General features: G+C 66.4%; 57 protein-coding genes (2 of these 57 only partly in view). 27 read left to right on the forward strand and 30 right to left on the reverse strand.

Annotated features, from left to right (window positions below):
• Nucleotides 1-568 carry the 3' portion of a 4-hydroxy-2-oxovalerate aldolase gene (gene dmpG, locus ACFXNW_RS04105; RefSeq protein ID WP_379415717.1) on the forward strand. 470 nt of this gene lie to the left of the window's left edge, so the window shows 568 of its 1038 coding nt (coding positions 471-1038); the start codon falls outside the window, past its left edge; it ends in the stop codon at nucleotides 566-568.
• 135 nt (nucleotides 569-703) lie between these two features.
• Here dmpG and ACFXNW_RS04110 read toward each other — a convergent pair whose 3' ends face one another.
• Entirely contained in the window at nucleotides 704-1027 is a 324-nt protein-coding gene (locus ACFXNW_RS04110; RefSeq protein WP_379415718.1) for a DUF5615 family PIN-like protein, read from the reverse strand.
• Nucleotides 1017-1250 carry a DUF433 domain-containing protein gene (locus tag ACFXNW_RS04115; RefSeq protein ID WP_379415719.1) on the reverse strand — a complete coding sequence of 78 codons (234 nt, stop codon included), beginning with the start codon at nucleotides 1248-1250 and terminating at the stop codon, nucleotides 1017-1019. Before ACFXNW_RS04115 ends, ACFXNW_RS04110 begins: the two co-directional genes overlap by 11 nt.
• Before the next feature lie 48 nt (nucleotides 1251-1298).
• On the opposite strand from ACFXNW_RS04115, the gene ACFXNW_RS04120 reads away from it, so the two are divergent.
• Nucleotides 1299-1838: a helix-turn-helix domain-containing protein gene (locus tag ACFXNW_RS04120; RefSeq protein WP_379415720.1), complete on the forward strand. Its 540-nt coding sequence runs from the start codon at nucleotides 1299-1301 to the stop codon at nucleotides 1836-1838.
• 58 nt (nucleotides 1839-1896) lie between these two features.
• On the opposite strand, the gene ACFXNW_RS04125 is transcribed toward ACFXNW_RS04120, so the two are convergent.
• Together ACFXNW_RS04125 and ACFXNW_RS04130 are read right to left on the reverse strand one after the other, a co-directional pair.
• Nucleotides 1897-2697, reverse strand: coding sequence for a DUF1460 domain-containing protein (locus ACFXNW_RS04125; protein ID WP_379415721.1), 801 nt, complete (start codon nucleotides 2695-2697; stop codon nucleotides 1897-1899).
• 51 nt (nucleotides 2698-2748) lie between these two features.
• Nucleotides 2749-3315 carry a YdeI family protein gene (locus ACFXNW_RS04130; RefSeq protein WP_379415722.1) on the reverse strand — a complete coding sequence of 189 codons (567 nt, stop codon included), beginning with the start codon at nucleotides 3313-3315 and terminating at the stop codon, nucleotides 2749-2751.
• 123 nt (nucleotides 3316-3438) lie between these two features.
• Here ACFXNW_RS04130 and ACFXNW_RS04135 point away from each other — a divergent pair, with 123 nt between their 5' ends.
• The gene (locus ACFXNW_RS04135) at nucleotides 3439-3798 is read left to right on the forward strand and encodes a type II toxin-antitoxin system RelE/ParE family toxin (RefSeq protein ID WP_379415723.1); all 360 of its coding nucleotides are present in this window, start codon (nucleotides 3439-3441) and stop codon (nucleotides 3796-3798) included.
• On the forward strand, nucleotides 3795-4112 hold the full coding sequence (locus ACFXNW_RS04140) for a helix-turn-helix domain-containing protein (protein ID WP_379415724.1): 318 nt from the start codon (nucleotides 3795-3797) through the stop codon (nucleotides 4110-4112). Before ACFXNW_RS04135 ends, ACFXNW_RS04140 begins: the two co-directional genes overlap by 4 nt.
• A gap of 106 nt (nucleotides 4113-4218) precedes the next feature.
• Here the strand turns inward: ACFXNW_RS04140 and hsaB are convergent, their stop codons facing one another.
• Genes hsaB through hsaA form a run of 4 tightly spaced genes read right to left on the reverse strand, consistent with a single transcriptional unit; the run spans nucleotide 4219 to nucleotide 7805 of the window.
• Nucleotides 4219-4821, reverse strand: a complete 603-nt coding sequence (gene hsaB / locus ACFXNW_RS04145) for a 3-hydroxy-9,10-secoandrosta-1,3,5(10)-triene-9,17-dione monooxygenase reductase subunit (protein ID WP_379415726.1) — start codon at nucleotides 4819-4821, stop codon at nucleotides 4219-4221.
• A gap of 2 nt (nucleotides 4822-4823) precedes the next feature.
• Entirely contained in the window at nucleotides 4824-5723 is a 900-nt protein-coding gene (hsaC, locus tag ACFXNW_RS04150; protein ID WP_379415727.1) for an iron-dependent extradiol dioxygenase HsaC, read from the reverse strand.
• A 2-nt stretch (nucleotides 5724-5725) separates the two neighbouring features.
• Nucleotides 5726-6598 (reverse strand): 4,5:9,10-diseco-3-hydroxy-5,9,17-trioxoandrosta-1(10),2-diene-4-oate hydrolase, encoded by an 873-nt coding sequence (hsaD, locus tag ACFXNW_RS04155; RefSeq protein ID WP_379415729.1) that lies wholly within the window; start codon nucleotides 6596-6598, stop codon nucleotides 5726-5728.
• A 1-nt stretch (nucleotide 6599) separates the two neighbouring features.
• Complete coding sequence (gene hsaA, locus ACFXNW_RS04160) at nucleotides 6600-7805, reverse strand: 3-hydroxy-9,10-secoandrosta-1,3,5(10)-triene-9,17-dione monooxygenase oxygenase subunit (protein WP_379415730.1); 1206 nt, start codon at nucleotides 7803-7805, stop codon at nucleotides 6600-6602.
• 153 nt (nucleotides 7806-7958) lie between these two features.
• Here hsaA and ACFXNW_RS04165 point away from each other — a divergent pair, with 153 nt between their 5' ends.
• Nucleotides 7959-9176, forward strand: coding sequence for a Rieske 2Fe-2S domain-containing protein (locus ACFXNW_RS04165; protein WP_379415731.1), 1218 nt, complete (start codon nucleotides 7959-7961; stop codon nucleotides 9174-9176).
• A complete protein-coding gene (locus ACFXNW_RS04170; protein ID WP_379415732.1) occupies nucleotides 9176-9508 on the forward strand; it encodes a hypothetical protein in 333 nt (110 codons plus the stop codon). Before ACFXNW_RS04165 ends, ACFXNW_RS04170 begins: the two co-directional genes overlap by 1 nt.
• A 59-nt stretch (nucleotides 9509-9567) precedes the next feature.
• Here ACFXNW_RS04170 and ACFXNW_RS04175 read toward each other — a convergent pair whose 3' ends face one another.
• A complete protein-coding gene (locus tag ACFXNW_RS04175; protein ID WP_379415733.1) occupies nucleotides 9568-10614 on the reverse strand; it encodes a saccharopine dehydrogenase NADP-binding domain-containing protein in 1047 nt (348 codons plus the stop codon).
• A gap of 97 nt (nucleotides 10615-10711) precedes the next feature.
• Between ACFXNW_RS04175 and ACFXNW_RS04180 the strand changes: the two genes are divergently transcribed.
• Both ACFXNW_RS04180 and ACFXNW_RS04185 read left to right on the forward strand, forming a co-directional pair.
• A complete protein-coding gene (locus ACFXNW_RS04180) occupies nucleotides 10712-11629 on the forward strand; it encodes an AraC family transcriptional regulator (protein ID WP_379415735.1) in 918 nt (305 codons plus the stop codon).
• Nucleotides 11630-11688: 59 nt separating this feature from the next.
• Nucleotides 11689-12564, forward strand: a complete 876-nt coding sequence (locus ACFXNW_RS04185; protein WP_379415737.1) for an aminoglycoside phosphotransferase family protein — start codon at nucleotides 11689-11691, stop codon at nucleotides 12562-12564.
• Here the strand turns inward: ACFXNW_RS04185 and ACFXNW_RS04190 are convergent.
• The 8 genes from ACFXNW_RS04190 to ACFXNW_RS04225 all read right to left on the reverse strand — a co-directional run bounded on the left by ACFXNW_RS04190 (nucleotide 12557) and on the right by ACFXNW_RS04225 (nucleotide 20976).
• The gene (locus ACFXNW_RS04190) at nucleotides 12557-13303 is read right to left on the reverse strand and encodes a DUF427 domain-containing protein (RefSeq protein ID WP_379415738.1); all 747 of its coding nucleotides are present in this window, start codon (nucleotides 13301-13303) and stop codon (nucleotides 12557-12559) included. The two genes, ACFXNW_RS04185 and ACFXNW_RS04190, sit on opposite strands and share 8 nt — an antisense overlap.
• 107 nt (nucleotides 13304-13410) lie before the next feature.
• The gene (locus ACFXNW_RS04195) at nucleotides 13411-14655 is read right to left on the reverse strand and encodes an MFS transporter (protein WP_379415739.1); all 1245 of its coding nucleotides are present in this window, start codon (nucleotides 14653-14655) and stop codon (nucleotides 13411-13413) included.
• Nucleotides 14652-15134: a MarR family winged helix-turn-helix transcriptional regulator gene (locus tag ACFXNW_RS04200; protein ID WP_379415741.1), complete on the reverse strand. Its 483-nt coding sequence runs from the start codon at nucleotides 15132-15134 to the stop codon at nucleotides 14652-14654. The genes ACFXNW_RS04195 and ACFXNW_RS04200 overlap by 4 nt, the downstream gene beginning before the upstream one ends.
• 115 nt (nucleotides 15135-15249) lie before the next feature.
• Nucleotides 15250-16308 carry an acyl-CoA dehydrogenase family protein gene (locus ACFXNW_RS04205; RefSeq protein ID WP_379415742.1) on the reverse strand — a complete coding sequence of 353 codons (1059 nt, stop codon included), beginning with the start codon at nucleotides 16306-16308 and terminating at the stop codon, nucleotides 15250-15252.
• Nucleotides 16305-17363: an acyl-CoA dehydrogenase family protein gene (locus ACFXNW_RS04210; RefSeq protein WP_379415743.1), complete on the reverse strand. Its 1059-nt coding sequence runs from the start codon at nucleotides 17361-17363 to the stop codon at nucleotides 16305-16307. Before ACFXNW_RS04210 ends, ACFXNW_RS04205 begins: the two co-directional genes overlap by 4 nt.
• Complete coding sequence (locus tag ACFXNW_RS04215) at nucleotides 17360-18499, reverse strand: acyl-CoA dehydrogenase family protein (RefSeq protein WP_379415745.1); 1140 nt, start codon at nucleotides 18497-18499, stop codon at nucleotides 17360-17362. Before ACFXNW_RS04215 ends, ACFXNW_RS04210 begins: the two co-directional genes overlap by 4 nt.
• Complete coding sequence (locus ACFXNW_RS04220) at nucleotides 18500-19402, reverse strand: enoyl-CoA hydratase (protein ID WP_379415747.1); 903 nt, start codon at nucleotides 19400-19402, stop codon at nucleotides 18500-18502.
• A complete protein-coding gene (locus ACFXNW_RS04225; protein WP_379415748.1) occupies nucleotides 19402-20976 on the reverse strand; it encodes a FadD3 family acyl-CoA ligase in 1575 nt (524 codons plus the stop codon). The genes ACFXNW_RS04220 and ACFXNW_RS04225 overlap by 1 nt, the downstream gene beginning before the upstream one ends.
• A gap of 77 nt (nucleotides 20977-21053) precedes the next feature.
• On the opposite strand from ACFXNW_RS04225, the gene ACFXNW_RS04230 reads away from it, so the two are divergent.
• The 8 genes from ACFXNW_RS04230 (at nucleotide 21054) to ACFXNW_RS04265 (ending at nucleotide 30104) form a co-directional block, all read left to right on the forward strand.
• The gene (locus ACFXNW_RS04230; RefSeq protein WP_379415750.1) at nucleotides 21054-22289 is read left to right on the forward strand and encodes an acyl-CoA dehydrogenase family protein; all 1236 of its coding nucleotides are present in this window, start codon (nucleotides 21054-21056) and stop codon (nucleotides 22287-22289) included.
• Entirely contained in the window at nucleotides 22286-23089 is an 804-nt protein-coding gene (locus ACFXNW_RS04235; protein WP_379415751.1) for an SDR family oxidoreductase, read from the forward strand. Before ACFXNW_RS04230 ends, ACFXNW_RS04235 begins: the two co-directional genes overlap by 4 nt.
• Before the next feature lie 91 nt (nucleotides 23090-23180).
• Nucleotides 23181-23930 (forward strand): hypothetical protein, encoded by a 750-nt coding sequence (locus tag ACFXNW_RS04240; RefSeq protein WP_379415752.1) that lies wholly within the window; start codon nucleotides 23181-23183, stop codon nucleotides 23928-23930.
• 49 nt (nucleotides 23931-23979) lie between these two features.
• The gene (locus tag ACFXNW_RS04245) at nucleotides 23980-24588 is read left to right on the forward strand and encodes a TetR/AcrR family transcriptional regulator (protein WP_379415753.1); all 609 of its coding nucleotides are present in this window, start codon (nucleotides 23980-23982) and stop codon (nucleotides 24586-24588) included.
• 49 nt (nucleotides 24589-24637) lie between these two features.
• Nucleotides 24638-25792, forward strand: coding sequence for an acetyl-CoA C-acetyltransferase (locus tag ACFXNW_RS04250; protein WP_379416290.1), 1155 nt, complete (start codon nucleotides 24638-24640; stop codon nucleotides 25790-25792).
• A gap of 471 nt (nucleotides 25793-26263) precedes the next feature.
• Nucleotides 26264-27319: a Gfo/Idh/MocA family protein gene (locus ACFXNW_RS04255; RefSeq protein ID WP_379415754.1), complete on the forward strand. Its 1056-nt coding sequence runs from the start codon at nucleotides 26264-26266 to the stop codon at nucleotides 27317-27319.
• A 200-nt stretch (nucleotides 27320-27519) separates the two neighbouring features.
• Complete coding sequence (locus ACFXNW_RS04260) at nucleotides 27520-28725, forward strand: LLM class flavin-dependent oxidoreductase (RefSeq protein ID WP_379415755.1); 1206 nt, start codon at nucleotides 27520-27522, stop codon at nucleotides 28723-28725.
• An 11-nt stretch (nucleotides 28726-28736) separates the two neighbouring features.
• Entirely contained in the window at nucleotides 28737-30104 is a 1368-nt protein-coding gene (locus tag ACFXNW_RS04265; RefSeq protein ID WP_379415757.1) for an NtaA/DmoA family FMN-dependent monooxygenase, read from the forward strand.
• 257 nt (nucleotides 30105-30361) lie between these two features.
• Here the strand turns inward: ACFXNW_RS04265 and ACFXNW_RS04270 are convergent, their stop codons facing one another.
• From ACFXNW_RS04270 to ACFXNW_RS04285, 4 genes are all read right to left on the reverse strand, one after another.
• A complete protein-coding gene (locus tag ACFXNW_RS04270; RefSeq protein WP_379415758.1) occupies nucleotides 30362-31456 on the reverse strand; it encodes an NAD(P)H-dependent flavin oxidoreductase in 1095 nt (364 codons plus the stop codon).
• Nucleotides 31453-32211 carry a CoA-transferase subunit beta gene (locus ACFXNW_RS04275; RefSeq protein ID WP_379415760.1) on the reverse strand — a complete coding sequence of 253 codons (759 nt, stop codon included), beginning with the start codon at nucleotides 32209-32211 and terminating at the stop codon, nucleotides 31453-31455. Before ACFXNW_RS04275 ends, ACFXNW_RS04270 begins: the two co-directional genes overlap by 4 nt.
• Nucleotides 32211-33071, reverse strand: a complete 861-nt coding sequence (locus ACFXNW_RS04280) for a CoA transferase subunit A (protein WP_379416292.1) — start codon at nucleotides 33069-33071, stop codon at nucleotides 32211-32213. Before ACFXNW_RS04280 ends, ACFXNW_RS04275 begins: the two co-directional genes overlap by 1 nt.
• A gap of 62 nt (nucleotides 33072-33133) precedes the next feature.
• The gene (locus ACFXNW_RS04285) at nucleotides 33134-33898 is read right to left on the reverse strand and encodes an enoyl-CoA hydratase family protein (RefSeq protein WP_379416293.1); all 765 of its coding nucleotides are present in this window, start codon (nucleotides 33896-33898) and stop codon (nucleotides 33134-33136) included.
• 60 nt (nucleotides 33899-33958) lie between these two features.
• Between ACFXNW_RS04285 and ACFXNW_RS04290 the strand changes: the two genes are divergently transcribed.
• The 5 genes from ACFXNW_RS04290 to ACFXNW_RS04310 all read left to right on the forward strand — a co-directional run bounded on the left by ACFXNW_RS04290 (nucleotide 33959) and on the right by ACFXNW_RS04310 (nucleotide 39173).
• Nucleotides 33959-34756, forward strand: coding sequence for an SDR family oxidoreductase (locus tag ACFXNW_RS04290; protein ID WP_379415761.1), 798 nt, complete (start codon nucleotides 33959-33961; stop codon nucleotides 34754-34756).
• 85 nt (nucleotides 34757-34841) lie between these two features.
• Complete coding sequence (locus ACFXNW_RS04295; RefSeq protein ID WP_379415763.1) at nucleotides 34842-35753, forward strand: SDR family oxidoreductase; 912 nt, start codon at nucleotides 34842-34844, stop codon at nucleotides 35751-35753.
• A gap of 511 nt (nucleotides 35754-36264) precedes the next feature.
• Nucleotides 36265-37620 (forward strand): hypothetical protein, encoded by a 1356-nt coding sequence (locus tag ACFXNW_RS04300; RefSeq protein ID WP_379415764.1) that lies wholly within the window; start codon nucleotides 36265-36267, stop codon nucleotides 37618-37620.
• A gap of 6 nt (nucleotides 37621-37626) precedes the next feature.
• Nucleotides 37627-38142 carry an ImmA/IrrE family metallo-endopeptidase gene (locus tag ACFXNW_RS04305; protein WP_036532694.1) on the forward strand — a complete coding sequence of 172 codons (516 nt, stop codon included), beginning with the start codon at nucleotides 37627-37629 and terminating at the stop codon, nucleotides 38140-38142.
• Nucleotides 38139-39173: a hypothetical protein gene (locus ACFXNW_RS04310; protein ID WP_379415766.1), complete on the forward strand. Its 1035-nt coding sequence runs from the start codon at nucleotides 38139-38141 to the stop codon at nucleotides 39171-39173. The genes ACFXNW_RS04305 and ACFXNW_RS04310 overlap by 4 nt, the downstream gene beginning before the upstream one ends.
• Nucleotides 39174-39340: 167 nt before the next feature.
• Here ACFXNW_RS04310 and ACFXNW_RS04315 read toward each other — a convergent pair whose 3' ends face one another.
• Nucleotides 39341-39757, reverse strand: a complete 417-nt coding sequence (locus ACFXNW_RS04315; RefSeq protein WP_014348820.1) for a helix-turn-helix domain-containing protein — start codon at nucleotides 39755-39757, stop codon at nucleotides 39341-39343.
• Nucleotides 39758-40119: 362 nt separating this feature from the next.
• Nucleotides 40120-41283, reverse strand: a complete 1164-nt coding sequence (locus ACFXNW_RS04320) for a steroid 3-ketoacyl-CoA thiolase (protein WP_379415768.1) — start codon at nucleotides 41281-41283, stop codon at nucleotides 40120-40122.
• A 188-nt stretch (nucleotides 41284-41471) separates the two neighbouring features.
• Between ACFXNW_RS04320 and ACFXNW_RS04325 the strand changes: the two genes are divergently transcribed.
• Nucleotides 41472-42743: a cytochrome P450 gene (locus tag ACFXNW_RS04325; protein ID WP_379415770.1), complete on the forward strand. Its 1272-nt coding sequence runs from the start codon at nucleotides 41472-41474 to the stop codon at nucleotides 42741-42743.
• A 122-nt stretch (nucleotides 42744-42865) separates the two neighbouring features.
• Here ACFXNW_RS04325 and ACFXNW_RS04330 read toward each other — a convergent pair whose 3' ends face one another.
• Genes ACFXNW_RS04330 through ACFXNW_RS04350 form a run of 5 tightly spaced genes read right to left on the reverse strand, consistent with a single transcriptional unit; the run spans nucleotide 42866 to nucleotide 47452 of the window.
• The gene (locus ACFXNW_RS04330; protein WP_379415772.1) at nucleotides 42866-43297 is read right to left on the reverse strand and encodes a nuclear transport factor 2 family protein; all 432 of its coding nucleotides are present in this window, start codon (nucleotides 43295-43297) and stop codon (nucleotides 42866-42868) included.
• A gap of 20 nt (nucleotides 43298-43317) precedes the next feature.
• Entirely contained in the window at nucleotides 43318-44193 is an 876-nt protein-coding gene (locus ACFXNW_RS04335) for a TIGR03619 family F420-dependent LLM class oxidoreductase (RefSeq protein WP_379415774.1), read from the reverse strand.
• Nucleotides 44190-45359: a thiolase domain-containing protein gene (locus ACFXNW_RS04340; RefSeq protein WP_379415775.1), complete on the reverse strand. Its 1170-nt coding sequence runs from the start codon at nucleotides 45357-45359 to the stop codon at nucleotides 44190-44192. Before ACFXNW_RS04340 ends, ACFXNW_RS04335 begins: the two co-directional genes overlap by 4 nt.
• On the reverse strand, nucleotides 45356-46423 hold the full coding sequence (locus ACFXNW_RS04345; RefSeq protein ID WP_379415776.1) for a thiolase domain-containing protein: 1068 nt from the start codon (nucleotides 46421-46423) through the stop codon (nucleotides 45356-45358). Before ACFXNW_RS04345 ends, ACFXNW_RS04340 begins: the two co-directional genes overlap by 4 nt.
• Before the next feature lie 12 nt (nucleotides 46424-46435).
• Nucleotides 46436-47452 (reverse strand): Zn-ribbon domain-containing OB-fold protein, encoded by a 1017-nt coding sequence (locus ACFXNW_RS04350; protein WP_379415777.1) that lies wholly within the window; start codon nucleotides 47450-47452, stop codon nucleotides 46436-46438.
• 61 nt (nucleotides 47453-47513) lie between these two features.
• Between ACFXNW_RS04350 and ACFXNW_RS04355 the strand changes: the two genes are divergently transcribed.
• The gene (locus ACFXNW_RS04355; protein WP_379415778.1) at nucleotides 47514-48551 is read left to right on the forward strand and encodes an LLM class F420-dependent oxidoreductase; all 1038 of its coding nucleotides are present in this window, start codon (nucleotides 47514-47516) and stop codon (nucleotides 48549-48551) included.
• Between the two features lie 57 nt (nucleotides 48552-48608).
• Here ACFXNW_RS04355 and ACFXNW_RS04360 read toward each other — a convergent pair whose 3' ends face one another.
• Both ACFXNW_RS04360 and ACFXNW_RS04365 read right to left on the reverse strand, forming a co-directional pair.
• Nucleotides 48609-49877 (reverse strand): MFS transporter, encoded by a 1269-nt coding sequence (locus tag ACFXNW_RS04360; protein WP_379415780.1) that lies wholly within the window; start codon nucleotides 49875-49877, stop codon nucleotides 48609-48611.
• The gene (locus ACFXNW_RS04365) at nucleotides 49874-51322 is read right to left on the reverse strand and encodes a DUF4135 domain-containing protein (protein WP_379415781.1); all 1449 of its coding nucleotides are present in this window, start codon (nucleotides 51320-51322) and stop codon (nucleotides 49874-49876) included. Before ACFXNW_RS04365 ends, ACFXNW_RS04360 begins: the two co-directional genes overlap by 4 nt.
• A gap of 460 nt (nucleotides 51323-51782) precedes the next feature.
• On the opposite strand from ACFXNW_RS04365, the gene ACFXNW_RS04370 reads away from it, so the two are divergent.
• The 4 genes from ACFXNW_RS04370 to ACFXNW_RS04385 form a co-directional block, all read left to right on the forward strand.
• Nucleotides 51783-51905 carry a hypothetical protein gene (locus ACFXNW_RS04370; protein WP_379415783.1) on the forward strand — a complete coding sequence of 41 codons (123 nt, stop codon included), beginning with the start codon at nucleotides 51783-51785 and terminating at the stop codon, nucleotides 51903-51905.
• A gap of 132 nt (nucleotides 51906-52037) precedes the next feature.
• Nucleotides 52038-53234 carry a TfuA-like protein gene (locus ACFXNW_RS04375; protein WP_379415784.1) on the forward strand — a complete coding sequence of 399 codons (1197 nt, stop codon included), beginning with the start codon at nucleotides 52038-52040 and terminating at the stop codon, nucleotides 53232-53234.
• Nucleotides 53209-54408: a YcaO-like family protein gene (locus ACFXNW_RS04380; RefSeq protein WP_379415785.1), complete on the forward strand. Its 1200-nt coding sequence runs from the start codon at nucleotides 53209-53211 to the stop codon at nucleotides 54406-54408. The genes ACFXNW_RS04375 and ACFXNW_RS04380 overlap by 26 nt, the downstream gene beginning before the upstream one ends.
• A gap of 6 nt (nucleotides 54409-54414) precedes the next feature.
• Nucleotides 54415-55264, forward strand: the 5' portion of a protein-coding gene (locus ACFXNW_RS04385) for a hypothetical protein (RefSeq protein ID WP_379415786.1). 548 nt of this gene lie beyond the right edge of the window; 850 of the gene's 1398 nt are visible here — the first part of the coding sequence; it begins with the start codon at nucleotides 54415-54417; the stop codon falls past the right edge of the window.

Consider the following 55264-nt stretch of genomic DNA (forward strand, 5'->3'; position numbering starts at 1 on the left):
CATGGCCGACGCGGGCTGCCAGTGCGTCTACGTGGTCGATTCCGCCGGTGCGCTCGTGCTGGAGCAGGTCTCCGACCGGGTCGCCGCACTCGTTGCCGAGCTCGGCAACGACGCGCAGGTCGGCTTCCACGGCCACGAGAACATGGACCTCGCCGTGGCAAACTCGATCTACGCCATCCGCGCGGGTGCCACCCAGATCGACGGCAGCGCCCGCCGATTCGGCGCAGGCGCGGGCAACACCCCCGTGGAGGCACTGGTCGGTGTCTGCGACAAGCTCGACATCACGACCGGCATCGACTTCTTCGCCATGGCCGACGCCGCCGAAGACGTCGTCCGCCCGGCCATGCCCGCCGAATGCCTGCTCGACCGCCAGTCCCTGATGATGGGCTACGCAGGTGTCTACTCCAGCTTCCTGCGCCACGCCGAACGCCAGGCCGAACGCTACGGAGTCTCGGCGGCGGAAATGCTCGTCCGCGCAGGCAAGCGCAAGCTCGTCGGCGGACAGGAGGACCAGCTCATCGACATTGCGCTGGAACTTCAGCGGGAACAGGCGCCAGTCACCGCCTGATCCCCACCCGAAACGGGCCGCGAACGAAACCCCTCCGTTCGCGGCCTGTTTTCGTTTCCGGTCGGAGCAGTTCGCGGCCCTACTCGCCCTCGGGCTGTCGATCCGTGTGGGCGACCAATCGGTCCCGCCCGAGTTCTACGACCGAGGACGTCGAGAGCAGGTCGACGATCTCGGCGAGGTGGTCTCGAACAGGTCGAGCAAAGCCGAGTTTGCGATGTTTCCTGTGGCTACGACCAGTAGCGACCTAGGGCAGCGGTCGAGCAGGTGGCCGACCCAGAAGTCACGATCCTTCGTGATGACCACTCGGCCTTCGCTGTCAGCCCGCTTGGCTATGTCGCTGTCAGGTGTGCGATTGCCGAGCTCGAGCTCCGAGGTGTGCACACGATCATGCCCGGGGATTGGAGAAAGCCGGCGAGTCGACGGGGTAGCTGGGCATCGACCAGGAATTTCACGCTGCATCGAAGGTGATTGTCGTTCGCTGCGCGGTTACCGCAGCGGCGTACTCGAGCACCGCGAGAATCTCTTCGAACTCGAGATCCGGGTAATCATCGAGGATCTCCTCGGCGGCCATCCCCGATGCGAGGAGCTCCAGCAGCATTTCGACCGTATAGCGCAGGCCCCGCACCACGGGCTTGCCGTGACAGATCTCAGGATCAGATGTGATACGGGCGAGGTGCGACATGACGTCTACTGTAGCGAGCATCAGTAGACAACGTCCCGGAGAAATCGTTTGAACGAACCCCAGGCCGTGGTTGATGTGCGGACCGAGATTCGCTTTGCGATGGCGCACACCGAAGCCGTCTACCTCCGGCGCACTGAACTCGGCCTGACTCAGGCCGAGCTCGCCGAGCGCGCTGACCTCACGCAGGTGAAGATCTCCAGGATCGAGGGCTCTGACGCCGTTCCGACTCTGCCGTTGTTGACGACGCTGGCGCGTGCGCTCGATGCGTCCCTCAACATCGCGATCGACGATGACAATCCGCAAGTCGCCTTCCTACCGCACGGCAAAGTCTCACGGCCGGCTCCCGTGGCCTGCGCCCCGTCGCCGGTGTGGTTGTCGGAGCTGGATCCCGACGATCAAGCCGAAGCATTGGCCGAAATTCGCGCCGCGGTCGAGCGCGCAGCGGTGTCTGGTGATTCGGCCCTGCTGCGGGAAGTCCTTTGGGCATGGGAGACAACCGTCGCGGTCATGCGTGACCCGGTGCGACGTGCGGTGCTTGCCGGTCGATCCAACGAGTCCGATTTCATCGAGGTCGCGGCCCCAGAGTAGGGCTTGACGAGCAACCGCGGGCTGCTGTGATCGCCGCAGGCGACGCGTCGACTCACCGCTACTTCGACCGCAGCACGAGGATCCCCGGCGTCGTGCGCACGTAGTCGAGCAACGGGGTGTCGACGACCTTGTTGTCGGCAGCAAGGGAGGAGGCGTTGCGGAAGACGGGGCCCGTCGGCGTGGAGACGAAGATGCCGACGTGGGTGACGTCGAGGCCGGGCTGGTCGGTGTAGGCGCCGATGTAGTCGCCGGTGCGGAGGTTTGCGATGACCGAGTCGTCGACGGCGGAGCTGGGGATATAGGTGATGCCACGGTCGGTTACCGGCAGACCGGGGAGGTAGTTGGTGCCGTCGGCTTTCGCGTTGAGGTGCTTGGTGGTGCTGATCGCGGCGGGGGTGAGGGTTGCGGTGATGTCGGTGGAGGCGGTGCGTGGGGTGTGCGCCCAGTCGGTGAAGAAGTGCTTGCGCTGGGAGAATTCGACGCGGCCGCCGGTGTAGCGGGTCGCGATCAGGTTCGCCACGAACTCGTCGCGGGAGGTGGAGCGGCTGAGTGCTTCGACATAGTCGAGGTAGGTGAAGCAGTCGACCCGGCGGAAGTCGACGACGAGCTGTTCGGGTTCGGTGGCGGAACCGATGAGCATGTTCGCCCCGTACGGGGTGCCGAGGAACTGCCGGGACAGCAGCTCGATCAGCTCACCCTTGCTTTGCGGCGCGGCGCCGGTGCGGACCGAGAGCAGTTCGTCGATCCGGCGGGCAGTGAAATCGTCGATGCTCGGCGCGGCGGCGGCCCCGGGTATCAGCACAGCCGGACCACAAACGAGCGCCAGCAGAACCAGCAACGCACGGACGATGATGCGCAAATCGCCTCCCGGTCGGTTCTGCACCTGGTCGGTATTCACCGTAGACCCGATCTACACGCCCCCGCCCAGCTCCACGATGATCCGGTCCAACTGATTCGTCCGCTGCGCAGGCGTCCTGGCTTTCATCAGTCGCAGCAACAGCGCGTACTGCCCGCTGCGATCCAGCGCCTCGAACCGTTCCCGCGCGACCGGGTCCCGTTCCAGCGCTGTCGCGAGATCCTCGGGAACCGTCGCCTCCCGCTGGGACGCGTACGCGGCCTCCCACCGCCCATCGGCCCGCGCTGCCTCGACCGCCGCCAGGCCCGGCGCCCGCATCCGTCCCGCCGCCAGCAACGCCTCCACCTTCGCCACATTCACCTGCGACCAGGGACTACGCGCCCGTCGAGGCGAATACCGCTGCACGTAATGGTCCGCGTCGAACCCCCGTCGAACACTATCGATCCACCCGTAGCAGAGTGCCCCGTCCAGCGCCTCACTCAGCGTGATCGTGGCGTCCTCGGCCCCCTTCTTGGCGATCTTCACCCACACCTCACCGGCCCGGTCATGATTGGCCGCCAACCACGCCTCCCACTCCGCGGTGTCGGTGCAGGTGATCACGGTGCTGTCGACCTTGTTCATTGCGTTCTCCTGGGTTCGTCGGTCTTTCTGTACCCCATCTTCCGTATATAAGTGCTCAACAACTGAGCACTTATGGGCAGCTATTCGCGACCCACAGGTATATCTATCGCTATACTTCTGGGTGTGACAGAGGGCGAGTGGGAGATCTACGTCGTCGATGAGGTGCGCGAGTGGATCGGGTGTCTCGAACCCGGTGCACACGCTCGAGTTGTTCAGGCATTGGACGCGCTAGCCCAGGGTGGGCCGGGTTTGGGCCGCCCTCTCGTTGACACGATCGCGGGGTCAACGTTGAAGAACCTGAAAGAACTCCGCCCGGGCACGACGAGGATCCTGTTCGCGTTCGATCCTTGGCGGTCGAGCATTCTGCTGGTGGCGGGGGATAAGAGGGACCGGTGGAGCGAGTGGTATGAGGAATCGGTCCCGCTGGCCGAGCAGCGTTACGCGGACTATGTGAAATCCCGTGTGGAGGAAGATGCGTCATGACTGAGTACACACGTTGGAAGGACATTCGCGCCGAGCACGTCGAACGTGCCGGTGGCGAGGCCGCCGTGGCGGCGGGAAAAAGGGAACTGCTGGCCGAGGTGCTCGGTGAGCGTCTCGCCGAGATCCGGCGATCGAGGGGACTGACCCAGGAACAGGTAGCGGAGCGGATGGGCGTCACAAAAGGTCGCGTATCCCATATCGAGCAGGGCGAGATTTCCGGTCAGGAAGTGCTCACTCGGTACGCAGCCGCACTCGGCGGAGAGCTGCACCAAGCGATCTACTTCGACAACGGTGACATCGCCGCAATCGCTTGACCTGCTGATCGCATCGCCGATAGTGGGGCACGCTCGAGCTTGGCCGCGCCGGTCGGTTCCACGGCGGGAATGAGGGCGTGGCCGATGGAGCACGCCCCTCACACCTCTACAACCAGGTATCCAACGTGGTCGTCGTAAGGAAATGCTCCAGATCCGCCCGCCACGGCGCCGGAACCGTCTTGTCCGGTTCGATGGCGGTGTACTGCCCGCGGTAGAACAACAGCGGCCTGCCGGAGGTGGTCGACTCCGACAGGGCCAGCACACGGCCGATCACGATGTGGTGATCGCCGCCGTCGACGACGCGGTCCACCGAACACTGGATGGTGGCCAGGGCGTCGTCAAGGAGCGGTAGCTCCAGTTCGGAGGTGCGCCAGTCGATTTCGGCGAACTTGTCCGGTTCGCGGGAACCGAAGCGGGCGCACAGCTGCTGCTGTTCTTCGGCGAGGACGTTCGCGCAGAAGCGTCCGTTGCGTTCGATCGCGGCCCAGGAGCGCGAGCCCTTGGTGGGGCAGAACAGCACCAGCGGTGGGTCGAGCGACAGGGCGGCGAACGACTGGCAGGCGAAGCCGATCGGCGTTTTCTCCGCATCGTCTCCGTCGAAGGTGGTGATGACGGTGATGCCGGTGCAGAACTGCCCCAGCACATTCCGGAACTGGCGACCGTCGATCTCCGGGTATTCCTGCGTAGTCACTTCCGCCCCGTCACTCATCGTTATTTCATCCCAACGGTGAAGTCGTGACCCCACAGCGATACCGCGGTGGACTCCCGCGCGATCCAGGCGTGATCGTCGACTTCCAGACCTTCACAACCGAATTCGATATCGAATCCGCCCGGGGTCTTCATGTAGAACGACAGCATCTTGTCGTTGATGTGGCGGCCGAGGGTGGCCGACATCTTGACCTTCTTGCGCGCCGCGCGGTCGAGGCACAGGCCGACGTCGTCGGAGTTCTCCACCTCGAGCATGAGATGCACGATGCCGGTCGAATTGGGCAGCGGCAGGAACGCCAGCGAATGATGGCGCGGGTTGCAGCCGTAGAACCGCAGCCACGCCGGATCGCCGTCGGCGGGCCTGCCCACCATCTGCGGAGGCAGCCGCATCGAGTCACGCAACCGGAAGCCGAGCACGTCCTGGTAGAACGCCTGCGCCGCAGTATCGTCGGTGCAGGTCAGCACGACATGGCCGAGGCCCTGCTCCTCGGTCACGAACTTGTGCCCGTAGGGGCTGACGAACCGGCGGGCCAGGTACTGCGAACCGTGGAAGGCCTCGAGCGTATTGCCGGAGGGGTCCTCGAAACGGATCATGTTCTCGACCCGGCGCTCGGCGAGCTCCTCCTTGGTGGCCTCCTTGAAGGCGACACCGGCACGAGCGAGAGTCTCCCGAAGTTCCTGCAGTGCAGGAGCGTCGGTGACCTCCCAACCGGAGACCAGCAATCGGTCCTTCTCGCCCGGGACGATCACCAGGCGCGCCGGGAAATCGTCCATCCGCAGATAGAGGTTGTCGGTATCGGGACCGGGAGCCTCCATCATGCCGAGCACTTTGAGGCCGTACTCGCGCCAGGCCGCCATATCGGTGGCCTCGATGCGCATATATCCGAGCGCGCGAATCCCCATGGCTATTTCACCCCGTTCAAGAAATCCGTTGCCAGCCGGTTGAACTCGGCGAACTTCTCCAGCTGGGCCCAATGCCCGCAGCCACCGAACACGTGCAGCTGTGCCCGCGGGATCGACTTCAACGCCACCAGCGCGCCGTCGAGCGGGTTGACCCGGTCTTCGCGGCCCCAGATCAACAGCACCGGCTGACGCAACTTGTAGGCGTCGCGCCAGAGCATGCCCTTCTCGAAATCGGCACTCGCGAAGGACTTGCCCATGGCCTTCATGGCGGCGATGGATTCCGGAGTGCCCGCCGCGGCGAAACGCTCATCGACCAACTCGTCGGTGACCAGTTTCTGGTCGAACACCATGATCCGGATGAACGCCTCGATGTTCTCGCGCGTCGGCTCATAGGTGAACTTCGACAGCAGCCGCACACCCTCGGTGGGATCAGGCGCGAACAGGTTGGTGCTCAGTCCGCCCGGACCCATCAGGATGAGTTTGCCCGCGCGGTCGGGGTAGTCGAGCGCGAACCGCACCGAGGTGCCGCCGCCGAGCGAGTTGCCGAGCAGATGCACCTTCTCGGTGATCCCGAGGGTGTCGAGCAGATCCTTCAGCGCGGATGAGCTGTGTACGAAGTACTGCGGATGCTCGGTCGGCTTGTCGGACTTACCGTATCCGGGCTGATCGACGGCGATGACGTGAAAGTCCTGCGCCAGCACCGGAATATTGCGCGAGAAGTTCGACCACGACGATGCGCCGGGCCCGCCGCCGTGCAGCAGCACGATCGTCGGACCGTTGCCGACGCCTGCTTCGTGGTAGTGCAGTTTCAGGTCCGGCCGCACCTGCGCGAACCGGGAGGTCGACTCGTAGGTGAGCTCGGCGGTCGAGGTCACGTCACACCATCCCGTCGGTAACCGGCAGGCCGAATTCGTGTGCTCCGTACATCAGGTACGCGCGCTCGGGATCGTTGGAGGCGTGCACCCGGCCGGCGTGCGCGTCGCGCCAGAACCGCTGCAACGGTGTGCCGTTGGCGAGTGCGGTGGCGCCGGAGCTCTCGAACAGCTTGTCGATCGAGGCGATGGCCCGGCCGGTGGCGCGGACCTGGTCGCGGCGGGCGCGTACCCGCAGATCGAACGGGATCTCCTTGCCTTCGAGGAGCAGCGCGTACTCGTCGGCGACATTGCCCGCCAGCTGACGCCAGGCGGCATCGATATCGCTGGAAGCCTCGGCGATGCGGATCTTGGTGAACGGATCTTCCTTGGACTTCTCGCCGGCGTAGGCCGCGCGTACCCGCTTGCCCTGGTGCTCGACGTGGGCGGCGTAGGCGCCGTAGGCCATGCCGACGATCGGCGCGGAGATGGTGGTGGGGTGGATGGTGCCCCACGGCATCTTGTAGACCGGGTCGGTGTTCTGCTCCAGGCCGGGGGAGGCCAGATCGTTCATCGTCTTGTAGCTGAGGAACCGGTGCCGCGGCACGAACACGTCCTCGACCACCAGGGTGTTGGAGCCGGTGCCGCGCAGGCCGACCACGTTCCAGACGTCGTCGATGCGGTATTCGGAGCGGGGGATGAGGAAGCTGCCGAAGTCGACCGGGCGGCCGTCCTTGATCACCGGTCCGCCGACGAAGGTCCAGTCGGCGTGGTCGGAGCCCGAGGACCAGGCCCAGGAGCCGCTGACCCGGTAGCCGCCCTCGACGACGGTGCCCGCACCCATCGGCGCGTACGAGGAGGAGATGCGGACGTCGGTGTTCTCGCCCCACACCTCTTCCTGCGCCTGCTGCGAGAACAGCGCGAGGTGCCAGTTGTGCACGCCGATGATGCCTGCCACCCAACCGGTGGAACCGCAGGCGCTGGCGAGCTTGCGGACGGTGTCGTAGAAGATCACCGGATCGGCGGCGTGCCCGCCCCACTGCTTGGGCTGGAGCAGCTTGAAGAAGCCGGTCTCCTGCAGTGCCTTCATGGTCTCGTCGGGGATACGCCGCAGGTCCTCGGCCTCTTGTGCGCGCTCGCGCAGCATCGGCAACAGCGCTTCGACCCGTTCGGTCACTTCTTGCGTCATCTTGCGGACCTGCTCCTGCCTTGGTTGGTAACCCGTACTCATTTGTCTCTGAGACTAGAACACGTTCTTATTTCTGTCGAGAACAGGTGTTCATTGCTGATTTTGACACGGCATGCGCAGGAAGTAGGCGCTATCGCTGGCGTGGAACGCGACATTTTTGTAACGTGTTCTAGTACAGAAGGAGGAGGATTCGCGATGGCAGTTACCCCACAGGGGAGCGGTGCGAAGGTCAGAGAGCTGGATGTCGGCTCGGCGCCCACCCGTTTTGCGCGGGGATGGCATTGTCTGGGTCTGGCCAAGACGTTCCGCGACGGCAAACCGCATTCGGTCAACGCATTCGGCACCAAACTCGTGGTTTGGGCCGACACTGCGGGCGAACTGCGTGTGCTCGATGCCTACTGCAGGCATATGGGCGGCGACCTGAGCATGGGCGAGGTCAAGGGCGACGACATCGCCTGCCCCTTCCATGACTGGCGCTGGGGCGCGAGTGGCAAATGCACCTCGATTCCGTACGCGCGTCGAGTGCCACCACTGGCACGGACCAGGAAGTGGACCACCCTCGAGCGCAACGGCCAGCTGTTCGTCTGGCACGACCATGAGGGCAATCCACCGCCGCCCGAGGTTGCGATCCCCTACATCAAGGGCCCCTACACCGATGCCGAGGGCAATTCGCTCGAGGAGCTCAACGATGACTGGACCGAGTGGACCTGGAACTCGCTGCTGATCGAGGGCGCCAACTGCCGCGAGATCATCGACAACGTGGTCGACATGGCCCACTTCTTCTACATCCACTTCGCCTTCCCGACCTACTTCAAGAACGTCTTCGAAGGTCACGTCGCGACCCAGTTCCTGGAGACCAAGGGCCGCCCGGATGTGGGGATCGCGGCCAAGTACGGCGGTGACAACCTGCTCAAGTCGGAAGCGTCGTACTTCGGCCCTTCTTACATGATCAACCCGCTGGTCAACATCTATGGCGGTTACGAGATCACGGTCAATCTCATCAACTGCCATTATCCGGTCGACCAGGACTCGTTCGTCCTGCAGTGGGGCCTCAGCGTCGAGAAGCCGAAGGGGCTCGATGACGCCACGGCGGCCAAGCTCGCCAAGAGCATGACCACCTTCTTCGGCGACGGCTTCCTCCAGGACGTCGAGATCTGGAAGCACAAGTCCAAGGTCGACAACCCGCTGCTGTGCGAGGAGGACGGCCCGGTCTACCAGCTGCGCCGCTGGTACGAGCAGTTCTACGTCGACGCCGCCGACGTGACCGAGAAGATGACCCAGCGCTTCGAGTTCGAGGTCGACACCACCAAGGCCAACGAGGCGTGGGAAGCCGAGGTCGCCGAGAACTTGCGACGTAAGGCCGAGACCGAGGCTGCCGAGGCCGATTCGGCCGCCGCGGAGGCGGGTGTGTAATGACCGCGACCTGGGCGAAAGCACCCGACTTCGCCGATCAACCTGCGCGGCGAGCCGCGGTCGCCGCCCAGACGGTCGTCGACAAGTCGCGGTACCTGGAGGAGGGGCTGACTCCGCTGCGGTGCCTGACCTGTCAGAGCGAGGTCATGGTGCGCAAGAGCAGTTCGCATCAGACCTCGATCCAGTGGACCGGCGACCCCGCCGCCCACTGCCCGGTCTACGCCAGGCTCGCCGAGCAGGGCGCCGGACCGGGACGACCCGAATCCTGCGCTGATCTCGACCGGACCATCAAATGGGCGGTCGACGAAGGGGTGATCGACATCGCCGAGTAGTGGTCGGCGATGAGGACGGGGCGAGGATGTACTCCTCGCCCCGTCGTCGTTTCTCGGGTTCACAATTCTTCGATGCGCCAGGTGATGCCGTGTGGGGCGAGGGCGTCGAGGAAGTCGGTGGCGTCGAAGGCTTCCGCTGCGGCGAGCGCGCCGGGTTTGGTGGTGTTCTCTGCCAGCCGGACCGCCGCCTCGACCGCCATCAACGCGGAATCGCGGTAGGAGTCGAGGCCGCTGAGCACGCCGCGCACGGACTTGCCGGACCCTTCGGCGTCGACCACGAGGTCGTAGTGCAGATCGGAGGCTGGATCGGGCGTTGCGGGCAGCGCCGCGACAACGTCGGCGGTCAACTTCTTCAGCCCCTCATGGAACTCGGTGGGCAATAGCCCCGTCACGGAGGACACCGCGCTGTGCCGCGGGATGGTGAGCACCGGCGTCAGCGGGAATTTCGAGGCGGGCCGGGGCTGCTCGGTCGGGTAGCGCAGCTCAGCGACCGGCGGCCGGCCGGTCTGCCACCCGCTGTCCGCATAATGCCAGCCGCCCTCGCGGAACCAATCCACACTCGCCAGCACGGTCTCGGCGCTGCCGCGGGACCCGTCACCGCCGCTTCGGCTGTGATGGCTGATGGTGATTTCGGCGGCACCGTCGACGCGTCGGCTGGTCAGGTGGCCCAGCAGGTCGCCGGGCAGATTGCTGTCGGTCACCGCAGGCACCAGGGTGATGCCCGCGGCTTCGGCACGTGCGGAGTAGTCCTCGAAAACCCTTCGCACGAACAGTTGTTCGCCGGACAGATCGGTGTAGTGCGCGTCGGCGTCGATGGCGGCCGACAGCACGGCTTCGCCGTGGTCGACGTAGGCGGGCAGGCTGCTGATGACGACGTCGGCGTCGCGGAACGCGGCCACCAAGGCGTCGTGGTCGTCGAGGGAGGCCACCCGGATGTCGGCGTCGGCCAGGTCGGCGGCAGTGGCGGCAGTGCGCAGGCGGTCGGCGTCGCGGCCGACCAGGACCGGTGTGAGCTCGCGGCGGCGCAGTTCGGCGAGCAGGTAGCCGCCGGTGTGGCCGGTGGCGCCGTAGACGGCGATGGTCTTGGTGGAGTTCGTGTTCGTCATGTTCATCAACGTATGCGGTACTGGTGAGCAAGGAAATGCTTGAATCGCTCTACTTCATGTCTGAAACGCTCAGTCTCTGAGCTGTAGAGTTATTCCCGTGGACATTCTCAGCGACACCATCGCGGCCATCAGGACCGGTAGCCCCTCCTCCGGGCTGTTCATCCGGCACGCGCCGTGGGGTCGCCGCTATCCCGTCGTGCCGGGCGCGGGTTTTCACGTGGTGCTGCAGGGTTCGTGCTGGGTGGTACCACCCCGAGCCGAACCGATCGCACTCGGCGTCGGTGACGTGCTGTTCATGCCACGCGGCGCCGACCACGACCTGATCGATAGCCCAACGTCACCGGTAACCGAGACGGCCTATCCGGGGGAGCCACGCGAGATCGCCGGACCCGGTGTGCGCACCGCGCTGCTGTGCGGCGCCTACGAATTGGGCAGGCGCCGCAGCCATCCGCTGCTCAACGAACTACCCGAGTTCATCCATGTGCCTGCCCGCCCCGGCCGCGACCCCGCCCTGCGCGGAGCCGTCGACCTACTGGCCGCTGAAGTTGCCGAACCCCGCGCGGGCAGCGATGCCGCCATCCCCGCCATCCTCGACACCCTGCTGCTGTTCGTGCTGCGCGCCTGGTTCGACGAACAGGCCCGCGACCGAGCAGGCGGCTGGGCCGGTGCCTTCGCCGATCCCTCAGTCGCCGCTGCGCTGCGAGCGATGCACGACGACCCCGCTCACGCATGGACGGTGCCGGAGCTCAGTGCCGCCGTGGGCGTTTCGCGCGCCACCCTCGCCCGCCGCTTCACCGCCACCATCGGCGAACCACCACTGTCCTACCTCACCCGCTGGCGCCTGCTCACCGCCGCGCGTCTGCTCGGCGAGACCGACGCACCACTGGCGACGATCGCGGCCCGTGTCGGCTACACCTCCGAGTTCGCCTTCGCCAAGGCGTTCAAACGGGAGTACGGGGTACCGCCGGGGCAGTATCGGCGTGGGGCCGAAGCGCCGAGCACTGTCGCGGTTTGAAGCCGCTGCCGTACCGCGAGCGAGCTGTTGATCCGTTGCCGTGCGGTAAGAACGAGAGCATGGATGTTCGGCCGGCGGATGCCCGGCTTGTCGAGTACGTGGACCTGTTGGGGGAATTGCTGCCCGGTGAACGGGTGGCGGAACTCGAAGTGCGGGAGGGGCAATTCCATCTCGTCGTGCTCGGTGCGGATGCCGTCGTGTGCCTGCCGCGCACATCGGCGGCGGGCGCGCGCCTGCCGATGCGGGCTGCGCGGTTGCGAGTGCTCGGCGAGCTGGGGCTCGGCGTCGCGGTTCCGGAACCGCTGGCGGTCGGCGCCGACGGTCGGTTGCCCTACCTGATGCTGTCGCGCATTCCGGGAGCACCGCTGGATCCGGGATCGGTGGATGGGGCGGTCGAAGACGTTGCGCGGCAATGTCACGACCTGCTCAGCGCCTTGGCCACGGCGGGCGGCGATCCCGCGATACGTGCGGAGCTGCCCATTGCCGCACCCTCTCGCTGGGCCGAATTCGCCGCTGACGTGCGCGCAGAGCTGTACCCCTTGATGAGCGCAGACGGCCGATACCGAGCAGACCGCGAGCTGGCCGCACTCGACCTGCTGTCGACGCCGGCCGAAGCGGTCGTCCACGGTGATCTCGGCGGCGAGAACCTGCTGTGGGAAACCACCGAGGCGGGGCCGGTGCTGCGCGGTGTCGTCGACTGGGACGATGTCGGTATCGGTGATCGCGCCGAGGACTACGCGGCGCTCGCCGCGGGCTACGGCGACGAGTTCCTGCGCGCGCTACTGGCTCTGGCGGACCCGAAAGATGAGACCTTGTCGGCGCGAATATCCACCATCCGGGCCACTTTCGCACTCCAACAGGCCCGGGCCGCGTTTCGCGACGAGGACGCCGCCGAACTCGCTGATGGTCTGACCGGCTACCGCTGCCTCAGCTGAACGGCGTCTGCGGACGCTCCTGCAACTCACCGTCGATATAGATGTCGACCTTCTCGTTGTAGAAGCAAGCCAGCCCGGCGATCTTCTGGCTCTCCGCCACCGGCGTGCGGTAGATCCACACCAGGTCGGCGTGGTCGGTGTCGCCGATGCGGATGTTCCAGTAGTCGGCATTGCCTTTGTAGGGGCAGCTGCTGTGGGTGGTGGAGGGGTGCAGCAGATCCATCCGCACATCGGTGAGCGGCAGGTAATACCGTGCGGGCAGGCCGGTTTCGAACAGAATGCGCGGAGCGTTCGAGTCGGCGACGGTGACGCCGTCGAGCTCCACCCGAACATTGCGCGAGCTGTTGAGGATGTCGACCCGCGAGTAAGGATCACGCGGGTGCACGTAGATGGGCTCGTCCTCCTCGAACCATTCGTCCATCGCATTCCAGTCCAACCGCACCAGCTCGCTCAGCTCCGACGACTCCAGGTACCGCACCGCCGCGCCTGGCACGATCGCACCGTCGACGACCAGGTCGTACCCGGTGCCCTCACCGCGGTGGATGGATTCGCGGACACTGCCATTGGGCTCGAGTTTCGCGCGCAGGTCGGCAACCGGGATGTAGTAGGTGGGGTAGTAGGGGATCTCCCAGACCAAGGACGGCCGGGTAGTGTCGGCGACGAGCTTCCCCCCGAAATACACCCGCACTCGCTTATGACACGGCTCGATCCTGACCTGCTCCCGCTGCACTTCGGTCATACCTTCTGACGGTACTCCGACCGATATCCGCGCAGGTAGGAGTGTGTACTAACAGCGAACAGGCCCCGCCGGGTGGGCGGGGCCTGCGGATCGAACGACCGAGGTCGTCAGTCGCCGACGGTGATCGCTTGCGCCTCCTCGACGCTGTGCGGTTCGGGATCGTGGTCGTCGATATGGGCCAGTGCGGAGCGTCCGCCGAGCAGGACGAGCACGGCGACGGCGGTGCAGGCGGCGCCGACCCAGAACGGCAGTGCGGTGTTGTGTTCGCCGAGCTTGCCTGCCAGCCACGGTGCCGCGGCGCCGCCTGCGAAGCGGACGAAGCTGTAGGCGGCCGAGGCGGTGGAGCGTTCGACCGGCGCGGAGATCATCACGGCCTCGGTGATCAGGGTGTTGTTCACGCCGAGGAACAGGCCGGCCAGCACCACGCCGACGATCAGTACGGGCTTGTGCTCGGCGAACATGGCCATCACCGCTAGGTCGGCGGCGAACAGCGCCAGTGCCAGACCCATCATCGGCAGGGTGCCGAAGCGGCGTTGCAGCGCGGGAGCGAAGTACACCGAGGCCACCGCGAGCATCAGGCCCCAGCCGAAGAAGATGAAGCCGATCGCGTAGGTGCCCATGTCCAGCGGGAACGGGGTGTAGGCGAGCAGGGTGAAGAAGCCGAAGTTGTAGAACAGCGCGGTCAGGCTGACCACGAGCAGGCCGCGGTGGCGCAGCGCCTTGAACGGCGCGGTGATCGAGGTCGGCTTGGCAGGCTTCGGGGTCTCGGGCAGCAGCACCACGAGGCAGATGAACGCGATGGCCATCAGCACGGAAACACCGAAGAACGGTCCACGCCAGCTGACCCCGCCCAGTAGACCGCCGACCAGCGGGCCGGTCGCGATGCCGATACCGAGCGCGGCCTCGTAGAGGATGATGGCGCGGGCGACGCCGCCGCTGGCCGCGCCGACGATGGTCGCCAATGCGGTCGCGATGAACAGGGCATTGCCCAGGCCCCAGCCCGCGCGGAACCCGACGATCTGCTCGACAGAGCTCGACATACCGGCCAGCGCCGCGAACACCACGATGATGGCCAGACCGGCCAGCAGCGTCTTCTTCGCCCCGAACCGGCTCGACACCACACCCGTGATCAGCATCGCCACACCGGTGACCAGCATGTAGCTGGTGAACAGCAGCGATACCTGCGACGGCGAGGCGTTGAGCTGCTCACCGATCGGCTTGAGGATCGGGTCGACCAGGCCGATGCCCATGAACGCGATGACGCTCGCGAAGGCGACGGCCCACACCGCCTTGGGTTGCTTGATCTTCTCTGCTGCGGGCGCGGCGCTGTGCGTCCTGGTCGTGGTTGTCATCGGTGTTCCCTCGGTGTCGGTTCGTGCCGGTTCGCGTCGTCGGTTGCTTTGAGCGCGTCCAGCAATTCGGTGAGTTCGGCCTCCAGCCGGATCAGTCGGTCGGTGTCGTAGCCGGGCAGTCGCGCGGCGAGCGCGGCGCCGAAGGCTCGGCGGGATTCGACCAGCCGGTTTCGTCCGGCCGGGGTGAGGGCGACGACAACGGCCCGGGCATCGTCTGGGTCTTTGTGCCGGGTGGCGTATCCGTCCGCGACCAGCTTGCCGATCAGCGCCGTTGCCGCCGGTTGTGAACATCGATCGATGCGGGCGAATTCGCTGACCCGTAGTTCACCGTGCTCGTCGAGCACCGACAGTGCCCGCAGTTCCGCGCGCGGTGGGAGGGTGTCACCACTGATCACCCCGGCCAGCCGAGTCAGCCGAGCGGCGTTGACCACGAGATCGACGACGATGTCCTCTGCGGATGTCGCCTGGCTCTGCTGCACCTGAATATTATTACATAGGCTAACTATCTATTTGTGGTGAAATGAGTCACCAAAGACGCGACTGCCCGGCCGCACGAATCGATGTGCGGCCGGGCAGTCGAGTTGAGTAGTCCGCTTACGCCGACTGGGGAAGCGGCCGGTGCCGCGGCTTCCCGAACAGCAGCGCGTCCCCGTGGGCCCGCTTGAAGTGCAGGTGGGCGTCGTGCTCCCAGGTGATGGCGATACCGCCGTGCAGCTGAACCATTTCGGCGGCCACCGTCGAGTAGGTCTCCGAGCAGTGGCGGCGGGCGACCCAGACGTCCTCGGCGGCCGACGGGCTGCCGGTGCCGACCGCGAACGTCGCGGCATAGGAGGTGGACTTGGCGGATTCGACCAGCACGTACATATCGGCCATGCGGTGCTTGAGCGCTTGGAAGCTGCCGATCGGGCGACCGAACTGCACCCGCGACTTCGCGTACTCGACCGTCATCTCCAGGCACTGTTCGGCCGCGCCGACCTGCTCGGCCGCCAGTGCCGCCCAGGCGATCTCGCGCAACCGGGCGATGATCGGCGCCGGATCGCCGGTGCCGAGCCTGCGTCCGGTCACGTTCGTGAAGGTTATTTCGCCGAGCTTGCGGGTCGGATCCATGGTGGCGGACGGGCGGCGTTCGACACCAGTTGCGGCCGGATCGACCTCGAACAGGCCGGACTCGGTGACAACGATCAGCGTGGTCGCGTTGGCGGCGTCGAGCACGTAGTGCGCCGTCCCGCTGAGGGTTTCACCGTCGGCTCGCACTCCGAAGCTGTCCCAGCCGTCCGTCCCGGCCCAGCACACCGCAAGTGTGCCTGCGCCTTCGGCGACATCCGGCAGCAGCCGTTCACACGCCTCCGAATCACCGGACAGCAGCACCGCCTGCGTACCGAGAACCGCCGACCCCAGCATCGGAACGCCGGCCAGCGAGCGGCCGAGTTCGCCGACCACCAGCAGCGATTCGACCACGCTCGCGCCGAACCCGCCGAACTCCTCGGGAATCGCCAACGCCGCGACCCCGACCTGCTCACACAGCGTCCGCCACAGTGCGGCGTCGTAACCGAGTTCGCTTTCCAGCGCCTCCCGGCCGACCGTTGGCCCGCCGCTACGAGCGACGGCTCCCCGCACGGCGGCGACGAGTTCCTGCTGCTCCTCGGTGATCACGCAACAACTCCGTTCTTGCCTGCGGCGCGCAATGCCTCGGCGATACGCCCGCGGTGGAAGTCCGGTGTGCCCCACGCCGAACGCAGCGCCGTGACCTTCGTCAGCAGCAGCGACAGGTCGTATTCGGCGGTGTAGCCGATCGCGCCGTGCACCTGGAGGCCGGTTCGTGCGGCGAGGTGGGCGGCATCGCCGCAGGCCACCAGGGCCGCGGAGACGTCGCGACTGCGGTCGGGACCGCCTGCCGTCAATGCCGCGCGGTGCAGCAGGGGTTCGGCCAGATCGAGGGCGATGAGCACGTCGGCCAGCTTCTGCTTCACGGCCTGGAACTCGCCGATCGGCCGGCCGAACTGCCTGCGCTGCTTGGCGTATTCCGTCGCCGCGTCCAGCAGGCCGCGACCCGCGCCGAGTAGTTGCGCAGCGCACGCCAGTGCACCGGCATCGAAACCGGCGGTGATGGCGGTGGTGACCCCCGCACCCTCGGCGATCAACTCGTCCGGGACGACGGTGAACAACCGTCGCGCCGGGTCCACCGAACGCACCGGCTCGCCGATCTTTGCGGTGTGCAGCCGATCGCCGTCCGCGATCAGGATCACGTCGGCCACATCGGCGTCCAGAGCGATCGCCCCGCGCCCCGGTGAGGCGATGGCGATCGTGCCGAGCGTCGTGCCCGCCGCGATACCCGGCAGCCACCGCGCCGCCGCGTCTGCGGCAGAAGTGCCGGAGACGCCGGCAGTTCCGGACGCCGTGCCCGCAAGCGCTTGCAGCAACGCGGGAATCGTGGCGGCCGACTCGACCAGCGGCCCCGGCGCAGCCGAGCGCCCGAGTTCTCCGAACGCCACGACCAGGTCGATCGGTTCGGCGCCGATGCCGTCGAATTCTTCGGCGACAGCGAGCCCGAACACCCCCGCCCCGGCGAGCTGTTCGATCAGCGTGCGTCCGGCGGCGTGCTCACCCGCGGCCCACGCGCGGACCGCGGCGGGTGTCTTACCGGCGTCGAGCAGCTTGCGCACACTGGCGGCGAAATCGACGTGTTCCGGGCTCAGTGCGAACCTCATCGGCCGCCTCCTCTCGGTAGGCCGAGGAGCCGCTCGGCGATGATGTTGCGTTGGATCTCGTTGGTACCGGCGTAGATCGGTCCCGACAGCGAGAACAGGTAGCCGTCGGTCCACGGCCCGGCCACCTCGGCGGTGTCGCCGAGCAGATCCAGTGCCGTTTCGTGCATGGCGATATCGAGTTCGGACCAGAACACCTTGGTGATCGAGGATTCCGCGCCGAGCTTGCCGCCCTCGTTCAACCGGGTGACGGTGCCGAAGGTGTGCAACCGGTAGGCCTCGCTGCCGATCCAGGCGTCCACCACGGCATCGCGCGCGGCGGTGCCCGCGTCCTCGGTGCTCGACCACAGCTCGATCAGCCGCTGCGAGGTGGCGCTGAAGCGGCCGGGGCTGCGCAGCGACAGTCCGCGTTCGTTGCTGGAGGTGCTCATCGCGACCCGCCAGCCCTCGTTGGGTGCACCGATGACGTCGGAGTCCGGGACGAACACCTCATCCAGGAAGATCTCCGCGAAACCGGGTTCACCGTCGAGCTGCGGAATCGGACGCACCGTGACGCCCTCGGCGTCCAGCGCGAACATCACGTAGGTGAGCCCGCGATGGCGTTCGGCCTCCGGGTCGCTGCGGAACAGGCCGAAGGCCCTGTCCGCATAGGCCGCACGCGAACTCCACGTCTTCTGCCCGCTCAGCAGCCAGCCGCCGTCGGTTCGGCGCGCGGTGGAGCGGATACCGGCCAGGTCGCTGCCGGCTTCCGGCTCCGACCAGGCCTGCGCCCAGATATCGTCGCCGCGGGCCATGCGCGGCATGATCCGCGCCAGCTGCTCGGGAGTGCCGTGCTCGAACAGGGTGGGCGCCAGCAGAAAGATGCCGTTCTGGCTCACCCGGCCGGGTGCGGCCGCGGCGTAGTACTCCTGCTCGAACAGCACCCATTCCAGCAGCGAGGCGTCACGTCCACCGAACTCCTCCGGCCACGACACCACCGAATACCTGGCTTCGGCGAGGGTGTGCTCCCACTCCCGATGCGCCTCGAACCCGGCCTTGGTGTCCATCGACGGCAACGGCTCGGCCGGTTTGTTCGCGGCCAGGAAATCGCGGACTTCCAACTGGAAGTCGCGGGTGGCCTGATCCAGATCCAGATCCACTTACTTCGCCCCGTTCTGCGTGGCGTCGGCCTGCGCCGAACTCGCCGTGGCCTTCATTGATTTGGCGTTCATACCGCCGAGGGAATCCGCGCCGACCTCCGCGTTGTGGGCGTGCGCGAAATGGTGCAGGCCGAACACCGAGTCCATGCCCGCACGCATCCCCATCAGATCCTCGGCCTGGTTGACGGCCTTCTTGGTCAGCGCCAGGCCGAACTGCGGCATGGTCGCGATCTTGTCGGCCAGCGCGAAGGTCTCGGTCTCGAGCTCCGCACGCGGCACGACCCGGTTGACCATGCCCCACTCCTTGGCCTGCTGAGCACTGAACCGATCGCCGGTGAACAGGAACTCCTTGGCCGCCCGCGGACCGAGCACCCACGGATGCGCGAAGTACTCGACACCCGGAATGCCCATCCGCACCACGGGATCGGAGAAGAACGAGTCCTCGGAGGCGACGATCAGATCGCACACCCAGGCCAGCATGAGCCCACCCGCGATGCAGGCGCCCTGCACCATGGCGATCATCGGCTTGGGGATCTCACGCCAGCGACGGCACATCCCGAGGTACACCTCGGTCTCGCGGGCGAAGCGCTGATCGCCACCGGCCCGGTCCACATGGTCCCACCACAGGGCGGCCTTGTTCGGGTAGCGCACATGATGGTCGCGGCCCGGCGTGCCGATGTCGTGTCCGGCGCTGAAATGCTTGCCGTTGCCGGCCAGCACGATGACGCCGACCTCCGGGTCCTCCACGGCCCGCTCGAACGCGGCGTCGAGAGCGTAGGTCATCACCGAGTTCTGGGCGTTGCGGTAGTCCGGGCGGTTCATGGTGATGACGGCGACCGCGCCGCGGCGCTCATAGGTCACCACATCCGGTTCGAACGGCACCGCTGCTTCTTCGGCAGGCATTACGACTTCTCCTCACGTAGTTGACGTTTGAGCACCTTCCCGGCGGCGCTGTAGGGCAGCTGGTCGCGGAATTCGACGACGCGCGGCACCTTGAAATTGGCCAGCACGGTGGTGGCGTGGGCGATCACCTGCTCCTCGGTGAGCGTTGACCCGGGTTTGCGCACGACATAGGCCTTGCCGACCTCACCCATCCGGGTGTCGGGTACCCCGATGACGGCCGATTCGGCAACGCCGTCGAGCCGGGCGAGTGCCTGCTCGATCTCGGCCGGATAGACGTTGAAGCCGCCGCTGATGTACATGTCCTTGAGCCGGTCGGTGATCTTCAGATAGCCGCGCTCGTCGACGGTGCCGATATCGCCGGTGTGCAACCAGCCGTCGGCGTCGATGGTCTCGGCGGTGGCCTGGGGGTCGTCGAGGTAGCCGAGCATGACGTTGGGTCCGCGCAGCAGCACCTCACCGGTGGTATCGATGCGCAGCTCGTATCCGGCGATGGCGCGACCACAGGTATTGGCGATGGTTACGGCGTCGTCCTCGGCGCGGCACATCGTGCCGAATCCCGCCGATTCCGACAGCCCGTACGCGGTGATCACGACATCGAAGGCCAGCTCCGAACGCATCCGTTCGATCAGCACCACCGGCACCGTCGCGGCGCCGGTGACCGCGACGCGCAGCGAACCCAGGTCGTACTGCTGCCGGTCGGGGAACTCGAGGATGGTCTGGTAGATCGTCGGCGGTCCTGGCAGCACGGTGATCTTCTCCTCGCCGATCATCCGCATCGTCTGCGGCACGTCGAAGACCACCTGCGGCACGATCGTCGCGCCGGTGACCAGGCAGGCCAGGATGCCCGCCTTATAGCCGAAGTTGTGGAAGAACGGGTTGACGATCAGGTATCGGTCCGAGCTGTCGAGCGTCGAGCAGTCGACCCACGCGCGCACCACCGACAGCGCCTGCCGTTGCGCCACCAGCGTGCCTTTGCTGCGGCCGGTGGTGCCGGAGGTGAACAGGATGTCGGCGACGTCGTCGGGGCTGACCGATTCCGCACGCTCCCGCGCCTGCTCACGGGTCACCGCTTCGGCGACCCGCGGCAGCTCCGACCAGTCGAGTACCCGGGGATCGGCCGAGGTCACCGATGACGACTCGACTGTCATCGGTGCCTCGACCGGGATGACCACGATCGTCGGGATCTCGAGATCAGGCGCGGCGGCCAGCAGTTCGGTGAGCCGCTCGCGCCGCAGAAACGGCCCGGAGATGAACAACGCCTTGGCATCCACCCTGCGCAGCACATCGGCGGCCTCGTCGGCGGTGTAGCGGGTGTTGAGCGGAACCAGCGCCGCGCCGCAGTAGTGCGCGGCCAATGCGGCGGTGATCCAGTGGTGGGTGTTCGGCGCCCACATCGCGATGCGGTCGCCGCGTTCCACCCCACGTGCGATGAGCGCCCGCGCCACGTCCTGCACCGCTTCCAGCAGCTGTGTCCAGTCCAGGCGTATATCGCCGTCGGCCACGGCCGGTGCGGTGCCGAAGGTGTGCGCCGCATCGTGCAGCGCCATCGGGGTGGTCTGTGCAGGGGTTGTCACGGGTTGTCCTCACCGTCGGTGCGGTCAGTAAGACCAGAGCCTTACAAAGCAAGTGCTTGGTAGGTTATCCTACTGGCGTGGGTGCGATCCAGACCTCAGAATCCGACACCGGCCGCAGTGGCGGGCCGACTTCGGCGATATCGGCCGCTACCGGCGACGATGCCGCCTTCCGCGCCGAGATCCGCGCATGGCTGACGGAGAACCTGAACGGCGAGTTCAAGCAGCTGCGTGGCCTCGGCGGTCCCGGCCGCGAGCATGAGGCGTTCGATGAACGACTGGCCTGGGATCGCCATCTGGCGGCGTCCGGGTGGACGTGTCTCGGCTGGCCGAAGGAATACGGCGGCCGCGAGGCGAGCGTGCGGCAGCAGATCATCTTCCACGAGGAGTACGCCAAGGCCGATGCGCCCGCGCGGGTCTCCCACGTCGGTGAGGAACTGCTCGGCCCGACCGTGCTCGCCTTCGGCACCGAGGCGCAGAAGCAACGCTTCCTGCCCGGCATCCGGACCGTCAGCGAGCTGTGGTGCCAGGGCTATTCCGAACCCGGCGCGGGTTCCGACCTGGCCGCCGTAACCACCTCGGCCCGCCTCGACGGCGATGAATGGTCGATCAACGGCCAGAAGATCTGGACCTCGCTGGCGCATGTGGCCGACTGGTGCTTCGTGGTTGCCCGCACCGAGCCCGGCTCCAAGCGGCACAAGGGCCTGTCCTACCTGCTGGTTCCCATGGATCAGCCGGGCGTCACCGTGCGTCCGATCAATCAGCTCACCGGCACCTCGGAGTTCAACGAGGTCTTCTTCGACGATGCCCGCACCGCCGCCGACCTGGTTGTCGGCGAGCCCGGTGACGGCTGGCGCATCGCCATGGGCACGCTGACCTTCGAACGCGGCATCTCCACCCTCGGCCAGCAGATCCGCTTCGAGCGTGAACTCGCAGGCGTCGAGGAGCTGGCGCGCAAGACCGGCGCCCTCGACGACCCGCTGATCGCCGACCAGATCGATCGCGCCTGGGTCGGGCTGCGGGTATTGCGCGCGCACGCCATGCGCACCATGGAGAACGCGGGCGCCGACGACGGCGGTGGTCAGGCCTCGGTGGCGAAACTGCTGTGGGCCAACTGGCATCGCGGCCTCGGCGAACTCGCCATGGCGGTACGCGGAGCGGCGGGCCTGGTGGCCGCCGACGACGATCTCGACGAATGGCAGCGGTTGTATCTGTTCACCCGCGCCGACACCATCTACGGAGGTTCGAACGAAGTGCAGCGCAACATCATCTCCGAGCGCGTGCTCGGTCTGCCGCGGGAGGCTCGTCCGTCATGAGTGAAAGCGTTTCTTTGTCTGTCGCGCCCGCTGTTGTGGCCGGACACGGTCTGCTGACCGATCGCAAAGCCGTGGTCACGGCCGCCGCCGGGACCGGTATCGGCTCGGCGACCGCGCGCAGGCTGCTGTCGGAGGGCGCCGACGTCGTCGTCTCCGACTGGCACGAACGCAGGCTGGGGGAGACCCGCGCCGAGCTGAGTGCCGAATTCCCCGACCGCAAGGTCGAGGCCATCGTCTGCGATGTGTGCAGCACCGAACAGGTCGACGAACTGGTGCGCGGCGCCGCCGCGGCGCTGGGCCGGGTCGACATCTTCGTCAACAACGCCGGCCTCGGCGGTGAGACCCCGGTAGTCGATATGACCGACGAGCAGTGGGACCGCGTGCTCGATGTGACCCTCAACGGCACCTTCCGCTGCACCCGCGCCGAACTCGCCTACTTCCGCGAGGCAGGCCACGGCGGTGTGGTGGTCAACAACGCCAGCGTGCTCGGCTGGCGCGCCCAGTACGGCCAGGCCCATTACGCCGCGGCCAAGGCGGGCGTGATGGCGTTGACCAGGTGCAGTGCCGTCGAGGCGGCGGAGCTGGGTGTGCGGATCAACGCGGTCTCGCCGAGCATCGCCAGGCACGCGTTCCTGGACAAGGTCAGCTCCACCGAACTGCTCGACCGGCTCTCCGAGGGCGAAGCCTTCGGCCGGGCCGCCGAGCCATGGGAGGTCGCTGCCACGATCGCCATGCTGGCCAGTGACTACACCACGTATCTGACCGGGGAAATCGTCTCCATCAGCAGCCAGCGCGCCTAGGGAGCGCGCTTCCGGGACCGAAAAAGCCGGGTCCGTCCGGGCCCGCTTGTGCGATGCTGGTTGAGGTCGGGATCGCACACCCGGAGGGGCGATGGCTATGGGCCCAGACCGCCGAATTGCCCGAGAAAAGCCTACACGCGAACAACTCGAACTCGAGTTGGTGCGTGACGTCGTGCTTGCCAGACGCAGGCAGGAATCCCTGGTCCTGGCCGCGTTGACCTTCGGTGCCGAACTCCTGGACCGCAAGCGCAGATCGGCCGTCGCCGCGCGGGCGGTGCGCATTCTCGAGGCCTACGCCGTCGACGAGAACGACATAGCCCGCGATCCCCGCGGTGCCCTGCGTGCCGATATGGCGCGCGAGCGGGCACGCGCGCGCCGCATCGGGTTGGGCAGCGGTGGTTCGGGCGGCGAGGCCGAGCGGCGCAGGACCCATCAGATCGACCGGCTCTACGAGGTGCGCGCCGATCTGCTCGAGGTGGTGCGCCGGTCGCGCAAATTCCGATTCGACCGCGATACCTTCTCCGACGAGATCGCCCAAGGCTTGTGCGCCGTCACCGACAAATTGGTGACAGCCGCGGATATGGACACCTACCAGGCCTGGCAGCGCGGCATGGTGCTGAAGCTGATCGAGGAGCCCACGCGTTACGGCCCGCCGCGGGTCATGGCGACCGTCGACGCCGGTCCGGGCCGCAAACCCCTCACGGTCGAATGGGACAGCTGCGAAAGGCGATTGGCCCTGGTGATGCGCATGATGCGCGCCGGAATCTCACCGATCGTCATCTGTGACCGGCTGCTGGCGGACCTGTCGATGTCTTCCCCGCTGCGATACTCGGCCCGCTGAAAATCTCGCCCCACTATCCCAAGCAAATGCTTGGTTGTATTATGGCCGGGTGACCGCACCAGACCCGTCCAAATCAGCCCGGCGCACCGAACTGCTCGGATTGGCGGCCGACCTGTTCGCCGAGCGGGGTCTGCGCGCCACCACCGTGCGCGATATCGCCGATGCGGCCGGAATCCTATCGGGCAGCCTGTACCACCATTTCGATTCCAAGGAATCGATGGTCGATGAGATCCTGCGCGGCTTTCTCGACGACCTGTTCGGCCGCTACCGCGAAATCGTCGCGTCCGGGCTGAGTTCCCGCGACACCCTCGAGGCGCTGGTGCTGGCCTCCTACGAATCGTTCGACCGCTCGCACGCAGCGGTCGCCATCTACCAGGCCGAGGCCAAACGCCTGCGCGGCGTCGAACGCTTCACCTACATCGACGAATACAACAAGGAGTTCCGCGCCCTCTGGCATCAGGTGCTGACCAGCGGAGTCGGTGACGGCAGTTTCCGGGCCGAACTCGATATCGAGCTGGCCTACCGATTCCTGCGCGACACCGTCTGGGTCGCTGTGCGCTGGTACCAGCCGGGTGGGCCGGTCACCGTAGACAACCTCGCCAAGCAATATCTGACCATCGTGCTCGACGGGCTGACCGTGCCCGGGCACACCACGTAGGAGTCTGAACATGTCAACACCTTCCGGTTCGCGCCGCCCCTACACCCCGTTGCGCGAGGCGTACGTGATCGACGCGGTGCGCACCCCGGTCGGCAAGCGCGGCGGCGCGCTGGCCGGCGTGCACCCGGCCGATCTCGGTGCCGCGGCCCTGCGTGGTCTGCTCGACCGCAACCCGATCGATCCCGGTGTGGTCGACGACGTCATCGTCGGCTGCGTCGACAACATCGGCCCGCAGGCAGGCAATATCGGTCGCACCGCCTGGCTGGTGGCCGGGTATCCGGAGGAAGTTCCCGGCGTCACGGTGGACCGGCAGTGCGGTTCCAGCCAGCAGGCCATCAACTTCGGCGCGCAGGCCATCATGAGCGGTACCGCCGAGGTGATCGTCGCGGGCGGTGTGCAGAACATGAGCGCCATTCCGATCTCGGCGGCCATGCTCGCGGGTAAGGAGTACGGCTACGAATCGCCGTTCGTCGGCGCGCAGGGCTGGGATCACCGCTACGGCACCGGCGAGGTGTCACAGTTCCACGGCGCACAGCTGATCGCCGAGAAGTGGGGCATCAGCCGCGAGGACATGGAGCGCTGGGCGCTGCGCAGCCATGAGCGCGCCCGCAACGCCATCAAGGACGGCCGCTTCGATCGCGAAATCGTGCCGGTCGGCGACTTCTGGATCGATCAGGGCCCGCGCGAAACCAGCCTGGAGAAGATGGCGTCGCTGCCCGCACTGGCCGAGGGCAGCCCCCTCACCGCCGCGGTCGCCTCGCAGATCTCCGACGGCGCCAGCGCCACCCTGCTCGCCTCCGAGTGGGCGGTGCAGGAATACGGCCTCACCCCGCGTGCCCGCATCGTGCACGTCAGCGCCCGCGGCGCCGACCCGATCTTCATGCTCAGCGCCCCGATCCCCGCCACCAAGTGGGCGCTGGAGAAGGCCGGGCTGACCATCGACGATATCGACGTCGTCGAGATCAACGAGGCCTTCGCCCCGGTCGTGCTGGCCTGGCTGAAGGAGACCGGCGCCGATCCGGAGAAGGTCAACGTCAACGGCGGCGCCATCGCCCTCGGCCACCCGCTCGGCGCCACCGGCGCCAAACTGTTCGCTACCCTGCTCAACGAGCTGGAGCGAGTCAACGGACGCTATGGCCTGCTCACCATCTGTGAGGGTGGTGGCACGGCCAACGTGACCATCATCGAGCGTTTGGATCGCTGATCCCTCGCCGATAGCGGCCCGGTCTTCGTGACCGAGCGGCTTCGCAGGACCGATGTGCCGGGACAGCACATCCCGGCGGGTTGCGTTCATACCTACGCGTTCGCATCGCCGCGAAAGCGGTTCTGTCGCGCCGGATCCGAAAACGCAGATTGGCGGCCTCCCTAGTTGGAGGCCGCCAATCTGCGTTACCGAAGAACCCGGCCTACCGAACCGGACAGGTGCGCTCGGCGCAGATCTGACCCGGCAGCGCGGAACGGGATCAATCGCCGGATCATAGGTTCCATCTAGCGTGGCTTTGCCGGCCAGCGTCATCGGCTGTCGCGCCGGCGTTCCGTAAATCGACGCGGTAGACGCGAAGCGCCCACCAAGCGGGGGCCGAACTCGACCGTAGTCGTGCGAATCAAGTCGTCTTCTCGCACGTGGAGGCGAAATCTGGTTGAGAGATTCCCGTCCCGCACGTATACCGAAACAATGAGTATCGGAATTGTGGGTCTGCTACGGGGACTGTATATGGCGGAGTGGGCGGCGCGGATCGGGCTCGAGGTGGGAGCGATCTGTGATCGTGACCCCGAACGTCTGGCTGCCGCGCACGCGAAGTTTCCCTCGGCTCGGGCGAGTGTGGACTGGGCCGAACTGCTCGATGCGGGCCTCGATGGCGTGATCATCGCCAATGATTTCGACGCGCATGCGGAGTTGGCCATCGCGTTCCTGGACCGCGGGGTTCATGTGCTGTCGGAGGCGGCGGCCTGTGCCTCCGAGGAAGAGGGGCGCGAGCTCATCGCCGCGGCCGAGCGATCGAGGGCGACTTACTCGTTCGCCGAGAACTATGTCTTCCATCCACATATGCGGTTGGTGCGCGAGTCGGTGGAATCCGGCGAACTCGGCACTGTCGTCTCGGTCGAGGCCGATTATCTGCACAGTCTGTCGCCGCAGGACACCGCCGGACTCATCGGCGACCCGGCGCACTGGCGCGGTCGCATCGCACCGACCGCGTACTGCACGCACACCGTTTCCCCGCTGCTGAACCTCACCGGCGCATGGCCGGTCGAGGTCAGCGCGTTCCCGGTCGGTCCAGGTGGCGACCGCCCGGCCGCTGTCGTGCTGGTCATCCGCCTCTCGGACGGCACCCTGGCACTGGCTCGCCACGGCTTTCTCGCCGGAGAGGCCGACAGCCATTGGAGCTGGGTATCGGTGCGCGGCGCCAACGGGCTCGCTGAATCGGTGCGCGCCTCCGGCGACAGTGCCTGGTCGGTGCGGGTGCGCACGGAAGGGTGGGCACAGCCCGACGGGCAGACCCGCGAGGAGGTCCGGGTACCTGCCGCCTATCTGGTGGGTGGAGAGCCGGTCGACCGGATGGCCGAAGGCACCATCGCGGTGCTGGAGGGATTCCGCGCCGCCATCGAACACGGTGCGGCACCGTTGATTCCGGTGCGTCCGGCGGTCGCTGCATCGCTGGTGGGTGTGGCGGGTGCGCAATCGCTGGCCGACGGCTCCGGACCCGTCCTCATCCCTGACGTGTCCGCCTGAGCGTTGGTGAACTCGATCCGGCTCCGATCGCCCGCTCCACCTCCTCGACCGATAGCGGAGATCCCAGCTCCGCAGCCGGAGACTGCGACGCATGAGGTCGGCGGTATTCCGATCAGGGTCAGCAGAACCGTTGTCCGCGGTCTGCTCGTTTCTTACGTTGGCGAAGTAGATCATTCGCGCATCCACAGGAACGGGAAACGATGGCATCGAACCCTCTGCATCTCGGCGTCGCGCTGGACGGGGCGGGCTGGCATCCGGCCGCATGGCGGGAACCGAACTCCCGTCCGGCGCACTTGTTCGAACCCGGCTATTGGGTGGACCTGGCCACGACCGCCGAGCGTGGGCTGCTCGATTTCCTCACCATCGAGGACAGCCTCACCGTGCCTGGTGAACGCCACGAGTTCGGTGACCGGGTGGACCGGGTCCGGGCCAGGCTCGACGCGCATCTGATCGCCGCACGGATCGCTCCGGTGACCAAACACATCGGGCTGATCCCGACCGTGACGACCACGCACACCGAGCCCTTCCATGTCTCGAAGGCGCTGGCCACCTTGGATTTCACCTCGCACGGACGGGCAGGCTGGCAGGTGAAGGTGTCCGGTGCCGCCACCGAGGCCGGGCATTTCGGGCGACGCGAGATCCGCGCGCTCACCGCCGATGATCTCGTGCGCGTGCGCAGTGGTGAGCCGCTGCCCGAATCGGTCGTGGAGTTGTTCGACGAGGCAGGCGACGCCGTGGAGGTGGTGCGCAGGCTGTGGGACAGCTGGGAGGACGGCGCCGAGATCCGTGATATCCCCAACCGGCGCTTCATCGAGCGCGACAAGCTGCACTACATCGACTTCGAAGGCCGATTCTTCCGCGTGCGCGGTCCGTCCATCACGCCTCGGCCACCGCAGGGGCAGCCGGTGGTGACCGCACTCGCCCATCATCCGGTGGTCTACGAGTTCGCCGCGCGCGCTGCCGATCTGGTGTTCGTCACGCCGGATATCGACGACGGTCCGGCACCGGTGCTCGCCGAAGTCGCCGCGGCTGCGGCGGGCAGGACCGGTGATCTTTTGCAGGTGTACGCCGACCTTGTCGTCTTCCTCGACTCGCTGGACGAGACCGGCGCCGAGCGATTGGCCCGCCTCAACGAATTGTCCGGCAGCGAATTCAGCTCCGACGCCGCGATATTCACTGGCAGCGCCGATCAGCTGGCCGACCTGCTGGCGCAATGGAACGAACTCGGCATCGACGGATTCCGCGTGCGTCCCGGTGTGGCGGTCGACGATCTGACCGCCATTGCCGACCACCTCGTCCCTGCGCTGCGCACCCGCGGACTCGCCCGCACCGAGTACCCCGACGGTTCGCTGCGCGCCCTGCTCGGATTGTCCACAACCATCCCCAGCCGCTACGCCATCGCCTGAACGAGGTCACCATGAGCACTCCACGCAAGCAGGTCATCCTCGGCGCCTACCTCGGTGGCGTCAACCACCACACCTCCTGGTGGCATCCGGAAGCGGGCAGTCAGATCGATTTCGGCTCGTTCGAACACACCGCACGCACCGCCGAACGGGGCAAGTTCGATTTCTTCTTCCTCGCCGAGGGATTGGCACTGCGCGAGCGGGCAGGCAAGATTTTCGACCAGGACATCGTTGGTCGGCCCGATACCTTCACTGTCCTCGCGTCCCTGGCCGCAGTCACCGAACATCTCGGGCTCGCGGGCACCATCAACACCACGTTCAACGAGCCCTACGAGCTGGCACGGCAGTTCGCGACGCTGGATCATCTGTCCGGTGGTCGAGCTGCATGGAATGTGGTCACCTCGTTCGACGCCTTCACCGGCCAGAACTTCCGGCGCGGTGGATATCTGGATCGCTCACAGCGGTACGCCCGCGCGGAGGAGACGGTCGCGGCGGTACGGGAGCTGTGGGATTCGTGGGAGGCAGGCGATATCGTCGCCGACCGCGACACCGGGCGTTTCCTGGCCCGGCCGGATGCGGGCTCGTTCGCCATCAAGAGCAGCCAGTTCGATATTTCCGGCCGATTCACCGTGCCGCGCAGCCCGCAGGGCAGGCCGGTGACCCTCCAGGCCGGTGTCTCACCGCAGGGGCGGGATTTCGCCGCTGCTAACGCCGACGCGATCTTCTCCCCGTACGGCAAGCTGCCCGAGGCCGCCGACTTCTACCGTGACATCAAGGCTCGTGCGGTAGCGGCGGGCCGGTCGGCCGACGACATCAAGATCCTGCCGTCGGCCAGTTTCGTGCTCGGCGACACCGAGGCCGAGGCGACAGAGAAGTTCCATGCCATTCGCAATGAACAGGTCACCGGCCAGACCGCGCTGATCCTGCTGGAACAGATCTGGAACCGCGATCTGTCTACCTACGACCCCGAGGGTCCGGTGCCCGATATCGACCCGGATCCCGAAGCGCCGCCGATCATTCAGGGCAAGGCCTTCGTCTACCAGGACCGCTTCGACACCGTCGCCAAGCTACGCGCGGTGGCGGAGGAGAAGAAGCTGACGTTGCGCGAAGTGGTGATCGATCAGTTCGAACGAGGACCGCTCGTTGGCACCGCGAGTCAGATCGCCGAGAAGATCGACAGTTTTGTGCAGAACGACGGCTCCGACGGTTTCATCCTCGGCTCCCACCTGGTGCCCTCGGGACTCGACGAATTCGTCGACCGGGTGGTGCCACTACTCCAAGATCGCGGCGCCCTTCGCACGGAGTACACCGGAACGACTCTGCGCGACAATCTCGGGCTGCCCAACCTCTATTCGAGCAGTAAGGTCGCCACGAGCGCCTGAGCACTTCCAGGAGCGCGGACGACGCCGATCCGCGCTCTTTGCATTCGGGCCCGCCGCCCTGCCGATCACGCCGTCGGGCACCTAACGTCAGTGCGACTTCGGTCGCGATCGACGCAATGATTACATCAATCTATCGTAGTGGCAGGAACTCCACTGGCCGCCGCATGGGCATCCTGATGCGGTTCGCCTCGGCCGAAACGAAGTCAGGCGGCCTCCCGTGAAGGGAGACCGCCTGACCGGTGACCGAGCAGGGCCGGTTACTTGGACGCGCCGGGGATCGCCTGGGCGTCGTCGGTGAGCGCGGCGATTGTGTCTATCCGCGCGACCGCATCGCGAATGATGCGGTCGATGAGTTCCTGACAGGTCGGCAGATCATCGATGATGCCGGTGACCTGGCCCGCGGCGAGCACGCCCGCCTCGGTATTGCCCTCGACCAGGCCCGCTTTCAGCAGCATCGGGGTGTTCGCGGCCATGATGACCTGCGACCAGGTGAGGTCCTTGGCCTTACGCATGGCCAGACCGTCGCGGACCATGGTGGACCACTTCATGCCGGTCATGCTCTTGAACTTGGCGGCATTGGCGACCGCGGCGGTCAGTCCGCGCCAGTTGCCCGAATGCTCCAGGCGCTGCACCAGTTCGGTGTTCAGCACGCGGTGCGGCATGCCGTCGACCTTGAGCGAGACCACCGTGTCCTGTAGGTGCCGGTTCAGGTATTCCTGCTTCACCGCTTCGGGGACCTGGCTTTCCTGGGTCAGCAGGAAGCGGGTACCCATGGCGATGCCTGCGGCGCCGTAGGCGAGTGCGGCGGCCAGTCCGCGGCCGTCGAAGAAGCCGCCGGCTGCGACCACCGGGATGTCGACCGCGTCGAGCACCGACGGCAGCAGCAGTGTGGTGGCCACCGGACCGGTATGTCCGCCACCCTCACCGCCCTGCACGATCACCGCGTCCGCGCCCCAGGACGCCACCTTCACCGCATGCTTGGCCGCGCCGATCGACGGAACAACCACGACACCGGCGTCTTTCAGCTTCGCGATGAGGTCCTGCTTGGGCGCCAGGGCGAAGGAGGCAACCTTGACCTTCTCCCGGATCAGCAGGTCGATGCGCTCACCGGCGTCGGAGGCGTCGGCGCGGATGTTCACACCGAACGGCTTCGAGGTATGCGATTTGGTCTTCGCGATGGCGGCTTCGAGCTCGTCGTAGGTCATGGTGGCCGAGGCCAGGATGCCAAGCCCGCCGGCCTCCGCGGTGGCCGCGACCAGCCGCGGCCCGGCGACCCAGCCCATGCCGGTCTGCACGATCGGATGCTCGATGCCGACCAGCTCGGTCAGCGGCGTCCGCAGCCGTGCGCTCATGCCGACACCTCCTTGTCCCGGAACCCCTTGGGATCGAGAACGGTGCGAATGATCCGCAGCTCTTCCTCGGTCGGCAGCCGGGTTTCGCCCGCCTCGCCCAGCTCGGCGATCTCGAACGAGGTGTTCTCGGCGACCTCGTCGGCGGCCACACCGGGATGCAGCGACAGCGCCCGCATCGTGTGGCCGGGGCCGCCGAAGTCGAAGACGCCGAGGTTGCTCACCACGCGGTGCAGGTGGTGGAACCGGTAGGCGGGGTTCTCGGGATCGATCTTGTCGTAGCCGATTCCGGAGACGATGTCGACGGTCTCGCAGAACACGCGCTTGTTGTGCCTTGGCACGAAGTAGCTGGTGGCGTGGTTGATGGTGTTGCCGGGGGCGCCGCGCACACCGAACATCTGCCGGGTCGGCTGCTGTAGCGGGCCGAAGGCCGACAGATTCTGATTGCCGTACCGGTCCAGCTGATTCGCGCCCATGACGACGTGGCGGCGACCGGAGGCGACCACATCGAACACCCGGGAGAACGGAATCCAGCCCTCGACGGGAGCCTTACCGCCGATCGGCGGAACCTCGGCGAACAACAGCGCCTCGCCGTCGGAGAGCAGCAGATCCGGCTCGAAGGTCAGCCGCGCCAGCCGGGCGCCGATGGTGGTGACGGTGGACATGGGGCTGGCCATGATCTCGCCCGCGCCACGGAAGATCTCGGCCGCGGCGACGACACAGACTTCGGCACGGGTAATCGTTGCGGTGTCTGACATTACTTCTGCTCCTCGGCGAAAGCGCGGACGGCGGCCTGGTATTCGTCCTCGGACACGTCCAGGTAGCGCGCCTTGAACTCGGCCCAAGACTCGGGGGTCTTGGCGGCCTCCACGTAGTGGCGCTGGAACTTCTCATCGCGGCCGTAGCTGCCGGAGAAGGTGAAGTGCGCGCCACCCGGCGCCTCGACCACGCCGTCGACCATCATGCGGTTGAGGATGATCGACTGTTGCGGAACGGCCTTCACCAGCTCCTCGGTCTCGACCAGGCGGTCCACCGACAGGTAGCGGCGCTCGGCCGACAGGCAGTACAGGTCGTCGAAATAGGGGTCGACGCCGGTGTAGGCCGCATTGCCGTGCTTATCGCCGAGGTCCAGGTGCACGAACGCGGCATCCAGATTCAGGGCGGGCATGGCGATCAGGGTCTCGGTCTTGCCGTCGGTCGGGTAGGGGGACTGAACCGTCTTCAGTTCGCCTTCCCAGAAATCCACCACGGCCGAACCCAGGCCGGCGCGGATGGGCAGGAACGGCAGGCGGGCGGCGGCGGCTTGCAGACCGCACTTGATCATGCCTTCGTCCATCTCGCGCACTGTGATCGCGCCCTCGGTGCGCGCCTTGGCGAACCACGGGTCGTAGAAGGGAGCCGAGTCCAGCGACACGAATCCGTAGTAGGCCTTGCGCACCTTGCCCGCCGAGCACAGCAGGCCCAGGTCGGGGCCGCCGTAGGCGACGACGGTCAGATCGGTGATGTCCGAACGCAGCAGCGCCCGGACCAGGGCCATCGGCTTGCGCCGCGAACCCCAGCCGCCGAGGCCGATGGTCATTCCGCTCCGCAGTTCGCCGACGATCTCGTCGAGCGTCATTTGCTTGTCGCGCTTAGGGGGATGGCAGTCGGCGGAGCCGACGGGGTGGGTAGGCACAGTTCCTAGTTACCTTTCTTCTGCGCGGCCAGATCGTCGTCGAAGCGCGCCCGGATCTCATCGGCCACACCGGCGAGGTTGAGCTCCATGGTGAAGCCCTGCTCATAGCGGTAGGAGCGATGCACGTCCTGCACGTCGATGCCGTTGAGCGCGCGCTTGGCGGCGCGGATGACGCGGCCGTCCTTGTTGGCGATGTTCTTGGCGACGTCCATCGCGGCGGCGTCGAGCTCGGCGCGCGGTACGACCTGTAGCACCGAGCCGTAGTGGTGCAGCTGCTGCGCGGTGAGGGTGCCCGCCGTGTAGAACATGGCCCGCATCAGGTGCTGCGGGATCAGCCGCGACAGATGGGTGGCCGCCCCGAGTGCACCGCGGTCGACCTCGGGCAGACCGAAGGTGGCGTCATCGGAGGCCACGACGATATCGGCGTTGCCGACCAGGCCGATGCCACCGCCCAGGCAGAAGCCGTTGACGGCCGCGATCACCGGGACCTGGCAGTCGTAGACGGCGGCGAAGGCCTCGAAGCATCCGTGGTTGGCGCGAATCAGGGCGGTGTGCCCGGTGTCCTGATTCATCTCCTTGATATCCACGCCCGCGTTGAACCCGCGGCCCTCTGCGCGCAGGACCACCACCTTGGTCTCCGGATCGCGGCCTGCCTCGCGCAGAGCGTCGGCGAGAGCGAACCAGCCGTCCGAGGGTATGGCGTTGACCGGCGGATAGTCGACCGTGATGACGGTGATGCCGGTTGATTCGGTGTGACGGTTGATCCCCATCGCAGTTCCCATCGTGAGCGAACCTTGGCTAAGCAAGCAATTGCTTGGTAGGTTAGCACGGTGGCACTCGAAATCGATCTGTCCGGACGCGTCGTTCTGGTAACCGGCGGTGTTCGCGGCGTTGGCGCGGGCGTGAGCCGGGCCCTGCTCGCCGCGGGCGCGACCGTGCTGGCCTGCGCACGCCGTCCCGGAGACGCCCCGGTGGAGTACGAGGGACGGCAGGCCGAATTCCTGCCCTGCGATGTCCGTGACGGCGATGCGGTGCGCGAGATGATCGACACCGTCGTCGCCCGCCACGGCCGCCTCGACCACCTGGTGAACAATGCGGGCGGCGCCCCCTTCGCCCTGGCCGCCGACGCGAGCAAGAACTTCCACGCCAAGATCATCGAGCTGAATCTGCTGGCGCCGCTGCTGGTGTCGCAGATCGCCAATGCGGTGATGCAGGCGCAGCCGGACGGCGGCTCCATCGTCAATATCTCCAGCGTCAGTGCGCACCGGGCCTCGCCGGGCACCGCCGCCTACGGTGCTGCCAAGGCGGGCGTCGACAGCCTCACCGCCTCGCTCGCCGTGGAGTGGGCGCCGAAGGTCCGGGTGAACTCGCTGGCCGTCGGCCCGGTAGAAACCGAACTCAGCCAGCTGCACTACGGCGACGCTGACGGGGTGGCGGCAGTCGGAGCCACCATTCCGCTCGGGCGTCTGGCCCGCCCCGAAGACATCGGCCGCTGCGTGGCCTTCCTCGCCTCACCGCTGGCCGGCTACGTCAGCGGGGCGACGCTCGAGGTGCACGGCGGCGGTGAGCGCCCGGCATTCCTGGACGCAGCCAACGCGGCCACGCCGAACGGCGCGCCGAAGCCCTAGCCGATCAGACCTGGTCAGCGCCACCGGCATACCCCGACGGCCTGATCGCCCACCACCGACCGCTGCGAAAGAGATTAGGAACACGATGGAAACCAGTGGGATCTGCGCCGGACGTACCGTGATCATCACCGGCGCCGGCCGAGGCATCGGCCGCGCGCACGCGCTGGCGTTTGCCGCGGCCGGTGCGAAGGTGGTCGTCAACGACCTCGGCTCCGCGCTCAACGGCGCCGATACCGGCGAGACCCCGGCCGAACAGGTCGTCGCCGAGATCCGTGCGCTCGGTGGCGAGGCCGTCGCCAACGGTGACGACATCGCCGACTGGGAAGGTGCGCGCCGGCTCATCCGCCAGGCCGTCGACACCTTCGGCGGACTCGATGTGCTGGTCAACAATGCCGGTTTCGTACGCGACCGGATGCTGGTCAACCTGGCCGAGGACGAATGGGACGCCGTGATCCGCGTGCACCTCAAGGGCCATTTCGCCACCATGCGTCACGCCATCGAATACTGGCGCGGTGAGTCCAAGGCGGGCCGCCCGGTCGATGCCCGCATCATCAACACCAGCTCCGGTGCCGGTCTGCAGGGCAGCGTCGGCCAGGGCAACTACGGCGCGGCCAAAGCCGGAATCGCGGGTCTGACCCTCACCGCGTCCGCCGAATTCGGCCGCTACGGCGTCACCGTCAACGCCATCGCCCCGGCCGCCCGCACCCGAATGACCGAAACGGTCTTCGCCGACGACATGGCCGCACCCGAGGAGGGCTTCGACGCCATGGCCCCCGAGAACGTCTCCCCGCTGGTCGTCTGGCTCGGCAGCCCCGAATCCGCAGGCGTGACCGGCCGCATGTTCGAGGTCGAAGGCGGCAAGGTCGCCGTCGCCGAGGGCTGGCGCCACGGGATCCCCGTCGACCGCGGCGCCCGCTGGGACCCGGCCGAACTCGGCCCGGTCGTCGCCGACCTGCTCGCCAAGGCCAACCCGGCCGAGCCGGTCTACGGCGCGTAATCGGCGAGCACTAGAACGCTCTGCGGTGGCGGACCGGGACTTCCGGTCCGCCACCGGTGTGTTTCGGCTGCCATCGGAAGATCCGGGTCGCCGTCGCCCGCCGGTCGCGGTTGCCTCGTCGAGTCGCTACCCGAACCATCCGATGCCCGCCGGGTGTGGGGTGTAGTAGGCGGATGCGGCGGCCGTTTTGCGCCGGAGCCGGGACGTGCCTCGGCTGACGTTGTGACGGACTGCATACCCAGGGGTTCGGCGGTCGCGGAATCGGACTCGCCAGCAAACCGACCGTCAGGTCCCTCCCGCCGGGGTCCGCGTGGCGAGCCTCCGGCCTCGACAGACGTGGTTTACGCCGTCCAGGCGATCTGAATGCCCGGTCGATCGCGGCCCTGGAGGGGGCGGTACTCCTGCGCGGTCGGGAGCCCACGGTTTACTATGGGCAACCGTTGTTGGAGTCCGGGGTGTGCGTGTGGCCGGGCGAAGTTCTGCGCAGTCTCTATGAGGGGAAGGCCGTCGCATGGCCATTGGTCGCTTTACGCGTGTGCTCGCGGTAGCGGGGGCCGTCGGCTGCCTCGGGCTACTCGGGCCGGTAGCGGCCGAGGCCCAGCCCGGTGGTTCCGGGCAGGGCGGGAACAGCGCCCCGAATCCGGGCAATGGTGCCGTGCCGAACCCGGCGAACGTGGGCAACGGCCTGCTGCCGAACACGGGCAGCGGCGCCGGAGCCGACCCGGGGGCGAACGCGGGGAACGGACCGGCCACGAACTCAGGCAACGCCGCTGGCGCCGATGCGGGCAATGCCCCTGGTGCCAATGCCGGCAACGCCCCTGACGCGAACGCGGGGAATGGTGCCGCGCCGAGTATCGGCAACGGGGCGAACGCGACCAACGGAGCCGTCCCGGTCGATGATCAGGGCGAGGAATGGCAACCCCTGACCATCCCCGGTCGGCAATCGGTCGACGCGGGCATCGAACCGACAGACGTCGCCGGTCCCGGTACCGGCTCGGCTGGAGCCGGATCAGCCGCTGCGGGCTCCGCAGCCGCCGGCTCCGCTGCCGCGGGCTCGGCAGGCCTCGGTGCCGGTCTCGCCGCCGGATCCTCCTCTCTCGGTACGATTCTCGGTTTCGGTTCGGTCGGGCTGGGTGCTGCGCTCGGCACGGGTTCGGCGGCAGTCGGATCGGCGGGCGTCGGTGCGCTCGGAACCGGTTCGGCCGCAGTCGGTTCCGCTGGGGTCGGCGCCCTCGCCACTGGTTCCGCTGCGCTCGGCACCGGATCGGCGGCCCTCGGTACGGGTTCGGCCGCTGTCGGCTCAGCCGGTGTCGGTGCCCTCGGTACGGGTTCGGCGGCTGTCGGTTCAGCCGCCCTCGGTTCTGCGGGAATCGGTTCGGCCGCAACGGGTTCGGCTGCGGTTGGTTCGGCGGCCGTCGGCTCCGCAGCGGTCGGCTCGGCGTCCCCGCTGCTGTTGCTGCTGATTCCCATCCCGCCGGTTCCCGCGGTCCCCGCGCTGCCTCCGCTGGCCATTCCGCCGGTACCGGTGCCCGCGCCGCCGGTGATCGCACCGGTGGTTCCGGCGATTCCGGTCGTGCCGGTGGTCGCACCACCCGCCCCCGCCGCTGTTCCGCCCGCGCCCGCACCGCCTGCCGCGGCCCCCGCTCCGGCGTCACCGCCCGCGATGGCCGCGCCGTCGGACCCGGACGTGCGCAACACCAGCGCCGAGGACGGTCTGCCTGCGCCGAAGATGCTGACGGTGATCGGTGGTCTGATCGCACTCACGCTGGCCGGAGCAGGTTCCGGTGCGGTGAGCTTCCAGAGTGCGTCGGCGGCGCAGGCGCGGATCGATGCCGCGCGCGCGCAATTCTTCGGAACGGGTGCGTGATCGGCGATGACACAGAGTAAGGCGCAGAGTGGTTCGCGGTCCTACCGCCGGGTCGCCGCGGCGGTGGACGCGGTATGCGCGGTGGCGGCCGATTTCGACGCCACCACCCTCGACGAGGTGGTGCTCGCCATCGCCGCCGAGCGCAAACGCATGATCGAGATCGCCGATGCCGACCTCGGCCCCGGTGTATGCGGTCAGCGCCGCTTCTATCCGGACAAAGACGTGATCGTGCTTGCCACCGCGCTGCCGAGTCGCGAGCACACCCTCGCACACGAGTTGGGGCACATCGTGTTCGACCACGAGGGTGCGCCCGCACCGGAGGTGACGCTGGAAGCCAGCGACGATCTGATCGCCTACATGCTGAGCCAGCGCGCTCATCAGCAGATCGTCGACGACGGCGAGGACGAACAGGCCGAGTGGGAGGCCGAGACCTTCGCCGCGATGCTGATGACGCGGCTGCGCGTATTCAACAACCGGGGCGCGGGCGTCTCGGTCCTTCGATTCGATGAGGCTCTTGGATGACCTTCTGGTTGACGGCCATGCTGGTCTGGGTGGCAGCCGGTGCGCGGGTGGGGCGCGTGCTGGTCAAGCCCGCGACCACCGCCCGGGTAGCCATCGTGATCGCGGTGTCCGCGGTCGCGCTCGCCGCCACCGTCGCGATTCCCGATGTGGGACTTGCGGTCGACAACCTGCTACCGGACGGTCTGCGCTCCGGGATGCTCTCCGACGGCGTCGTTGTCGCGGCGTGGCTGCTGTTCACCACGGCGACGTCGGTGGTCGCCTCGGCCGCATGGCCGGTCGTCTCGCGCCGTAACCTGCGCCAGATCGCGCTGGCCATCTACGCGGTCGGCGCCGTCGCGGCCGCGACAACCCTGGCCTGGACGCATGTCGTCGGCTGGGTGATCGTGGCGCTGGGTGGGCTGTTCATCGTCGTCACCGGTCTGCGCAACCTGGACTGGACCGCGCTCGGGCGCGGTATCGCGATCTACACCGCGGGTACCGCTGTGGTGGCGGTGATGGCGGCACTCGAGATCCGTCGCGCCGCCATCGACGCCCCACGCGCCGAACCTGGTGTGGCGGACTGGGGTTGGCCTACGTGGCAGATCGCGAGCCTGTTGATCGCCTTCGGCGCGGTGTGGATCGTGATCGAGTTGTGGGTGCGCGCGCGGCTGCTGCTGCGACGCATCGAGCTGCTGCACCGGGTGCTGGTCAAGCGCTTCCCCGAGGTCGTCGCGCATGAGCAAGGCGGAACGTCCACGCAGTTGAAGGCTTCCGACCGAGTCGCGCAGATCATGGACGCGCTCTACCTGCAATCGGGTGGTGGCGTGGAGATCGTGTCGGCCGGTGATCCGCCGACCTCGGTGACCCAGCGTGCCGATCGTGTCGCACGATGGGCGCGAAACCCGCTCGGCGACGTGGTGGTCGACGCTCGCTGGATCGCACCGCCCGAGGGCGTGAGCCCGCGCGGTTGGGTCAACGCGATCGCGCAGGCCTTCGATACCACCGCCCGCGAGCAGCAGAAAACGCCGACCGCGGCCGACGCGCAGCGCTGATCCCGACGGTCCGATTCCGGCCTTTCCGCTGCTCTGGCGCGGCTCACGCTCCGGGGCAGCAGTTTTCGGCCGTCCTCGTCGTGCGGATTCGCTGTGAAGTGGCGCCGATCACATAACACAACACAGTGCGACCCAATGGGTCGCACTGTGTTGTGGTGTGCGAGAGTCTATTCGGTCCCGTCCGGAGGAACTTCGGGCAAACCTTCACTTGCCCGGAGTTTCTCCGCCATGGACGTGAGTAGATTCTGAGATTCTTCGGACAGATCGAATGCCCGGCTCGACAGCCGGCGCAGCCCGTAACCCTGCAACTGCGACAGCAGTTCTAGATCATGGTCGATCTTGGCGGCGTAGATGTCGTTGAAGAAGTAGTCCGGCTTGACCTTGAAGAACTTCGCCAACGCGGCCACCGTCTCGTCCGACGGATTGGTCCGCTGCCCGGACCGCAACTGTGACAGGTACGGTTTGGAGATCGGATGCCCTGAGGCCGTCAGCGCAGCTGCGACCTCCGCGTTCGTGTGCGGCTTACGCCCCGGGGGATGCACGGTTTCGAACAGCTTGTTCAGCCGCGCCGCGAAATCAGCCATTGTGAGCCGCCCAATTCCCTTCGCTGTACTAACAGTCGTTATCTCGGATACGTATCATTGATATTAGCGGCTCAGTAACTGAAAACCTACGCCTGATTCCGAATTTCCTTGAAGCTTCCAGGTCGGTATCCAGTGCAGAGGCTCCGAGCGTGGCGTTTGCGGGTTCCACCAACGGCTCTTGTGGAGCCGTCCTGCCAGCAAGTTCTAGCCCGTCGCGGGGTTCTTCCCGGTCGGACCGGCGGTAGCCGCAAGATAGCTGACACCTCATCTACTCATCTGTACCGATCTTTGTGTGGCGTACGACACGTTTTGCCGCCCCCGAGATGAACGTTCAACTTACACCGGGGAATTGGTTGAAAGGCCTACAACCGCTCGATGATCGTGCCTGTCGCTAGTGCGCCACCGGCACACATGAGCACCATTGCGATGCTGCGGTCGGAACGCTCCAGCTCGTGCAAAGCCGTTGTGATGAGGCGGGATCCGGTGGAGCCGACCGGATGGCCGAGCGCGATGGCGCCACCGTTGACGTTCACCCGGTCCATATCGGGCTTGTGCACCGACGCCCATGACAGCGGCACCGAGGCGAACGCCTCGTTGATCTCGAACAGATCGATATCGCCGATGCTCATGCCCGACCGCTCCAGCAGACGGGTAGTGGCCTGCACCGGGCCGTCGAGGTGGAATTCGGGTTCCGAGCCGACCAGGCACTGGGTGACGATGCGAGCCCGCGGGGTCAAACCTTCGCGGCGCGCGGCCTTTTCATCCATCAGCAGTACCGCGGCGGCACCGTCGGAGATCTGCGAGGACGTACCCGCGGTGTGGATGCCGCCCTCGAGTACCGGCTTCAGGCCGGCCAGGCTCTCCGTGGTGGTCTCGCGCAGACCCTGGTCGCGGGTGACGTCCATCTTCTCGCCGGTGAGGTTGCCTTCCTTATCGGCGACCGGCGCGGTCACGGTGAGCACCTCGCGGTCGAAGCGGCCCTCGGCCCAGGCCTGCGCGGCCAGTCGCTGCGAGCGCACGCCGAGCGCGTCGACGTCGTCACGGGTGATGCCGCGTCGCTTGGCAATTCGTTCGGCGGCCTCGAACTGGTTGGGCAGATCGATATCCCACGACGCGGGCCTGCGCGGGCCCGCGTTCTCGCCGACGTTGGCGCCGAGTGGAACCCGGCTCATGGCCTCGACGCCACAGGCCATGCCGATCTCGATGGCATCGGTGGCGATGAGGCCCGCGATGAGGTGGTTGGCCTGCTGGGCCGAACCGCACTGGGCGTCGATGGTGGTGCAGCCGACCTGCCAGGGGAGCCCGGCGTGCAGCCAGCCCACTCGGGTGACGTTGTTGGACTGCTCGCCCGCCTGGGTGACGCAGCCGCCGATGACCTGCTCGACGAGGGCGGGGTCGAGGTGTGCGCGGTCGAGCAGACCCCGCTGGGCGGCGCCGATGAGTTCGGACGCGTGCAGGCCGGACAGCCAGCCGCGGCGCTTGCCGATCGGGGTGCGGGCGGCTTCGACGATGACGGGTGTACCCATCTCCAACCTTTCCTCAGGGACAGAACTGGAACGTGTTCTTGACACTTGTCACGGGCGGATCTGTCCGGTTTCTTCCCTAGTTTTCCCGCCTGTGCTTCAATAATTGTAGAACGTGTTCCAGTTCCGTGGTCGAATGGATTCACTGGCCCGTGGTGTCCGCGGTCGCGGTAACGCGAAGGAGGCAACTGGTGGTAGCCCCTCGAACGGTTCGGCCCGACGTGCCGGACGGATTCGATGTCACCGATCCCGAAATCTATGCCCACCGTATTCCGGTCGAGGAGTATGCCGAGCTGCGCCGGGCCGCTCCGGTCTGGTGGAATCCGCAGCCGCCGGAGGTCGGCGGATTCCATGACGACGGGTTCTGGGTCGTCAGCAAGCACGCCGATGTCAAGGAGGTCTCGCGGCGCAGCGATGTGTTCTCCACTTATGAGAACACCGCGATTCCGCGATTCAACGACGACATCACCCGCGAGCAGATCGAGCTGCAGCGGTTCGTCCTGATCAACAAGGACGCGCCTGAGCACACCAAACTCCGCAAGATCATTTCCCGTGGGTTCACGCCGCGTGCGATCAACAGCTTGCGCGCCGAACTCTCGGCGCGTGCCGAGTCCATCGTGAAGGCTGCTGCCGAGTCCGGTTCCGGCGACTTCGTCACCCAGATCGCCTGCGAACTGCCGCTGCAGGCCATCGCCGAACTCATCGGCGTCCCGCAGGAAGATCGCATGCGGGTCTTCAACTGGTCCAACGATATGACCAGTTACGACGATCCCGACAGTACCGCCGACCCGGTCGTGGCATCGGCGGAAATTCTCGGCTACGCCTATCAGATGGCCGCAGACCGTAAGCAGAATCCGGCCGATGACATCGTGACCACGCTGATCGAGGCCGATATCGATGGCGACAAGCTCTCGGAGGAGGAATTCGGGTTCTTCGTCATCATGCTGGCGGTGGCGGGTAACGAGACCACCCGCAACGCCATCACTCACGGCATGATCGCCTTCCTGGAGCACCCCGATCAGTGGGAGCTGTTCAAGAAGGAACGCCCGGCCACCGCGGCTGATGAGATCATTCGCTGGGCCACCCCGGTGACCTCGTTCCAGCGCACCGCGCTGGAGGATGTCGAGCTCGGCGGCGTGCAGATCAAGAAGGGCCAGCGGGTGGTCATGCTGTACCGCTCGGCCAACTTCGATGAGGACGTCTTCGCGAATCCGGAGAAGTTCGACATCATGCGCGAGGACAACCAGCACCTGTCCTTCGGCGGTACCGGCGCGCACTTCTGCGTCGGCGCGAACCTGGCCCGCCTCGAGGTCGATCTGATCTTCAATGCGATCGCCGATCATCTGCCCGATATCAGCAAGCTCGGCGATGCGAAGCGACTGCGTTCGGGTTGGCTCAACGGCATCAAGGAATTCCAGGTCGATTACAAGACTGCTCCGGTCACCGCCCAGTCCGCCGACTGACAATCGCTGCCGGTCAACCGTAACGACAATGCCCCTCGATCCGCGGATCGAGGGGCATTGTCGTTACTTTTCGCTCCTGAGCGTCGCTCTGGGTGCAGGCTCAGCCGATCCGGTCGTGCGGCTCAGCCGGCCTTTCGCGCCGTCGCCATGGCTCGATCGACCTCCCAGTACGCCCGCAACGCGGCGATCTTGCCCGCCGTGTCGACCCGGTAGGTGAACACGCCCTCGGCATCGATCAGGTGTCCACCAACCGTGCTGCGGATGATCCCGGTGAACGCGACTTCTGAACCGCAGGCAAACGAATCGCCGAACAGGAACTCGATGGATTCGGTCGCCGCGATCGCCTTGTCCCAGAACGCCGAGATGGCGTCGCGGCCACGGTGGCCGACGCCTTCCGGATCGAATCCCGAAGGCCCGATCGGATCTTCGACGATCCCATCGGCCGCGAACAGATCGAGCCAGGCCTCTTTGTCCCGGGCACGCACCGCGGCTTGGGAGGCCTTGCCTGCGGCGCGCGCCGGATGGTCGGTGATGGGGGAGGAGTCGACGGTCATAGCAGCCCTTCTGGTCGGCCTCAGATGATCGGATCGTCGATATTCGCCGCCGCGAACTTGCGCAACGATTCCTTTTTTGCTTCCAGTTCGCCGTCGAACCCGATGCCGTCCATCACCCACGGGACCACGATCGCGTCGGTGACACTGGCGCCGGCCAGATCCTCGTACCCGGATCTGCCGAACTTGTCGATGCAGACCGCCTGGATCTCGAACGGCTTATCGGCACGACCGTACTCCGTGCGCAACCGCCCCAGCGTGTCGATGGTTTCGCGGAGCTGGTCGAACTTCATCATGGCCGAGGTCCAGCCGTCGCCGACCCGCGCCGCCCGGCGCAGGGCCGCGTCGGTGTGGCCGCCGATGTAGAACGGCACCGGTTCGGTCGGCGCCGGGCTCATCTGCAACGGATCGAAATCGAAGAACTCACCGTGGTACTCGACCATCCCGCCGTCCAGGACCAGCTTGATGACCTCGATCATCTCGTCAACCCTGGCACCGCGTCGCGCGAAGGGCACGCCGCACCACTCGAATTCCTCCGGCGCCCAGCCGATGCCGACACCGAACCCGAACCGGTTGCCGGACATATTGGCCACCGAGCCGACCTGGCGGGCCAGCAGCAGCGGATTGCGGGAGCCGAGCTTGAGGACGTTGGTGTAGAAGCGGATCCGGCTGGTCACCGCGGCCATAGCGGTCGCGGCGATCAGCGGATCGACCCACGGCGTCTCCGGACCCCAGAAACGGCTGCCGTCGGGGGTGTAAGGATACTTCGCCGCCGCCGATTTCATATAGAACAGCGAATCGGGCAGCGCGATCGAGGAGAAGCCGCATTCTTCCGCGGTGCGAGCCAGCTCGGGAAGCTGCTCGAGCGGGCTCAGTGCGATACCGACGGTGAACTTCATGCCGGACGCTCCGAGCCGACCACCCACATCGAGAAGTACTGCGACCCACCGCCGTAGGCGTGTCCGAGTGCCTTGCGCGCATTGTCCACCTGACAGGCGCCTGCCCGGCCCATCACCTGCTTGGCGGCCTCGGCGAAACGGATCATGCCGGAGGCGCCGATCGGGTTCGACGACAACACACCGCCCGACGGGTTCACCGGCAGCGTTCCGCCGATTTCGGTTTCACCCTTGTCGGTGAGCTTCCAGCCGTCACCCGGTGCGGCGAATCCGAGGTTCTCCAGCCACATCGGCTCGAACCAGGAGAACGGGACATAGATCTCGGCGGCGTCGATCTCGCTGAGCGGGTCGGTGATGCCCGCCTGCTTCCACAGTGCGGCGGCCGCGTCGCGACCGGCCTGCGGATTGACCTGATCACGCCCGGAGAAGGTGGTGGGTTCGGTCCGCATGGCGGTCGCGTGCACCCACGCCACCTTCTTACCCGACGCTTCCACTGCCGCAGCCGACTTCTCGCCACCGATCACGACCGCGCACGCGCCGTCGGAGGAGGGGCAGGTCTCGTCGAAGCGGATCGGATCCCACAGCATCTGCGAGGCCAGCACCGATTCCATGGTGATATCGGGCTGCTTCAAATGCGCGTACGGGTTCTTGGCGCCATTGCGCCGATCCTTGGCCGCCACCATCGCGCCGATATGGCCAGGTGCGTTCGAACGGCGGATGTAGGAGCGCACATGCGGTGCGAAGTAGCCACCCGCGCCCGCGCCGACCGGCATGGTGAACGGCACCGGAATCGACAACGCCCACATGGCATTCGACTCCGACTGCTTCTCCCACGCCACCGCGAGCACCCGCTCGTGCACGCCGCCCTGGACCAGGTTGGCGGCGACGACGCCGGTCGAGCCACCCACCGACCCCGCGGTGTGCACGCGAAGCAGGGGTTTGCCCGGTGCGCCGAGTGCGTCGGCGAGGTACAGCTCGGGCATCATCACGCCCTCGAACATGTCCGGCGCCTTGCCGATCACGACCGCGTCGATATCGGCCATGGTGAGGTCGGCGTCGGCCAGCGCGCGATCGATGGCTTCGCGGACCATGCCCGCCATCGACACATCACTGCGTTTCGTCACGTGATGGGTTTGTCCGGTGCCCAGCACCGCAGCCGGGAAACTCATCGGCCAGCCTCCGAATCCAGAACGGTCACAAGGTTTTGTTGCAGCGCGGGCCCGCTGGTGGCGTGCGCCAGCGCGCGCTCGGCGGTGCCTGCCATGATTTCCTTCGCCGCGTAACCGATGCGCTCGAGCCCGGCCGCGAACATGGGATTGCCTGCCAGCGCGCCACCGGAGGGATTGACCCTGGTGCGCTTGTCGAGACCGATCGCCTCGGCAAGGATCAACTCCTGATGGCTGAACGGAGCGTGCAGCTCGGCGATATCGATACCGCTGGTGTCGCCGCCGGTCACCGCGTGCGCGGCGGCCTGCGTCGACGGCGAGACGGTCAGATCGCGCCCGCCGAGGGCCGAGGAGTCGATCCGGTGCGACATACCGGTGATCCATGCCGGGCGTTCGCACAGTTCGCGGGCCCGGTCACCCACCGCGAGCACGATGGCAGCCGCGCCGTCGGTGATCGGCGCGATGTCGTGCTCACGCAAGGGATCCGCCACGTAGGGACCCGCAAGCAGGTCGTCGACGGAGGTGCCGCCGGTGCGATGTGCCCGCGAGACCGCGGCCATATCGCGTTCGCTCCAGCGGCCGGCATCCAGACCTGCCCTCGCCTGCAAACCCGCGATGGACAGCGAATCCGGCCACAATGGCGTCACCAGATACGGATCCAGTTGCATCGACAGGATCTGGCGCAGTGTGCCCGCGGAGGACTTGCCGAAGCCGTACACCAGGGCGGTGCGGGCCTGGCCGGAGCGCAGCTTCACCCACGCTTCGTACATGGCCCAGGCCGCGTCCATCTCGACGTGCGATTCGTTGATCGGTGGAACCGCGCCGATCGTGTCGACCGCCGAGATGAACGAGAAGGCTCGTCCGGCGAGGTAATCGGAGGAGCCGGAGCACCAGAAGTCGATATCGGACTTGGTGATGCCGAGCTGGTCGTAGAGCTGCTGGAAGCACGGCTGCAGCATTTCCACACCGTTGGTGGTGCCGAAGGTCTCCCGCACATGGGGCGCGTGCGCGAAGCCGACGACGGCGATGTCGGTGGCGTTATCGGTCGAACGCTCGGTGATGGTCACTCGGGAGCCCTCTCACAGGTGATGCTTGTAGGTTTCGTAATCGGCATCCGGCTCGCCGGAGGGCTCGAAGTGGTCGACGTTCTCCAGGCCGTAACCCCACTCCTCGCGCGGCTTCCACACCGCGCGCACCCGCATGCCCATTCGGACCTCGTCGGCCGCGCACCCGAGTACCAGGTGCAGCACCGGAATGTCGGCGCCGTCGAGCAGGACGTAGGCGGCGACGTAGGGCGGCTTGATCCGCTGCCCGAGGAACGGCACGTTGACGATGCAGAAGGTGGTGACCGTACCGGTATCGGCCAGTTCGACCATGTCGTCGGTTGGCCTGCCGGTGGTCGGATTGGCGCCACGCGGCGGGAAGTAGACCTTGTCCCCGGCGTCGGTGCGGCCGCCGATGAGCTTGCCTTCCTTGAGCCCACGCAGATACACCGTCTCCTGTGGGGAGGCCGTGTGCTTGTAGCTCATATCCACCGGCGTCACGATCATGGTGACCGGCTCGGCGTCCGAGGCCCGGGTTTGCGCACCGGCGGTGGAGGTTTCGCCGGGCTCGAAGCAGGCGATGTCGTGGATGGTGCCGGTGGTCTCGGCGGCCCAGCGGGCGCGAACGCGCATGCCGGTGCTGATCTGCTCCGGGCTCGCCACATCCACCGCGTGCAGCAGTGCGGTGTCGGCGCCGTCGAGCTTGACCAGCGCGTAGGCGAACGGGCGATCGAAGGGCTGACCAGGCAGTGGATCACGCACCCAGGTCCAGGAGACGACGGTGCCGACATCGGCGACGTCGACGAACTCGCTGAGCGGATCGGCTGTCACCGGATCGTATTCCGACGGCGGAACCAGCACCCGGCCGTCCGAGCCGCGCACGCCGACGATGCGGCGATCGCGCAGCCCGGTGAGGAACGTCCCGATGGTCGGGCCCACCGAGCGGGTGTAGTCGAATTTCATTCGCAGCGGCGCGCTGAGTACGTCGCTCGGTTCCAATCCGGGCGGGCGATCCTGCGTGATTGCCGTGGGTGCAGTATTCCCATGAGTCACGATATCGAGTAGAACAGGTTCTTATTCTGCTGGCAAGCAATGGACCGGAAAGGGGACCGATATGCGGTTCGGATTGCAGCTCGGATACTGGGGTGCGGCGCCGCCGCAGCAGGTCGGTGAATTGGTGGTCGCCGCCGAGCAAGCCGGCTTCGACGCGGTGTTCGCGGCCGAGTCGTGGGGATCGGACGCGTTCGGTCCGCTGGCATGGTGGGGGTCGTCGACCAGCCGGGTCCGGCTGGGTACCTCCGTCGCGCAGCTGTCCGCGCGTACCCCCGCCGCGACCGCGATGCATGCGCTGACACTGGACCATCTCAGCGGCGGTCGCGCCATTCTCGGGCTCGGCGTCTCCGGTCCGCAGGTGGTGGAGGGGTGGTACGGGCAGCCGTTCGCCAAGCCGTTGCAGCGCACCAGGGAGTACGTCGACATCATCCGCAAGGTGCTCGCGCGGGAGGCGCCCGTCGTCAGCGACGGGCCGAACTACACGCTGCCCTTCACCGGTCCCGGCTCGACCGGCCTCGGTAAGCCGCTCAAGCCGATCGTGCACCCGCTACGTGCGGATTTGCCGATCTGGCTGGGTGCGGAAGGTCCGAAAAACGTCGCACTGACCGCCGAGATCGCCGACGGCTGGCTGGCCATCTACTACGCCCCCCGGCTCGCCGGGATGTACAACGAGTGGCTCGACGAAGGCTTTGCCCGCCCTGGCGCCCGCCGCACCCGCGAGACCTTCGAGATCGCCGCCAGCGCCCAGGTGATCGTCACCGACGATCCGGCGAGCGAGATCGAACGGCTGCGCTGGGTGATGTCGCTCTACATCGGCGGCATGGGCGCGCCCGAACTCAACTTCCACGCGCAGGTCTACCGGCGAATGGGCTACGAGCGCGAGGTCGAGGAAATCGGCAAGCTCTTCCAGGCCGGCCGTAAGGCCGAGGCGGCGGCCGTGGTGCCCGACGAGATGGTGCTCGACACCACGATCATCGGCAACGAGGACGAGGTGCGTAAGCAGATCGGGGTCTGGGAGGCGTCAGGTGTCACGATGATGCTCGTCTCGGTGGGCGATCTCGATCAGCTGCGGCGGCTGATGCCCTTGGTCGCCTCGTAGAACATGTTGCAGAATTGCGGGCGGCTTCGGTCGCTCGCAAACATCCGGGACGGGTGCTCAGTCGTCGATCTCCCATTCGGGAGGCAGGGTCGGATGCGCGCGTAGTGGTGACCGGAGCAGCATCACGATCGGAACCGTCATGACGGCGACGCCGACCCACAGTGCTGTCGGCGCCGACCACACTCCGGCGAGTAACCCACCGGCGACGGTGCCGAGTGGTGTCGCGCCCTGTGTGACGACCGCCGCCGCGGCGGTGACGCGGCTCAGATACCGGTTCGGGGTGACACGTGCGCGTAGCCCTGCGACCGCCACCGAACGGCCGACCAGGGCCGTTCCGAGAAGTATCTGCCCGATCGCGATCAATACGATCGCCTGATCACGCAGCACACCGGCCAAGGGCAGGAACAACATCGCGACCGGCGCCAGTCCCGAGAACAGCATCGTCATCCGGATTTCGCCGAACCGCCGCCGTAGCCAGGGGCATACCAAGGACGCGACGAAGCCGGAGACCGCACCGACGGCAGACAACGCTCCGAACAACCACGGCTCGATGGCAAGAGTGTCGAGCAAGAAATATGCCATCACCGCGATCATGATTCCGGCGCCGAGGTTGTTCACAGCTGTTTGACCGAGCAGCAGGCGCAGCAGAGGCTGGCGGAATACGATCCGGACGCCATCGGCGATCTCGGCGCGGAAGTTGCGCCGAACCTGCTCCGGCGGAGACGGTTCGACCGGATGGATGCGCCGGACCAGTACCGCAGACACCAGCTGACACGCTGCCGCGACGCCGTAGAGGACGGGAGCTGCGATGGATTGGGCGGCCGCGCCCGCCGCCGCGGGCGCGATGACGCTGATGGACGTGGACGATGTGGTCAGCCGCGCCTTGGCGTCGGACACCCGCTTCTTCGGCAGGATCAGCGGTAGCACGCTCAGATGCGCTATCCCGAAGAACACTCCTGCGATGCTCAGTATTACCGCAACCAGCATGAGCTGAACCACGGTGAGCGAATCGGCGAGATACGCGATGGGGATGCTCGCGAGGGCGAGCACATATGCCGTCTCGGCGGCCGACAGCACAGTGCGCTTGGGCATCCGGTCGACCCATACGCCAGCCGGAAGCCCGAACAGTAGATATCCGATATTGGCGCACATCGCGATGAATGCCATCTGCACCGGCGACGCGCCCAACAGGACTACTGCGGTGATCGGCAGCGCGAAGCCCGCGATCTCCCCGGATGCGTCGCGAAAACCGTTCGCCAGCCAGAGGTTGCGAAAATCGGCAACCTTCAGGACCTCCGACCGGTCGTCCTCCGAGACCGTAGTCACGCCGGCACCTCCGTCGCGGTTGTCGATTCCGTGCCGTCCGCAGCTGCGAGCTGCTCGACCGAACAGCACCGCGCCACGATCCGAGCCTGCGCTACCGCGTAGCTCCGGTCGAGGGCAAGTATTCGTCGGCGCGATTCGTCGATCGGTGCGCGTCGAGCCCGACCTACTCGGCCGGCGCCGTCGACGATGTGGTTCGAGTGCGGATCGATACTGAACAGGGGGATGTCGCCGCTGAGTAGTTGACGGGCTTCCGAGGCGATGATCTCGGGGCCGACGGTGGTGCGCGGATGCCGGCCGAGCTCCTCGACCAAGCGATCGTGGATCTCGCGGTAGGAGGCAGCGGACGGGGAAACGGCGATCTGCGCCGACAGTCGCGCGTATCCAGGAGTCGAGTACACCAGCGCCCGAGACAGCGACTCTCGCGGGCAGGACCGCAGGGCGTCTTCGACTGCGTTCCTGTTCCGGCGAACGTTGGCGTATCCGTGCGACAAACCCGCGACGAACTCGTCGATGTACCCGCGAAGCCCCTGGAAGTGACGGCCGAGCGGGGTCGGCTTGCTATCGAGCCGGGTGGTCATCCGAACGGTGAGTCGACGGTCCGGACCCGACTCCTGCAGTGACGGGAAATATCTCGATACGCCGGGGGTCGAGAGCGCCATGAACCCAGCCGATACTTCCGATCCGGCCGTGCTCGGATCCTGAAGCAGCAAGGTGGTCAGCAGGTTTCGCTCGCGCTCGAAGGGGCTCATGGCGAGAACGGTCTCGTCGTCGATGATCGCAACCGCGCCATCGGTGGGCGCGATATTGCCGTAATGCAGATCGATGATCCCCAGGCAGTCGGCGGCGGCAGCGAAAATCCCTGCTCGATACCAGAACTCCTCGTCCGAAACAGGGTGCGACGGTTCCGGAACCGCGTCCTGAAGGTAGCCGTCGAGCATCGGGGTATCGGGCGGGATGTGGATGGACGCCGAGATATCGGCCGCCTCGAAAAAAGCAGTCAGCGTTTCACGGCGCGAGAAGCGGCCGGGCTTGTAGTACTGAAACGCACCTCTCTTGCAGACTCTGGTGGTCGTCCGGCCACAACGATGCGGATCGCCGATTCCCGGTTCGATACGGTCGGGTTCGGCGCCGCCATCCGCCAGCGCTTTGTGTAGGCGGTCGGCTTCATCGAGGCAGACCGAGATCTGCGGGGCAACTATGCCGCGCCAGATGACGGGGTCGTCGTCGAAAACACGACGAGCGAGTACGGGGAGGAGTCGACCGGCATTGCCGGCGTCTACCGCTGTTCCAGTCTCCTTGGACACGACCGCGATCCGCAGAATCAGATACCGCAGCCATTCGTGCCGCACCCCCCTGAGGTCGATGTACGAGGGAACCCGATAGGACTCCCGCAGGTGGTCGTCGAACGCTTCGAGCACCATCAGGTCATAGTCGGAATACCGCATGAGAACTCCCCATTTCTCGATCGGCCGATCCGCGACGCAGAGGCCAACGGTGAACGCCGTTTTCGATCGTAGCCATGGCCGTGCGCTTCGCGAACGCTCTGCCCGCCCGTCACAGAAAGGGAGTGATATACATCACATTTGAGGAAGCGCGGGCCGCTTTTCGGTAGCCCGAATCGCACATATCGGAGGGCTGAACCCGTTGCGAGCCTCTCATTTTGGAGCTTTCGAGGAAAGATTGGCCAGCTAGGAGGCGGGTGTCCTGCGATCCATGTCAATGGTTGCGATCGCAGCGATCAGTATCGGCCCGCGTTCGTGCGGCGGCCACAGGATGCGTGCCGAACCGGCGCCGTGCTGCCCCTCGACCGAGAAGTCATGTGTCACTGGTCGAGGTCGGAAAGTCTTGCTAACGTCCGAAGGGTGATCATTGATCACTCAGTCGAGAACTGAAGGGAGGGAAATCATGAGCACTTCGCTTGCTACCACGGTCGAGAAGTACATTACGGTCGAGGAATTCGACAAGATCTTCGAGGATCCGACCGCAGTGGTTCGGACCAACAACGCCGCCACGGCCGAGGCCGACTAACTGGCATTCATTGCGGGCAGGCGATTCTATTGCCTGCCCGCAATGTTTGCATGGATCCGGGCCAGGAGAAGGGTGAAAGCAGTGGGGGGAAATGTCACGGTGTATGCCGGTCCGACTCTGAACCGGGATGACGTGGCCGAATTCGATCGAGAGCACAATACAATTACTGTGCTACGGCCGCCGATCAAGCATGGAGACCTTTTCGGTTCAGCACTCGGACCGGATGAGACCGTCGTCGTCATCGATGGTCTCTACCATCAAAACCCCGCGCTTCGGCACAAGGAGTATCTGCATGCTCTGGATGCCGGTGCGCGGGTGATCGGTGCCAGCAGCATCGGCGCGATCAGGGGTGCCGAGCTGTTCCGCTTCGGGATGGAAGTCGTCGGAACCGTCGGCCGATGGTATCTGCAAGGCGAGGTCGATTCCGACGCCGAAGTCGCGGTTGCACATCTCGATGATGAGCACGGATGGCGGCCGCTGAGCATTCCGATGGTGAATATCCGGTATGCCGTACAGCACGGTGGATTCGATTCGACCGTTGCCGACCGGATCATTGCGATCGCCCGCGAAATCTTCTACGTCGAGCGCTCTGGATCGGCGCTCGTCAATGTGATCGATGCGGAATTCGGCGCGACGGTTTCGTCGGCTCTTCTGCCGGACAAAAAGCTGTGTGAAGAGCACGACATCAAGAAGCTCGACGCTCTCACTGCGCTCCGGCACGCGCATTTCTCTGATACCGCATCAAATGGCCGTCGGACGCAGCTGGCGACGGCGGATTGGCGAACCCCGTATTTCTATCAGTGGCAAAACGATGCGATCGATTCGGGTCGACTCGTCGCCAGGGTCGAATACCAGCAACTCTACTGTGCGGAATTTCCGGCCATCTGGCTGAAGTACCTGGAATACGTATCCGACCACCCCTACGATTCGTCACGGGGCCGAAGTATGAGCGACCGATTACGATCGATGACGCCCGCCGGGGCGCCGGATTGCATACCCCAGGTATTCCTTCCTCGCTACGCTCTGGCGGACGCTCGGACGGTGGCGATCCTACTGTCGGCGGAATCCGCAGCGGATGTGTCCCGGGTACGTACGGCCCAGCATGCGGAATCGGAACGGAACATCCCTGGGTCCAGACAGCTCAAAGCGGAGGTCGCGGACGAGCTGCTGCGCGAACTCTGGGCATCGGGCCCGACTCTCGAGGACGAGTGTCGCCGTCGGGGGTTCACCGGCGTGAAGCAGGCACGCCGAGCACTGCGACGCTTCATCTTCAGCCATCACGACATACTCCGGGGGACCACCGATGCGCATACCGATCGACGACCGTGAACTTGCGCCGAAAATTCGACTGGACGGCACCGCACGAACGCGCACCGCGGACCAGACCTGGCGCCGGATAGCACCGCATCTCCAGACGGCAGGCATCACCAGGGTCGCCGACGTGACCGACCTCGACTACGTTCGGATTCCGGTGGCGATGGCGGTCCGGCCGCTGTCGGAATCGTTGTCGGTGTCGCAGGGCAAAGGTGCCAGTCGCCCGCTGGCGAAGATATCGGCCGCGATGGAATCACTCGAAACCTGGCACGCCGAGAATATCGACCTCCCGACGATGCGCGAGTGGCACGGCAGGCGCGACCTGGGATACGGAGTGACCTCGGAATTCGGCAGCCATCTCTGTCGTCCGCTGCTGGTGGACGAGGTACTCGAGTACTACCCGGCAACGACCATGATCTCCCGCGAGCCGACTGCCGTTCCGCGAGGTCTCGTCGATATCAGCTTCGCGCGGTGCGACTTCCGCATGAATGCTTTTCGGGAGACGAGCTCGGGGCTTGCGTCGGGCAACAACGCGGACGAAGCGGCTCTGCACGGGCTCTACGAGATCTTCGAACGCGACAGCAGCGCCCGCCTCGGCGAGGCCGGGGATCGGATTCCGATCGACCTGCGGTCGGTGCGGGACACGCACTGCGCATTCCTGATCGAGCGCATGCTGGAAGCCGGGTGGGAGGTCACACTGGACGCCATTCCTTCCCGTTTCGGTGTGCCGACGTTCATCGCGAGCGTCTTCTCACACGAATTTCCGCTCGAATGCGCAGGGGCGGGTACGCATGGCGACAGCGCGATCGCGATGAGCCGCGCCCTCAGTGAGGCAGCGCAGACCCGGCTGACCGGAATATCGGGTACTCGCGACGACCTGCCGGTTGTACCGGTGTGGGAGCACCTTGCCGCCGGCCCGCGACGGTCGACGGTGAGCGGCTCGAGTACGGTGCAGGAAGCGCTCGCGGAGTACGGGTTTCGTGCGATCGATGGCGACACCATCACCGACGACCTCGCCGAAGCGGCGCATCGTGCAGTGTCGGTCACCGGGTTCGAGCCGGTGCTTCTCGATCTGACCCATCCTGGGATGCGCGCGGACCTCTCCGTGATCAAGGTGCTACTGCCGGGTGCGGCAGCCGACCGCCGCGGCGGGATACCAGGGCCGACGCAGACGCGCCGAGCCGATTGAATGGCCATGATCAGTGCGGTGCAGGCCGCTTTCATCGTTTCGTTGCCGCTCAACACGTTCGCGGTCACGAAGTATCTTATGCTCGGCCGCCGGGCACTGAGCTGGAACTTCTCGCCGGTGTTCGGCATCGCGTTACCGCCCCGGCTGGTGTTGATCGGCAACGTCGCAGCTCCGCCGTGCCTCAGCCTGGCGTTGGTGACCCTGGGTGAGCGCGATCTACTCCGGAACGTCGTCGTCATCGGTCTGCTCGGGTTCTGGCTGCTGTGTAAGAACCTCCGGGTATCCAATCACTCGTTTCTGGCCGTCGTCACGATCGTGACGCTGTCCCTGAGCTCCGATCGGGCATCGGCAGCGGCGGCGACCGCGGCGATACTTGCGGCGATGTATGCGGCCGCCGGAATCTCGAAGCTGAACCGCGGCTACCTTCGCGGTGACCGCAGCCTCGGCCGGCGTGTTGTCGAGCTGAACCTGAACAACAATTCCGCCCTGCTCGCTCGTACTCCGGAAAGCCTGCGTCGGCTGCTGAGCTCTGCCGCCATGGTGGTGGTGCCGGCAGTGGAGATCGTTCTCGCCGTGGCGATGATCAGCGGCGCCCCGCTGCTCTGGTGTCTCGTAGTGGGCTTGGTGCTTCACTTCGCGTTCGGGATCTCAGGCAACTTCGAATTCTCCATGGTCGCCGCGGCAGTGTGGTTGGCGTTGGTCGTGCTTTCGCAGCCGGTTTCGGTCGAGCGGGTTGTCGATCGAGTCGTTTCGACCGGTCCCGCATTCGTTGTCTACCTCGCGATGCTGGTGGCTGCGACCGGGGCATGGCAGTGCACCTGGCAATACTCGAGCCGGCGGGCTGGGCTGGTGAACG

The organism is Nocardia sp. NPDC059180, from assembly GCF_042754945.1.
Classification (GTDB): domain Bacteria; phylum Actinomycetota; class Actinomycetes; order Mycobacteriales; family Mycobacteriaceae; genus Nocardia.

Bases quoted from the DNA above. Each gene is read 5' to 3' on its own strand.
- ACFXNW_RS04110 (WP_379415718.1), bottom strand. From the start codon at position 1,027: ATGCAGCGTGAAATTCCTGGTCGATGCCCAGCTACCCCGTCGACTCGC.
- ACFXNW_RS04115 (WP_379415719.1), bottom strand. From the start codon at position 1,250: ATGTCGCACCTCGCCCGTATCACATCTGATCCTGAGATCTGTCACGGC.
- ACFXNW_RS04130 (WP_379415722.1), bottom strand. From the start codon at position 3,315: ATGAACAAGGTCGACAGCACCGTGATCACCTGCACCGACACCGCGGAG.
- ACFXNW_RS04140 (WP_379415724.1), top strand. From the start codon at position 3,795: ATGACTGAGTACACACGTTGGAAGGACATTCGCGCCGAGCACGTCGAA.
- hsaB (WP_379415726.1), bottom strand. From the start codon at position 4,821: ATGAGTGACGGGGCGGAAGTGACTACGCAGGAATACCCGGAGATCGAC.
- hsaC (WP_379415727.1), bottom strand. From the start codon at position 5,723: ATGGGGATTCGCGCGCTCGGATATATGCGCATCGAGGCCACCGATATG.
- hsaA (WP_379415730.1), bottom strand. From the start codon at position 7,805: ATGAGTACGGGTTACCAACCAAGGCAGGAGCAGGTCCGCAAGATGACG.
- ACFXNW_RS04165 (WP_379415731.1), top strand. From the start codon at position 7,959: ATGGCAGTTACCCCACAGGGGAGCGGTGCGAAGGTCAGAGAGCTGGAT.
- ACFXNW_RS04170 (WP_379415732.1), top strand. From the start codon at position 9,176: ATGACCGCGACCTGGGCGAAAGCACCCGACTTCGCCGATCAACCTGCG.
- ACFXNW_RS04175 (WP_379415733.1), bottom strand. From the start codon at position 10,614: ATGACGAACACGAACTCCACCAAGACCATCGCCGTCTACGGCGCCACC.
- ACFXNW_RS04185 (WP_379415737.1), top strand. From the start codon at position 11,689: ATGGATGTTCGGCCGGCGGATGCCCGGCTTGTCGAGTACGTGGACCTG.
- ACFXNW_RS04190 (WP_379415738.1), bottom strand. From the start codon at position 13,303: ATGACCGAAGTGCAGCGGGAGCAGGTCAGGATCGAGCCGTGTCATAAG.
- ACFXNW_RS04195 (WP_379415739.1), bottom strand. From the start codon at position 14,655: ATGACAACCACGACCAGGACGCACAGCGCCGCGCCCGCAGCAGAGAAG.
- ACFXNW_RS04210 (WP_379415743.1), bottom strand. From the start codon at position 17,363: ATGAGGTTCGCACTGAGCCCGGAACACGTCGATTTCGCCGCCAGTGTG.
- ACFXNW_RS04220 (WP_379415747.1), bottom strand. From the start codon at position 19,402: ATGCCTGCCGAAGAAGCAGCGGTGCCGTTCGAACCGGATGTGGTGACC.
- ACFXNW_RS04235 (WP_379415751.1), top strand. From the start codon at position 22,286: ATGAGTGAAAGCGTTTCTTTGTCTGTCGCGCCCGCTGTTGTGGCCGGA.
- ACFXNW_RS04240 (WP_379415752.1), top strand. From the start codon at position 23,181: ATGGCTATGGGCCCAGACCGCCGAATTGCCCGAGAAAAGCCTACACGC.
- ACFXNW_RS04255 (WP_379415754.1), top strand. From the start codon at position 26,264: ATGAGTATCGGAATTGTGGGTCTGCTACGGGGACTGTATATGGCGGAG.
- ACFXNW_RS04260 (WP_379415755.1), top strand. From the start codon at position 27,520: ATGGCATCGAACCCTCTGCATCTCGGCGTCGCGCTGGACGGGGCGGGC.
- ACFXNW_RS04265 (WP_379415757.1), top strand. From the start codon at position 28,737: ATGAGCACTCCACGCAAGCAGGTCATCCTCGGCGCCTACCTCGGTGGC.
- ACFXNW_RS04270 (WP_379415758.1), bottom strand. From the start codon at position 31,456: ATGAGCGCACGGCTGCGGACGCCGCTGACCGAGCTGGTCGGCATCGAG.
- ACFXNW_RS04275 (WP_379415760.1), bottom strand. From the start codon at position 32,211: ATGTCAGACACCGCAACGATTACCCGTGCCGAAGTCTGTGTCGTCGCC.
- ACFXNW_RS04280 (WP_379416292.1), bottom strand. From the start codon at position 33,071: ATGACGCTCGACGAGATCGTCGGCGAACTGCGGAGCGGAATGACCATC.
- ACFXNW_RS04285 (WP_379416293.1), bottom strand. From the start codon at position 33,898: ATGGGGATCAACCGTCACACCGAATCAACCGGCATCACCGTCATCACG.
- ACFXNW_RS04295 (WP_379415763.1), top strand. From the start codon at position 34,842: ATGGAAACCAGTGGGATCTGCGCCGGACGTACCGTGATCATCACCGGC.
- ACFXNW_RS04300 (WP_379415764.1), top strand. From the start codon at position 36,265: ATGGCCATTGGTCGCTTTACGCGTGTGCTCGCGGTAGCGGGGGCCGTC.
- ACFXNW_RS04305 (WP_036532694.1), top strand. From the start codon at position 37,627: ATGACACAGAGTAAGGCGCAGAGTGGTTCGCGGTCCTACCGCCGGGTC.
- ACFXNW_RS04310 (WP_379415766.1), top strand. From the start codon at position 38,139: ATGACCTTCTGGTTGACGGCCATGCTGGTCTGGGTGGCAGCCGGTGCG.
- ACFXNW_RS04315 (WP_014348820.1), bottom strand. From the start codon at position 39,757: ATGGCTGATTTCGCGGCGCGGCTGAACAAGCTGTTCGAAACCGTGCAT.
- ACFXNW_RS04320 (WP_379415768.1), bottom strand. From the start codon at position 41,283: ATGGGTACACCCGTCATCGTCGAAGCCGCCCGCACCCCGATCGGCAAG.
- ACFXNW_RS04330 (WP_379415772.1), bottom strand. From the start codon at position 43,297: ATGACCGTCGACTCCTCCCCCATCACCGACCATCCGGCGCGCGCCGCA.
- ACFXNW_RS04335 (WP_379415774.1), bottom strand. From the start codon at position 44,193: ATGAAGTTCACCGTCGGTATCGCACTGAGCCCGCTCGAGCAGCTTCCC.
- ACFXNW_RS04340 (WP_379415775.1), bottom strand. From the start codon at position 45,359: ATGAGTTTCCCGGCTGCGGTGCTGGGCACCGGACAAACCCATCACGTG.
- ACFXNW_RS04355 (WP_379415778.1), top strand. From the start codon at position 47,514: ATGCGGTTCGGATTGCAGCTCGGATACTGGGGTGCGGCGCCGCCGCAG.
- ACFXNW_RS04365 (WP_379415781.1), bottom strand. From the start codon at position 51,322: ATGCGGTATTCCGACTATGACCTGATGGTGCTCGAAGCGTTCGACGAC.
- ACFXNW_RS04370 (WP_379415783.1), top strand. From the start codon at position 51,783: ATGAGCACTTCGCTTGCTACCACGGTCGAGAAGTACATTACGGTCGAG.
- ACFXNW_RS04380 (WP_379415785.1), top strand. From the start codon at position 53,209: ATGCGCATACCGATCGACGACCGTGAACTTGCGCCGAAAATTCGACTG.